Raw genomic sequence first — 57,671 nt, 5'->3', positions numbered from 1 at the left:
CTGTAAGAATGCTTTTTGAGGATGAATTGGTAAAGCCAAAGAAAGTGAAGAGTGAAGAGTGAAGTAAATAAATGAACGGGTGGAACAGATGCAAATAAATAAGAGTCTATTCTCTAAATTCTTTTCTCTCTGTTCTCCAAATAATAAAAATAAAATCCAACTAAATAAACAAGTATAATTATGGAAGTACAGCAGTTTTATTACGATAACAAAATCGTGAAAAATTTCCTTTATGCAACCATGTTTTGGGGTATTGTGGGTATGTCCGTAGGCTTATTGTTAGCCTTTATGTTCATGTTCCCTAATTTAACCGACGGCATATCATGGTTAAGCTTTGGTCGTCTAAGGCCTTTACATACCAATGCCGTTATCTTTGCATTTGTAGGTAATGCTATTTATGCGGGTGTCTACTACTCTACCCAACGTTTGTTGAAAGCTCGCATGTATAGCGATTTTTTAAGCAAATTCAACTTTTGGGGCTGGCAATTGATTATTGTAGCCGCTGCCATTACCTTACCCTTAGGGTATACCAGTTCTAAAGAATACGCTGAGTTAGAATGGCCAATAGATATAGCCATTGCCGTTGTTTGGGTCGCTTTTGGTGTTAACCTCATAGGTACCATGATCAAAAGAAGACAACGTCACCTTTATGTGGCTATTTGGTTCTACTTGGCAACATTTGTTACCGTTGCGGTACTCCATATTTTCAATAGCTTAGAACTACCGGTTACGGCATTAAAAAGTTATTCTGTCTACGCCGGTGTGCAAGATGCATTGGTACAATGGTGGTATGGGCATAATGCGGTTGCTTTCTTTTTGACTACTCCATTTTTGGGGCTTATGTATTATTTTGTACCTAAAGCGGCAAACAGACCTGTCTACTCCTATAGACTGTCTATTGTTCACTTCTGGTCGCTAATTTTCATCTATATATGGGCTGGTCCGCACCACCTATTATATTCTGCTTTGCCAGACTGGGCTCAGAACTTAGGGGTTGCCTTTTCCATCATGTTATTGGCTCCATCCTGGGGTGGTATGATCAACGGACTATTAACCTTACGTGGAGCATGGGACAAGGTACGCACTGATCCTGTTCTAAAATTTATGGTGGTCGCTATCACTGGTTATGGTATGGCAACTTTTGAAGGTCCCATGCTTTCACTTAAAAACGTAAATGCCATTGCCCACTTCAGTGATTGGATTATTGCCCACGTGCATGTAGGTGCGTTGGCATGGAACGGTTTCTTAACCTTTGGTATGATCTATTGGTTAGTACCAAAAATGACCAAGAAGAAATTATTCTCTACCCCATTGGCCAACTTCCACTTCTGGATCGGTACACTTGGTATTATACTGTATGCCTTACCAATGTACGTTGCCGGATTTACACAGGCCCTAATGTGGAAAGATTTTAATCCTGATGGTACTTTGGTCTACGGTAACTTTTTAGAAACCGTAAACGAGATCATGCCTATGTATTGGATGCGTGCCATTGGTGGTAGCCTTTATATTGTTGGTGCAATTGTAATGATATACAACGTAGTACGCACTATTAAAGCTGGTAGCGTTATTAAAGATGAACTAGCTGAAGCTGCTGCACTAACACGTGTATCTAAAAGAAGAACCGCTGGCGAAACTTTCCATACTTGGTTAGAGCGTAAGCCAATTCAATTGACCATTCTGGCTACTATTGCCATATTAATTGGAGGTATTATTCAAATTGTCCCTACTATTTTGGTAAAGTCCAACATACCTACCATTACAAGTGTAAAACCATATACACCTTTAGAATTAGAAGGTCGTGACCTATACATTCGTGAAGGCTGTGTTAGCTGTCACTCTCAAATGGTACGCCCATTTAGAAGTGAAGTGGAACGCTATGGTGAGTATGCCAAAGCTGGGGAGTTTGTTTATGACCACCCGTTCCTTTGGGGTAGCAAACGTACAGGGCCGGATCTATTAAGGGTTGGTGGCAAATACTCGGACAACTGGCACTTAAACCATATGTACGATCCACAAAGCACCTCATCTGGTTCTATAATGCCCGCATATGCTTGGCTGGTTAGAAATGAGCATGATAGAAGCGATATACAAGCAAAAATGGAAGCTATGGTCAGTTTAGGTGTTCCTTATACAGATGAAGACATTGCAAGTGCAGAAGCTTCAATGGATGCGCAAGCAACACAAATTGAAAAGAACCTGTACAGCGATCCTGATTTTGCAAAGACTTATGAAGCCGATAAAAAATATGCTGCAGAAAATGGCGAGGATTTTATAGAAATGAGAGATCGTGAAATTGTTTCCCTTATTGCTTACCTACAACGTTTGGGTACGGATATAAAAGTGAAGGAAACTGGAGAACTATTATCTGATAACAAAAACTAAAAGTCATGTTCAAATTTGTAAAAGGTTACATGGAAACTATTGATGGTGTAGCTACCTACCCCATGATATCATTACTAATCTTCTTTGTGTTCTTCACATTGTTATTCTGGTGGGTCATAACCGCATCAAAATCATACATAAAAGAAGTTAGCGAATTGCCTTTAGAAGAAGATAACCAACTAAATAACGAAATATGAAAAATACTACAGCTTGGTGGTTGAGAATAACCGTGGCCTTCTTCTTGGTCATCGTACTTATGGAAATTTATATTGATAGTGGCGACAAGCCGGCTTTTATAGCCTACCCTACTTTAATGTTCGGTTTTATGACACTTATCTTATTGCTATTAATTGCAATTGCCTTCATTGTTCAAGCTATTGAAAATGTGCTTTATAATACTTTAGATGATGAAGCCAAAGTAAGATACTTGGCAGAGAAGGAAAAAAAGTGGGAATGGACCTGGGGTAAAAAAATGTATGCCAAAATGTTGGGCAGCAAGCCAATAGAGTCAGAAGAGGAAATTATTCTTGACCATAACTATGATGGTATACGTGAACTAGATAACAATTTACCCCCTTGGTGGGTATATCTTTTCTATGCCTCTATTGTTTTTGGGGTAGTTTACTTGGCTCGCTTTCATGTCTTTAACGATTATGACCAAGACCTTGAATACGAGCAAGAAGTGGCTGCCGCCCAATTAGAAATTGAAGCGTACAAAAAAACCGCTAAAGATCTTGTTGATGCCAGTACTGTTGAACTATTGACCGATGCGGCAGACCTAAATGCAGGTAAAGGCATCTTTGAAAGTAACTGTGTTGCGTGTCATATGGCTGATGGTGGCGGTGGTATTGGTCCAAATTTAACCGACAACCATTGGATTCTTGGCGGTGGCATTAAGAATGTGTTCAATACCATATCTGAAGGTGGTCGTGATGGTAAGGGTATGATCGCTTGGAAACAAAACCTGAAACCTGCTGAAATTGCGCAAGTAGCTAGTTATGTATTAAGTTTTCAAGGTACCACACCAGCAAACCCCAAGGCACCCGAAGGTGATATTTGGGAAGACCCTAACGCCCCCGTTGAAAATAGTACAGAAGAAGTTGTTGCTCCAGAAGTTGCAATCGACTCGGCTGCGGTTACTATGAACTAAATTTTAGTGCAAGGCAATGCCTTGTACATGCTGTTAAAAAGATAAAATGTCACAAGATCAAGATCATTTCAGGGATTCTATCGGAACCATAAAGGAAGATGGAAAACGGGCTTGGGTATTTCCAAAAAAACCCAGTGGCAAACTGTATAAGTATAGAAAATATGTAAGCTACGTTTTACTTACCTTTTTGATCGCGTCTCCTTTTATCAAAATAAACGGCAACCAATTTTTAATGTTCAATGTGCTGGAAAGACGATTCAACATCTTTGGATTTCCGTTTTATCCGCAAGACTTTCACCTTTTTGTCATCTCCATGATTATTGGTGTAGTTTTCATAGCTCTATTTACCGTGGCTTTTGGACGCATTTTCTGCGGATGGATGTGCCCACAGACCATATTCATGGAAATGGTGTTCCGTAGAATTGAATATTGGATAGATGGTGATCGTGGTGCTCAAATGCGGTTGGATAGGCAAGAATGGAATGCTGAAAAAATCAGAAAACGTGCCTTAAAATGGTTCATCTTTTTTATCATATCGTTCATTATAGCCAATGTATTTCTTGCTTACCTAATAGGTAGTGATCGCTTGATACAATACATTACCGACGGACCTGCACAGCACATTAGTACCATGGTATCATTATTGATTTTCACCGCGGTATTCTATTTTGTATTCGCATGGTTTAGAGAACAGGTTTGTATCATTGCCTGTCCATACGGTCGTATGCAAGGAGTTTTATTAGATAATAAATCTATTGTCGTTGCCTATGACCATAAACGTGGTGAAGCTGAAAACGGTAGAAAAAAATGGCGTAAAAATGAAGATAGAACAGCTTTGGGCCATGGGGATTGTATTGACTGTTTTCAATGTGTAAACGTTTGCCCAACTGGTATAGATATTAGAAACGGAACACAACTAGAGTGTGTTAACTGTACTGCTTGTATAGATGAATGCGATACGATCATGGAAAAGGTAAACCTGCCCAAGGGATTAATACGTTATGCCAGTGAAGATGAGATTACCAAAAAGGAAAAGTTCAAATTTACGCCTCGCTTAAAAGGATATACCGCTGTTCTAGTGATTTTAACAGGTGTTCTTATTGGTATGATGTTTTTAAGAAATGACCTTGAAGCAAATATTCTAAGGTTACCCGGACAGCTATATGAACATAAGGAAGGAAACATCATTAGCAATGTTTACACCTATAAATTGTTGAACAAAACTACAAAGGCGGTTGAAAATGTTCATTTTGAACTCATCTCTCCCAAAGGAGAAATTAAACTGGTTAGACATGAGAATTTTGATGTTGAACCAGAAGCCCTTGCTGAAGGTACTTTGTTCATAGAAATTAATGCATCTGCGCTAAGCGGCGATAAGAATAACCTTAAAATTGGAGTGTATAGTAACGATAAATTAATTGAGACCACTACGGCTCGTTTTTTAGCACCACGTAGTTATAAGTAAAATACCTCAGGGCTAGTTCATGAGGCATTCAAAGAATACAAACTTTTAAATTAGAGGCAAGCTTCGGGGTATTATTCCCTTTGGCGGTGCCAATAAAAATATAGCATCATGAAAATTAATTGGGGTACCGGTATTGTAATAGCTATTATAGCTTTCATTAGTTTTATTATGTTTTTTGTGGTTAAAATGACCACAAGTCATGATGCCAACCATGATCTGGTGACAGAAGAATATTATAAAGCAGAGCTTGGCTATCAAAAAGAAATAGATGCGGAGACCAACGCACGTGCAGCGTCGTCACAAATAAGACTCAAAAAATCTCCAGAGGGTTTACTCGTTATTTTTCCCGATGGATTTAATGATACCAATATCAATGGTATCGTATCCCTTTATAGACCTTCCAACAAGAATTTGGATTTTAATTTGCCCATTAGTTTATCCAATTCACAATTGCTCATACCGGACAATCAATTGTTGGAAGGTCGTTGGGATATAAAAATTTTCTGGGAATATGCCGGTAAAGAATTTTTACATAAAGAAAGTATAACCTTATAAACCATGTTATTATCTGCCCTTATACTAGGTCTTATGGGAAGTTTGCACTGCGTAGGTATGTGCGGACCCATTGCCTTTATGCTTCCCGTAGATAGAACAAATAATTATAAAAAATTCGGACAAATATTTATCTATCATTTTGGTCGTCTATTGGCTTACGGTATCATAGGTCTTGTATTTGGACTATTAGGTAAAGGGCTTTCCATCTTTGGTATACAACAGAAACTTTCTATTGCTATTGGTATTATAATGATCCTGATTGTTTTGATTCCGTATCAGACTTTCAACAAGTACAACTTGTCCAAACCTATTTACAAAGTCATATCAAAAGTTAAAAATCAATTGGGCAAAGAGCTTAAAAAGAAATCGCCCGATACATTTTTAACCATTGGTTTTCTAAATGGTTTTTTACCATGTGGTCTAGTATATATGGCTCTTTTTGGTTCTATTGCCATGGGTGATGCTTTGCAGGGCAGTTTATATATGATGCTTTTTGGCGTTGGTACTTTACCGCTAATGACGGCTGCCATTTATTTTAGCAACTTATTAAAAGGAGGCATTAGACAAAAAGTGCAAAAAGCCATTCCCGTATTTGTAATTATTATTGGTGCGCTTTTTATTCTTAGAGGTCTTGGCTTGGGTATTCCTTATGTATCCCCTGCTCCAGTTACCCAATTGGTATCTAGTGCTATAGAATGTCATAACTAATGACAATAACCAAATAAATTAAATCATATGAAACCGCTACCGAACGAAATAGTGCTTCGCCCAAGGTTTCAAATGCACGTGACCAAACCTAAAGAATTTATAATATCTAAATTTGAACATGCTGCCAAACCTCCTTTTCTTGTCAAGAGATTGGGCGAACATATTTTTATCAAACTCAATGAAAAAGAAAATCATTTTTGGTCGCCACAACTACACTTAGAATTTGAGGATAAGGATGATGGCAGTTGTAAATTATATGGCATTTTTGGACCTAACCCAACCCTATGGACCTTCTTTATGTTTGTTCACTTTGTCATTGCAACCCTGTTTATCATTGTAGCAATATGGGCATATTCCAGTGCATCTTTATATAAAGAATATCATATTCAAATCATCATAATGATAGTACTTATTGCGCTGTGGTTTGTTCTCTATTTTGCAGGTAGACGCGGTAAAAAGAAAGGACAACCTCAAATGCAGCAATTATTTGATTATATGCAGAATGTTCTTACAGCTTAAATTTTAATGGTTGAAAACTCATTATTATATTTAAAACAGCAAAAAAACAACCAACTACTACAAGAATGAATTATAAATTACTCTTATCGGTAGCATTTATCGTCATATCCGCTACCATCAATTTGGCACAAGAAAAACCTGAAGAACCAAAGGGTGTTGACAATATTGCCTATAAATGGGGAAAAATGGCTTTGGATGCCACTGCATCGGACACAGAGAAATTTAAACCCAGACCTACGATAACATCTCGCTACTTGGGTTTGATCTTTACTTCTATTTTCGATGCCTGGTCTAGATATGATAAAAATGCCATTCCCGTTTACTTGACTAATATTGATAGAAGGCCTTTGACCGAACAGACCCTTAAAAACAAAGAAATAGCTATAAGCTACGCTGCTTTTGGTACTATGAAAGAATACTACTATTCCGATACCAAAATGTTCAGGGAATTCATGGTTCAATTAGGTTTAGACCCTGACAATACCGCTACAGATCCAACAACGCCTGAAGGAATTGGTAATTTATCTGCCAAAGCTATAATAGATGCAAGAAAAAATGATGGCAGCAACCAATATGGTGAAGTGGAAGGCTCTAACGGAGAAGCTTATTTTGACTATACCCATTATAGCCCAGTAAATACCGCAGATGAAAGTACCGATATCAACCGTTGGCAACCAAAATATTTCTCCGATGGTAACGGTGGTCAATATGCCCCAGGATGCCTTACACCATACTGGCAAAAGGTTAAACCTATTACTATGTCATCTGCCGATCAATTTAGACCGGGACCACCACCAATGGTTGGTTCAGAGCAATTAAAAGAAGAAGTAAAAGAAGTGGTCGATTTACAAGCCAACCTTTCTGATGAGGACAAAGCTCTGGTGGAATTTATGCGAGACGGTCCCCAATCTGTGCAACAGGCAGGACACTGGCTTAAATTTGCACAAGACGTTTCTCGTCGCGACAATCATACATTAGACCAAGATGTAAAAATGTATTTCTTAACGGAAATTACTGCGATGGATGCTTTTATTGCTTCTTGGGATTCAAAAATGTTCTATGATTACGCAAGACCTTATGCCCTAGTACATGAGTACTATAAGGATAAAAAAATAAAAGCCTGGGGCGGACCAGGTAAAGGAATAATTGAAATGAACGGACAGGAATGGAGGCCTTATTCACCAGATATTTTTCTTTGTCCACCATTTCCCAGTTATACTTCCGGTCATAGTACTATTAGCGGTGGTTGCGCAGAAGTGTTACGTTTATTTACCGGTAACGATTACTTTGGAGAGTCTGTGGAACTAATTCCCGGTAGCTTAACCGAAATAGATACGGCGTATTATGGAAAGCCCGTGACCATTACCTTTCCTACATTTACCGAGGCTGCAAATATGGCGGGCATATCTAGGGTTATGGGCGGTTATCATATACAAGCGGATAATGTTGCAGGCTTAAAATTAGGGAGAGATGTTGCACAGCAAGCTTGGAAATTTTACAATGAGCACTTAGGTAACTAAACCATCATCTAAAGTATATAAATAAACAACCCCAAGGATAAATTTCCTTTGGGTTGATTTTGTTTATAGGCTTTGGTTAGCTGCTATATTTTAAAGGTAATCACGGGTATTCTTGCATGGTTGACAACATCTTCGCCTATACTGCCATTAAACAGATGTGAAATTCCTTTTCTACCATGGGTAGGCATTGCAATGGCATCTGCTAAAATGGTATTACCATAATTTAAGATTCCTTGCTCTACACTATAATCATTGTAGATTTCAACCTGAACGGCGGCATTCGCTTTCGTAAGAAACTTATTTATTTTTTGATATGCATCCCTATTGCTCATAAACGCATCATTAGGTGTATTTATGAACACTACTTCCATTTTAGCATTGATCATGTCTGCAAACTCTCTGGCTTTTTGAAAAGCCGGTAAGTTATCGTCATTGAAATCACAGGCAAATACAAATCTATCAATGCTTAGGCCATTTACTTCTCCTTTTATGACCAATACCGGTACAGTAGCATTTCTAACTACCTTTTCGGCATTTGAACCAATGAATATTTCTTCAAATCCGCTAGAACCATTAGAGCCCATTACTATTAAATCTGCATTGTGTTCTTCTGCGATAGCGTCTAACTCACTGTAAACTTTATAATGTTTAATGACCGGTGTCACTTTTATACCGTCTAAATATGGTTTTTGTAGAAACTCTTCCAAGTTTTTCTCTGCCAGTTTTACTAAAAAGACGGTCTGTTCTATATACATACCATCCGGTGAGGTTAATATGGCTTGGTTAAGTTCTAACATATGCACCACAAAAAGTTCCACATCATGCTTTTTAGCCAGATCCGCAGCAGCTTTTAAGGCGTTTTCCGAAGGTTCTGAAAAATCTGTAAGTACTATAATTTTTTTCATGATTTTGTATTTAGTAATTAAACTGACGACGATATACTTAAACGGTCATTGAAAACAACCGAGTATTTGGCTTTTTCTTTTGTAAAGGCAAATCAAATGCCATACACACATTTCGCACAAATGGTCTACCCTTTTCTGTAATGGTTAAACTATTTTCCTTAACGGTTACTATTCCATCTTCTTCCAATTCTTTAAGTCGATCTAGAATGTCATCCATTTGCGGTAGATATAGTTTAAAGGCTGTCCAAGTTGTTTTAAACTGGCACATTAAATTTAAGATATGCCTTCTAATTATTTGATCTTCATCCGTTAAAATATGTCCTCTATATAACGGTATAATATCATTTTCCACCAGATTTTGATATTCCTCTACATTTTTCACGTTCTGTGCAAAACCAAACCAGCTATCACTTATACTAGAAGCTCCTAAGCCTACCATTAAATGGGTATTAAAACTGGTATAGCCCATAAAATTTCTATGTAGACTTCCCTTCTCCATCGCTTGATATAAACTATCGGTCTCGAGGGCAAAATGGTCCATTCCAATTTCGTGATAGCCAAATTTTAACAAGAGTTCTTTGCCAAGTTCATATTGTTTTCGCTTTTCATCACCAGCCGGTAAATCTTCTTCATTATAGCCTCTTTGCCCATTACCTGCCAACCAGGGCACATGTGCATAACTATAAAAAGCAATACGGTCCGGTTTAAGCTCCTTGGTCTTTTCAATAGTATTTATCACATGTTCAAGTTTTTGATGCGGTAACCCAAAAATGATATCATGACTTATTGATGTATATCCTATTTCACTAGCCCAATCAGTAACATTTTTTACATTATCAAAAGGTTGAATTCTATGTATTGCTTTTTGAACGGTTTCATTGTAATCTTGAACACCAAAACTTACTCTTCTGAACCCTACTTCATATAATGCTTGTAAATGTTCTTTAGTGGTGTTGTTAGGGTGCCCCTCAAAACTAAATTCGGCATCAGGGGCTTTATCGGCGTGTCTTAAAATACCCTCAATTAAAAACACTAAATGTTCTGGACTAAAAAAAGTAGGTGTACCACCACCCAAATGCAATTCTTTTATAACTGGTTTTTCATCGAACATTGCCCTGTACAAACTCCATTCTTTTAAGATCGATTTTATATAAGGTAATTCTACATCATGCCTTTTGGTAATTCGCTTATGACATCCGCAGAATGTGCACATGTTTTCGCAAAACGGTAAATGAATATAAAGACTGATACCGGTCAAAGAATTACTGGCATGAAAACTTTTTTTCACCGTTTCTTCCCATTTCTTACCTGAAAAGGTATTTACATCCCAAAAAGGTACGGTAGGGTAACTTGTATATCTGGGTCCTGGTACATTATACTTTTGAACAAGCGAGCACATATTTATCTTATTTAATAACAAACATACACGTCATAAAAACCAAAAAATATGATTTATATCAGTTCAATAGAAAAGTAATACCCCTAACTTTTCATGAACATTAAAACAGTTTAAAACATGCTATGTAACCAATGTTACCGTATAGCATATTCAGTTATCATAGTTTTGATATATAATTTAAAAGGCTCTAAATTGTACAGTATCCTCTTTTTAAAATGCCCTAGATGTCATAAAGGGGAATTCTTTGAAGCTAATCCCTATAAATTAAGTAATTTCAACAAGGTAAAAGACCATTGCCCTAAGTGTAAGTTAAAATACAGCATAGAACCCAGTTTCTATACCGGATCTATGTATGTTTCGTATGCCGTTGGTATTGCCGTTGCCGTTGCAACATATGTTTTGTCCTTGATTTTTAATTTACAACATTCATTGGTAAGCCTATTCATAAGTATTGTGGTTGTCCTAATACTGACAATGCCATGGATCGCGGCGGTTTCAAAATCCATATGGGCAAACATGTTTTTTACTTATGATAAGAAAATAGCTAAGAATATCAATTAAAACGAACATGATCCAAGACTTGACCGCAGCATATGGTAAAACATTCGAAAATGAGCTTATTAATGAAATAGTTCAAGTAGGTACGTTCAAAGAAGTGCCGGAAGGTTTCAAACTCATGGAGATCGGCGACTTTGTAAGGGGTATGCCTTTACTAATTTCTGGTGTTATTAAGATTTTAAGAGAAGATGAAGATGGCGATGAACTACTGCTATACTATCTGGAAAAAGGTGATACCTGTTCCATGACCATGGCTTGCTGTATGGGAGATAACAAAAGTGAAATTAGGGCCATAGCCGAAACAGATACCAAACTGATCATGGTGCCTATTCAAAAAATGGAAGAATGGACTACCAAATATAAGTCTTGGCGCAATTTTGTATTCAATAGTTACCATGAGAGATTAAATGAACTTTTAAATACCTTGGATAATATTGCGTTCCAAAAAATGGACGAACGTTTAATTGGTTATTTAAAGGAAAAAGCCAGAGTAACAAAAGATGATATTATTCATAGTACCCATCAAGAAATTGCATATGACCTACATAGTTCAAGGGTCGTAATTTCTAGACTTTTAAAAAAGTTGGAAGAAATGGGAAAAATAAAACTACACCGTAACTATTTAAAAATTTTAGATTTATAATACCTCTGTAACCTTTGTTACTGCACAGGTTTCTACACCGCTCTACTTTTGTGATACTAAATAAATTACATGGAAGTATTGCATATTCTAGGGTATATCAGCGCCCTAATTATTGGTATATCTTTAGGTCTTATTGGCGGGGGAGGCTCCATTCTTGCCGTGCCCGTTTTAGCCTATCTTTTTTCAATTAATGAAAAAGCTGCAACTGCGTATTCTCTCTTTATAGTTGGTGCAAGCGCACTGGTAGGTGGTTATAAACAACATTTAAAAGGTTACGTAGATTGGCGTACCGCTATCGTTTTTGGTTTTCCGGCCATTATAGGTGTAACCATGGTAAGACATTATGTTGTACCGGCATTACCGAACATTTTATTCGAAATAGATAGTTTTCAATTTACACGTAGAATGGCCATGTTTGGGCTATTTGCTATTTTAATGATACCAGCAGCTTACTCAATGCTAAAAAAAGAAAAATGTATTGAGAATACCGGAACGGTTACCTATAACTACCCTCTAATTTTGTTGGAAGGTCTATTGGTGGGAAGTATTACGGGACTTATTGGCGCAGGGGGCGGATTTTTAATTATACCGGCATTGGTCATTTTAGCAAACGTTGAAATGAAGGTTGCCGTTGGCACTTCTTTGATCATCATCGCTATAAAATCTTTATTGGGTTTCTTATTAGGTGATGCAATGACTATGCTTATCGATTGGCAATTTTTAGCGCTTTTCACCTTTCTTTCATTGATAGGCATTTTCATAGGTAGTTACCTCAGCAATTTCATTGACGGTAACAAACTAAAGAAAGGTTTTGGCTATTTCATATTAGTAATGGCCGCTTTTATATTCTACATGGAATTCTTTAGGTAAAATTTTTCTTATGTGACCAATGTCACTGTACACCTGCATTACATAAGATAATTTTGTGGTATTAATCAAAATATATAGTACAATGAAAGTAGAACAAATATATACAGGCTGTCTTGCACAAGGCGCCTATTACATTGAAAGTAATGGTGAAGTGGCTATAATTGACCCGTTACGGGAGGTACAACCTTACATTAAAAAAGCAAATTCCGATAATGCCAAGATCAAATATATTTTTGAGACGCATTTTCATGCAGATTTTGTGAGTGGTCATGTAACGTTAGCTAAAGAAACCGGCGCAAAAATTATATATGGTCCACAGGCGAATCCGTCGTTTGATGCCTATATAGCCAAGGACAATGAATTGTTCACATTGGGTAATGTTACCATTATTGCACTACACACACCTGGGCATACAATGGAAAGTACAACATATCTACTAAAAGATGAACAAGGTAAAGACTATGCCATTTTTAGTGGTGACACCTTGTTTTTGGGTGATGTAGGCAGACCAGATTTAGCACAGAAAATGGGAGAAATCACAGAGCGTGATCTTGCAGGTTTTTTGTATGACAGTTTAAGAGAAAAAATAATGCCACTGGCAGATGACGTAATTGTATATCCTGCCCATGGAGCCGGTTCTGCATGCGGAAAAAACATGATGAAAGAAACGGTAGACACGCTAGGCAACCAGAAAAAGATGAACTATGCTTTGCGCGCGGATATGACCAAAGAAGAGTTTATTGATGAGGTAATCGACGGATTGTTACCTCCACCGCAATATTTTCCATTGAACGTTAAAATGAACAAAGAAGGTTATGAGGACGTTAAAAAAGTTTTGGAACGTGGTACAAGAGCTTTATCACCAGCTGCTTTTGAGGCGGCAGCAAATGAAACCGGTGCCATTGTTTTAGATGTACGCCATCAAGATGATTTTGCCAAAGGACATGTTCCTCGATCCATATTCATTGGATTGAACGGAAGTTTTGCACCTTGGGTGGGCGCCCTGATTGCCGATGTAGAACAACCCATTTTATTAGTTGCTCCTATAGGTATGGAAAAAGAAGCGGTCACCAGATTATCTAGAGTTGGCTTTGATGGTACCTTAGGATACCTAGATGGAGGTTTTGATGCTTGGAAAAATGCATCAATGGAGTATGACACCGTAAGTCAGGTTAATGCAGACGGACTTAAAAAAGCAATTGAGACCGAGAAACCTCCAGTTTTTGATGTAAGAAAAGAATCCGAATTTTTATCTGAACACATCATAGATGCTGTTAATACGCCGCTAGATTACATTAATGACCATTTAGCTAAGTTTCCAGACAATAAATTGTTCTACCTACATTGTGCAGGTGGCTATAGAAGCATGATAGCATCGTCTATCTTAAAAAGTAGAGGTATACATAACTTCATTGATGTAAAAGGTGGATTTGCGGCAATAAAAGAAGCTGGTGTTCCCGTAACGGAATTTGTTTGCCCAACTTCATTATAATTTGAGTAAAAAGTTAGTCGGTCTTAGTAGGCCGACTTTTCTTTTTGGGTGCAAAACCGTGTACCAGTTGCCCAAAAAAGCTCTTGGGCAAATCGTCATCTCCCGGATAACCTAGTCTTACATTCCCACTATCTTCGGGTATGTAATTGGTTTTAAATATATAATCCCAAAGACTTAAACTAATTCCAAAATTTACACCGTATGTACCTTTTGGTAAATCATAAGCATGGTGGTATAAATGCATTACCGGATTATTTAAAACATATTTTAAAGGTCCCCAAGTAATCTTAATATTGGAGTGATTAAAATGACCTATGGCTATAGCGGCAAAATGAACAATATACGCTTGTTCCGGTTCAAAACCGCCAAGAATCATAACCCCAAATGTCTTTAAAGGTTTATAGAATATATTCTCCATCCAATGATAGCGCAAATGAGCCGCAAAGCCCATTTCCTTTACACTATGGTGCACTTGGTGAAAATTCCATAAAAATGCATATTTATGAAGCAAAACATGGGTAAACCACTGTACAAAATCCAATACGATAAAAAACAGTAATAATTGCCCCCACATAGGCCAATTAGAGATATCTATAAGTGCTAAACTATTGGCTTTAATACCTATATCTTCAAAGAAAACCCCCAGTATCTTGTAAATTCCACTTATGGCAATGGCAAACAAAAAGAAGTTGAAAAACATATAAAAGCCATCTAACCAAAAGTCCTTTCTAAAAACACCTTGAGTTTTTCTCCATGGAAAAACAATTTCCAATATCCATACGATAAGGGAAATCAAAATCAATCCCCAAAAATAGTTTAGATACCATGGAACGTTGAAAATGATAGATTTCCATGTCCAACTTAACGTTCCGGTAATCGCATTTAAAAAGGCCTCTACATATGCTTCCATTGTCCTCTAACTTTTTGCAAAAATACCTTATTCATATTAATGGTGCTGTAACCAAAGTTACAATACAATTCCTTGTTTTTGGTCAATTTTGAACATGACGAATATCATACCAAAGGTGCTCAATTAATACTACTTTGGCTATTAGCTATTTAGAATGACCATTGCCTTTGGTATAGGTCTAAAAACTTACGACAACATTACATATAACAATACATCAAAAACCATTAAAACTAATATTATGAAAAAAAATATGGGAAGCACAGACCGTTTCATCAGACTTTTTATCGCAGTAGCGTTGTTGACTACATTCTATACTGATACTGTTACCGGTATTATAGGCTATTTAATGGCAGCAGTGGCCGGTGTTTTAATCTTAACTACTTTTATAAGCTTTTGCCCGCTATATTCATTGTTAGGCATAAATACTTGTAAAATGAGAAAGTAGGGCTAATTTTATTTACCATTAACTACCATACCGTTGGATAGTTTAAAAATTGTAATTCAAAATTAAATCTAAATGAAACATATCAACCTTATTGAAATATAGGTTAGGGTTGTTCGGAATATTCCCATTTGCAATTTTAGAAGTGATCAATAGTTCTGGTCGTAAATGTTTTAACTTTTTAATCGTAAAGAAAACATCTAAATTAATATGGGTGTAATCTGGTAATGCATATTTGTTCAAAGTAGCATCGGTTACGCTGCCCTTCCAATGTTTTCCTACGCTTAAAATAGTTTTTAGATTTAATTCTTCATCAATTATATTAGAGGAATTGATGTAATTGAACACTAACGCATGATTATCTGCAGAGCCTTCACTACGTTCTCTTTTCTGAAAACTGAACAAGTCTTCCCTACCCCACTCTCTAGGTGATAAAAATTGACCGTTCGGCAATATTCTATCGTAACCTAATGATAGTAAACCTACTTTACTTTTATACCCAATTTTTAACCCTAATATGTCCGATGAATTTTGATTGTAATACCTGAGAGAATCTATAGTATTACCACCATCACCTACCTTATTTTGATGCAGCCACTCCCCTTCTAAACTAATAGTTTTAGATACTTTTAATTTAGGTTTTATATAGACAGCATTAAAGACGTTATCCACATATTGGTTCCAAACATTTACACTAAATTCTTTTGACAGCTTAAAATCCGCATTTGCCATTAATACATAGTCAGATTCAGTATTACCACCATACCCCGATGTATTACCATAAATGTTTCTACCTACGGGATAGGTACCAATACTTTCCCCAATATCAAAAAACTCTCCGGTTGACCGCGGTGCTATTTCATTTAAAACGCCCAATTGAAACTTTGCCTTTTCCGCATTAAACCGATACCAAAAACCTTGTACCAAAGTAGGTATCATTCTACCATCTTCGGGGTTGATCAAGGGTGTATTGATCTTCAATCTACCTAATGTAAAGGTGTGCTTATTTAATTTATATTTCGCATACAGTTCTCCCAATAAAAAAACTGCATCGTTCTCTAAATCCAACCTATCAAACAATCCTTCTTCGTATCTACTAATTCTTCCGGTTGTTACATCTGGTATGGTTAAATCTTGTAACCCTAAATTCGTAGAATTATACAATGCCGCGCCTATTTCTAAATTTTCCAATAAATTATACTGATACTTTAGTTTACCTCCGGTTGCCAAAGCATTAAAGTCTTTTAACTCCCCCTTATTTGATGTCATCATATAATACGTACGCCATTGCCCTGAAAGGGTTCCTTTTTTCTTTACCGCTACAGAATCCTGTGCAATAGAAAATATAGGCAAACAAATAATGAACAGATATACTAATCGCATGGGGTTACTTTGTTTTAGTAATTCCGTATTTCTCCTTATAGAAATCCATTATAGGTGGAAACGGTCCATATTTATGCTGCTCGGGCGTAAAATCATCTACCCAAGGACCGTAGGGTGTAGACACCGGTTTTAGCTTTTTATCGGGATAATCATTTTCGGTATTTAGTTTATGTGATCTGCTAAAGCTATTTATATAACCCGCAACATGGTATGCTTCTTCATCGGTAAGTTTAGGGTTATCCCAAGTGGCTTGTAAATAGGGCATGTTACTCTTTATAAATTCCGCCGACGTAATTACCCTGTGCATACCCGCTCCATCATTAAAACTATCTTCTCCCCACAATGGTGGGTACGTATAACTGTTGTTATCCTCTAGACTCAAAACCCCAGCTCCGTTTTCTCCATGGCAAATAACACACTCTTTGGTATACACTTGCTTACCTTTTACTAAATCTACCTTTTCATCCGGAATTTTAATCTTTGGATACCCTTTAAATTCCGCCTTTCTATCTTCAGGTAAGCCTTCGCTCAACCAATTCATATAGGCAACAATGGCCACAAGTTTATCTGAATCCGGCGGAAGCATTCTACCGTTCATACTGCGTTCCATACAACCGTTAATGCGGTCTTCTATAGTCCCAATTTTATTGCCCCTACCACCAAATTGGGGAAAACGTTCTAAAATTCCCACCCAAGAACCTGAACCTGCCTGGGCTCCTTTTTGTAAGTGGCAATTGGAACATGCCAAATTGTTACCGCTATACCTATCTTCGGTTTTTGCTGCCCCAGGCCCCATATACCTTGAAGTCTCCGATATTAGGTAATATCCCTTTTTGACTTCAAAAGGCATGTTTTCTATTTCAGAAATGGGATTTTTAGGTTGCCAAACAACTTCTTCTTCCTTTCCACCTTCATTTGAAAATCCAGCGGAAGTATTGGGTTCATAGGTAAAAAGCCAAATAAAAATTAGACCTATTAATACAAACACAATTGTAAACAACCTAAAAAGTTGTTTCGCCAAAATTCGTAAATCACTCATATAAATGTAATCTAACGCTAATTTAAATAACGAATCTATAATTATTGCACCATTATGACAGTAACCCTAGTTACACTTGCGTTAAATACATTAACTTACTTTCATTACTATTCAAAAATGTAGAAATTAGTACTTCTAGATTCAAACCAATTTTACAATCATTATAAATACCGAAACACATGAAAAAAGCGCTTCTTTTATTAATAACAATTATGGCCATACAACTTACTACCGCTCAGGAATGGACGACCCCGATTATAAACGGTTACGGAAAAATTAAAGAATTCAAAGACGTAGCAGTTCAACCCGATGCTTCTAAAAAATATAATATCGTTTTTGACCTTAAGGATGACCGTGAAATGCATGGTACCAATATTGGCTATTTTAAAATTGCCCGTTTAATAAACATGTTAGGCTCGGGTGGTGTTTCCGCTGACAATATAAATATTGTTGCTGCCATACATGGTGGTGCAACATTCACGGCTTTGAACGACGAAAAATACAAAGCTAAATATGAGAAAGAAAACCCTAATGCAGAGGTTATACAGCTTTTAAAGGACTACGGAGTACAATTCTATGTTTGCGCTCAAGCAACAGCTTCTAGAGGTATTGGAGCCGAAGATCTTAACCCAAATACACAACTTGGTCTTTCTGCAATGATGGTGCTGGCCAATTATCAATTAGATGGTTATATCTTAATGCCATAACCAGCGAACCATATGGATTTTTAACACTTTTCTTTTGATTTAGGTAACCTTTGTAACGTAAGAAAAACACACCATTTCGTATCTTTATATCCATATTTAAAACAGGTGGATTATGGAAAATATAGATGCTGCAAGACTACAAATGGCGTTTACCCTTATTTTCCATATTGTGTTCGCCTGCATTGGTATGGTTATGCCATTTTTTATGGTGGTATCCCACAAAAAATGGTTGAATACACGCAATCCCATTTACCTTACGCTCACAAAATCATGGCAAAAAGGTGTTGCCATTTTCTTTGTAACAGGTGCCGTATCCGGTACTGCACTTTCCTTTGAACTAGGTCTCTTGTGGCCTGAATTCATGAAACATGCAGGTCCTATTATTGGCATGCCATTTTCATTAGAGGGTGCAGCATTTTTTGTGGAGGCCGTTGCTTTAGGATTTTACCTTTACGGATGGAAAAAAATTCCTGAAACTTTTCACTGGTTCACCGGTATCATCGTAGGTATATCTGGAGTAATGTCCGGTATTTTAGTAGTTTCCGCCAATGGTTGGATGAACGCACCTTCCGATTTTGATTACATTAATGGCGAATTCTTAAATATAGATCCGGTAAAAGCACTATTTAATCCTGCATGGTTTACCCAAGCTTTGCATATGACCTTAGCCGCTTTTACGGCTACAGGCTTTGCCGTAGCAGGTATTCATGCTTACCAAGTTTATAAAAAACGTAATGTTGAGCTTCATAAGAAAGCATTTAAAATAGCCATAACATTTGCCGCCATAGCTGCTATTCTACAGCCCTTGAGCGGAGATCTTTCTGCCAAGGATATTGCAGAAAGGCAACCCGTTAAGTTGGCTGCCATGGAAGCGCATTACGAAACCAAAAAAGGAGCTCCGCTCTATATTGGCGGAATTGTGGATAACGAAACTCAAGAGGTCAAGTACAAGCTGGAAATTCCCAATGCCTTATCCTTTCTTGCTTTTGGTGATTTTAATGCCGAAGTAAAAGGATTAAATGATTTTCCTAAAGATGAGCAACCTAATGTTGCCATGGTCCATTACGCTTTTCAGACCATGGTGGGACTAGGCACACTTTTAATGATAGCGGGAATGCTATTTTTTGTAGCCAAGTACAAAAAGAAATCTTGGTTCAATATGCCAAAATTCTGGTTGTTGTTTGCTCTTTTAGCTCCATTGGGCTTTGTTGCCCTTGAAGCTGGTTGGATCGTTACCGAAGTTGGTAGGCAACCTTGGATCATACACAACATTATGAAAACCAAGGATGCCGTTACCCCAATGCCAGGTATTGTATTTAGTTTGTACACTTATATAGCTATATATACCATATTGACCATTGCGGTAACATGGTTAATGGCAAGGCAAATTAAATTCTTGAACAGTGTTAAAACCAATGAAGCATGATCTACGTTGTACTAGCCTTTCTTGCCATTTCTTTATTGCTATACGTTTTACTGGCTGGAGCAGATTTTGGCGCGGGAATCATTGAGTTGTTCTCCTCTAAAGAAAACCAAGCTATCAATAAAAAGACCGTCTACCAAGTAATGGGTCCGGTTTGGGAGGCCAACCATATTTGGATTATTATTTTAATCGTGATTCTATGGATCGCCTTCCCCCATTACTACAACATTTTAGTGCTCGCACTACATATTCCATTAACCCTGGTATTACTGGGTATAACCCTTAGAGGTGTTGCCTTTGTATTTCGATATTATGATGCCTATAAAGACAGTTCACAAATTTTATATGATTGGATGTTTAAAACCTCTAGTCTAGTTACCCCAATATTCTTAGGCCTTACCATGGGCGGCGTGGTCAGTGGAGACATTATTAATCCATCACAGATGGAAAACCATAGTTTTTTGGAAGTTTATATACACTCTTGGTTCAATATTTTTTCCATTTTAACGGGGTTCTTTTATGCAGCCCTTTGTGCTTTCTTGGCATCGATATTTTTAATTGGCGAGGTAGATGACACCAGTAAATCCATTTACATGAGAAAAGCCTCTATAGCAACTATAGTAGTAGTTTCTTTGGGTTTTATAACATTGGCATATGGGTATTTGTCAGGTATCGCTTTTGTTGTAGATTTCATTAGTAACATCTGGTCAATCTCTGCCATTTTAATTTCCGGCATTTTATTGTTTCCGCTATGGAATAGTATTAAATCCGGTAGAAGAATCATTTCTAGGGCATTGGCAGGCATTCAAATATTCTTTATTCTATTTGCGGCTACTATTACGCATTTTCCAAACATACTTTTCACCACTACCGGTAGCATCAGCATTTATGAACAACCTGTTCCTGATAGTGTTATGAACGTTTTGGGCATTTCTTTACTTGTAGGCGGTGTCTTAATTATTCCAGGGCTTTTCCATTTACTCAAATCTTTTAAATTGATCAAACTCTTAGAGCGCTAACTTGTGTAACATTGGTTACCAAGCAAGTGTTCTAAATTCCATTTCTTTGCGTTTCAAAATATGACTATGAATTTGATTTACGATCCCTGGCCATGGTATGTGGCCGGACCTTTAATTGCCTTAACCATGTTTGTACTACTGTACATAGGCAAACAATTTGGCATGTCTTCTAATCTTAGAACCATGTGTTCTATTGGTGGTGCCGCAAAATATTCAGATTTCTTTAAGTTCGATTGGAAAGCACAACGATGGAATCTAATTGTTGTTCTTGGTGCTGTTATTGGCGGATTTATCGCTTCTCAATTTATGTCCAACAATACAGTAAAAATAAATCCTGAAGTTGCACAACAACTTTCAACGGATTACGGAATTGAAAGCGCGGGTGAAGCTTATTTACCTACGGAGCTTTTTGCTTCTGAAAACCTAACTGATTCATTTGTACTTGCCGTGCTAATTTTAGGCGGATTCATGGTTGGGTTTGGTGCTCGTTATGCGGGTGGTTGTACCAGTGGTCACGCTATATCCGGACTAAGTAATTTACAGTTGCCTTCTTTAATTGCCGTGATTGGTTTCTTTATTGGCGGCTTGGTTATGATTCACCTTTTATTCCCACTAATTTTTAGCTAACATGAAGTATTTAAGTTATTTGACCATAGGTATATTTTTCGGCATCATCATGTATAAATCTGAAGCTGCTTCGTGGTTTCGTATTTATGAAATGTTCCAATTTGGCTCTTTCCATATGTATGGCATTATTGGCTCTGCCCTTGTTCTAGGGGTAATTGGCGTTCAGATTATTAAAAGAAATAACATCAAAGCCATTGGAGGAAAAGAAATGAACTTGCACCCCAAAAGGAAGGGTGTGACCAATTATTTGATTGGCGGAATCATATTCGGTTTAGGATGGGCTTTAGCAGGTGCTTGTCCAGGTCCTATGTACGTGCTTGCAGGCGCTGGTTACTTTTCTATCTTAATCGTAATTGCAAGTGCTATTCTAGGCACATTCGTTTACGGTTTGCTAAAGGACAAACTACCACATTAAAACTGATTTAACTTTGGGATGATAATTTTGGAGACAACCATAACCATCCAATTCCCAATAGAAACAATATATAAAGTAATAGTAGCGATATAGGACGGTTCACCATAACTGTCCTATTTTCCTTTATTTCTTTACCAAACTTTTTAGTATTAGCAGCTCTTGTATTCGAGGCACTTAAAGATTTCCAATCATCGGCATCATAAACGTAATAGGAAAATTGAGTGGTACTGTCACCTTCTACTTCCAAAGTATTCCACCCTGCTTTCTTCGGATATGTAGTACCCGAATATTTAAAAGATACATTTCCGTCTTGTAGCAATGGAATACGTTTTTCTTCAGTATTTATTACCTGAAAATCTTCCAAACCGGTACGTAATACAAAAGAGAAAGGTTCACCCACTTTTGGCAATTCCGTTTGCGATTGCCATGCTACCGCCTGTTCTTTTCGTTGAACAATCTTATCTAAAATCTGAGTCCAAATGCTCTTATAGACTTGATCCTTTCCCTGCAACAATAATTGATAACTATTTAACAATGTTGTGGTTGCAACTCTACCCAAACCCAATTGCTTGTAATACGATAATTTTCCAAGTTCATTTGAATCTATAGCATTCACGGCGAATGTTTCATTAAATGTAAAAGGGTATTTTTCTATGTTGACGGTACTATTGGGCAATTGCAGCTCATTTACGCCATCGCTTTTAAAACTAAAATAAGGCATTGCTTTACCAAGTTTAAACAGTAGTTCCGTTGGTTGAATAAAAAAGCCTAATCCATTTTCACGTATGCTATGTTCAAAGCGATTTTTTACCGTTTTTCCGAAATTGAAATAGGTTTCGGTATCTGTAATAACCACATTGAACTTACTTAAGTTCTCCTCCGTAAATTGATAAATTGGCGATGCTTTCGTATTAAAATACTCGAACTTATACTTGCCTTTTGTCAACTGAGTACGAATCGTAACTTCATACCCCTGATCCGCTAAAAAATTCTTGAGGTATTTTGTTTCAAATGTTGGAAAGGTGTTTACTATCAATACGCGAATAGGTTCTTTTACACGAATTGTAATTGGTAGCGGATTCGATGCTAACACCTTACCCACACTATCTTTCTGGGATAATTGAAAAATAAAATCACCACTAACTTTTGGGACTGTTTTTAAGGAGAAATTTTGCGAACTCTTGTCTTTTAAAAGTATAGAATCCAAACAATTACCTCGCGAATCTTGCAATACCAAGATGGAACCTGACTTCGATTTAGCATAAGTTCCGCTCAGCCTAAACTCATCCCCTAAAACAAGGTGATCATTAAATTTTACTTTGGTAATACCTGGTGTAATTTCGTTAGCTAAATAACTTGTTGGAATACTATCGAACTTATAAAAATCGTAGGGTGCTACCCCATCGCCAATAACAACCAGACTTGTGAGCGAATCTAAAGCCCTACGAACCGATTGCTTGTGGTTATATTCCAATACCTGAATCCCCTCATAAATAGCCCCTAAACTATCTTGTTGTTCCGCTCGGTAGCCTTCGGTTAAAAGTAGTCCTTGCTTGTGCTGTACTTCTACTTCTTTGCTAGGTTCTAAAATAATTAAAATTAAGGCGAACAATGTTATAAATGCAACTATAGCATTTAAAGTAAACCTGCCCTTGTTTCGAGTTTGCCATTCCTTAAAAATAAATGCAGCAAATAACAATACACCACTTGAAATAATAGGTAGTAGCAATTCTTTCTGTACAAACGAAATTCCATCAATCATACACTTCCAATTGTTTTAGAAATAGTGAATTAATTTCGTCTGTGTACACTTTTTCAGATCCGGGCACCTGCGGCGTACTTGGCAAAGCCAATAACAATTCTTTTTGAACGAATCTGTAATTTTCAAGGTTTCTTCCTGTGTTGTTCTCTATACTTTTTAAGCCTTGCAAGACCTGCAAATATTTACCCGGGTTTTCTATTGCCAATTGTGCCAGCTCATTGCCTGCAGCGGTAAAGAGTATAGTATCATCCTCTTTAAACTCCTGTTCGCCTTGTACCAACTGTTCCAAACGGCTAACTGCGTTTTTAATAGCTTCAAAAGGCAGATCCGCACTAGTAGTTTCGTTTTTACTATAATTTTTAATGTCCTTTATTTTTCCGGTAAGCCTAGTTTCCTCTTTGATCGGTGGTGAGTCAAATCCTATGCGATGTACATAAATACGAGCACTATTTTTAATTTCTTGAATATATTTTAAAGCCTCGTATTGAAATGGCAACGACTTTTCTGGCTCATACAATCGCAAATGCAATTCGGCATCCCACATAATACTTAATGCCTTTCTCAATTTGGTTTTTAACGATTCTTCAAACAAGGTAGATTCTTCTGGATCATCGTGATTATGAAGGTAATCATGTAAAGGGTCTTCTGTTTCTTCGCTTGTTTCTTCATGTTCGTGCCCATGTTGTTCTACCAGGTTATGCTCGTTATCACCATCGTGGTCATGCATAAATTCTTTTAGTATATTTTCTTGATCTTCAGCATGATCATGGTCTTCACCTTCTTCATGACTTTCGATCACGGCAGGTGCTTCTTCCATCTCAGATTCGTCGCCCATAAACTGTCCGTATTTAAGGCGCAACGCTTTTTGGTCAAACCCCAATTCATTACTTCTCGATTTAAATTCTTGAATTGAAATGCTGGGTTTATCTTTTATTAATTTCTCGGTGTCAATAATCAATTGTCGCTGACTTCTAAAATAATCGGGCATTTGGTCTACACCTAAAGTTCCTTCTACACCAAATTGCTCTCCCACGGTATCTTTGATTACTGCAAAATACGTTTCGCTACGTGCCACATTACGCTTCGGCTGTTTTTCATCAAAGGCTTCTATATAAAAATAAAGCTCATCGCCGACTTCCATTTTCAAAGCATTCAGATCTAGTATTTTAGTGGCTCGTAAAGATTTGGTCCCTTTTGAAATGGCTTCCTTAAAATTCAATTTTTCTTCCCTAAACTTTACAGACTCTCCCGTGCCCTTACTTACCGTTGCAATAATGTAGCTTTCATCAATTCCAAAATCATCTGTAATGGTACTTTGCAGTTCTACCAATTTTTTATCGGAAAAATCAAAATAGGTGTACTGTTCCAATCCTAAAATCTCTATTTCGGGCGGATTATCCGCTACTGCCTCCAACGAAAACAAATCGGATGTAAACTCTGTTCCTTCTTCATTTTGGAATTTGAAACTATAAAAACCTGATGCTGTTAAAGGCAATTGTACTTGATAACCTGTTTCTGATTTTTGCATGGGTATTAACTCGCCCATCACATCTAATACCGGTGCTACAACTGCGGCATCAAATTGTAACTTCCAGTGAATTTTAGCTCCGGCAACAGCCTTTATATTTGGGTCTGCTGTAGTCTTACTTCCCAATCTTGTGTACGATGGGTAATTAACCCGTATTTCCTGCTTTTCAATTGCCGGTATACTGCTTTTAGCTTGTAAACTATCCGTTCCCACGAATTGAATTTGCTCGGTATTTTTCGGATTGTTCAGCTCGTCTACAACCCCTCGAAATATAGCCGATTTGTGCAATACAAAGCCGAGCAATATACAACCTAGCATGACTAAAAAAGCTTGTTTTAGGGCGTTTGGCGGACTTATATCTCCCAATCTTTTGGTGAGCTCTTCCGATACCTTATAGCGTTGCAACCTCGCTAAATTGGATAAGTTGTCTTCTGGTTGTAATAACAATCCCGTACTAAAAGATGCTTCTAAAACGTGGGCATCTATATATGAACTGGTAGCGTTCAAATTATGCTTCCAAGGCTTTTTAATGAAAACAAAAAATAGCACGCTTATAATAAATAATGCCAAGCCAAACCATACGTTTTCAGTAACAAAATAGCATAGTACGGCAATTCCCAAGGCATACAGAACTGTCTCGGCGTATGACAACAACTGCCATCGCTTTTGAAATTTGACTAAATGCAACTTGCCCTGCTCCATCACTGTTTGCGTTTATATGCTACAAAGCGTTCTACCAATAACAATACTAAAAGTATTAACCATAAGTACGGATTCACATTCTGACTTGCCAATTGTTTTTGTTTCTTTTTACTAGGTGTATAAGTGGTTTCCAATTCAGCCGCAGTTACCGAACGATCATCTACCTCAGCTACTAATTTTTCAACTTCACCATTGATTTCCAGCAATTTCAACAATTGCTCCGTCAACCGTTCCGTAACCGCGTTCTCTGAGTTTATGCGTTTGGTCAAATAGAACGTATGCTCGGCTACACCGGCAATTATCATTGATTGCGATAGCGCATCCTCTTTAAAAGCTAGTAACTTTTTAGCCGTTTTAGGGGCAGGTTTTGCACTCAGCCAGATGACTGCATCTGCTTCTTTGTTCGATTCTACTTCCGTATCTAAGTTAGATTCTACCTGAATCTCCCTATCCAAATAGATGGAAAGCGCCTTTAACGCTGCCTCTATATACGATTTGTCCTTCTGTAAACTATCGGAATAAAAAAGTGCTATTTTAATGGGGTTCTGAACATACACAGGAATTTTCTTAGACGGATTCGTTCCTGAAATTACTAAGCTATCGCCATTATCGTTAAGTGTAAATTCATCTCCTAACTTGATATTTTTTTTGCTGACTTTAGTGGCAACGGGCGTACTCTTGCCTGTAAACAATTGTAAACCGTTCTTCTTTTTATAGGCTAGTATTGGTGCCTCCTTCGCTAATGCGGAATCAATGACTACCCAATGCATCTTATGCTTGGTTTCCGGTCTGGCTCCTTTTAATCCTTTTGCAAAACCCTTGGTAAAGACAACAATACTATCGGTCTGCAGGGCATCCATTTCAGTTGCCAAAGCCCAATAATCAGGTAGGAAATGCTGCGTAGTTATGTCTTGTTCATTTTCAATTAACGGTAAGCCTTTACTTAACAGTCTATTTTCTTGATCATCGCTTATTTCATTGAAGCGAGACATAAAACCAGTATGCTGCATCAGCTCTGGTTCAATGATGTAAGTCAGGGATGTAGTACTCACTTTTGAATGCCATTGTGGTTTTGTCATCAACAATACCAACAGCGAAATGATGCCTATGCGTAATACCAATAACCACCATTCATTCAATTGAATACTGCTAGATTGTTTTGATTTCGATTCTGATAACCACTGTACACTACCAATTTTTATGGTCTTTGCTTCCTTTTTACTCCATAAATGGATAGCTAGGGGAACTAGAAGTCCCAATAAAGCCCATAGATATGAAGGATGTGCAAATGACATACTAACCGATTCTTTTTCGTTGTTTTAAAAATAACTGAAGTGCTTCGCCCAAAGGTGCATCCATTCTGAACACATGATGGTCTATTCCGTTAGACAGCAATTCTTCTTTAATATTTTTCAATCTGTTTTCAAGAGCATTCAAGTATTCAGTTTTTGCCTGCTGCGTATCTACCTTTATTCTTGCCCCTGTTTCCCAATCTTCAAAAGTGATATTAGCACCGTAATTGAAATCCATTTCGGCAGCACCCATAATTTGCAAAACCACCACTTCGTTCTTGGTGGATTTTAATCCCTTTATAAATTTTGAAATCTCTTCACCAGTTTCATACATATCCGTCAAGAAGAAAATCAGCTCCTTCCCTCCTCTGTTCGGTATGCGTTTGTTTGAAATATGGGCTGCCGGCCACTTGCCAGTGTTTGAGAGTTTAATCAATTCTAACAGCAACCTGTTGTAATGCTTTTTATCCGCTTTAGGATATATGCTAACGGCATCTTTTTCATTTAAGGCGAATAAGCCCACCGCATCACCTTGTTTGTGTGCCATATATGCCAAAGTTGCTACCAGCACCCTTACAAAATCTACTTTTGAAAGTTCCACTTCTTTATGCAACATAGATGCACTGGCGTCTACGATGAACTTAATGGTCACCTGACTTTCAATTTCCGACTGTTTAATGTAATACCTACCGGAACGTGCCAACATTTTCCAATCCAACAGTCGTAAATCGTCACCGGGTTCGTAACCTCTGTACTGACTAAATTCCATTCCAGGACCCACGCTGGCACTTCTATTTAAACCCGCCGTAAAGCCCTCTACCACAATGCGCGATATTAAGGAAAGTCCCTCAACTGTATTGATGACCTCTGGTTTTAATAAATCTTGATAGTCCTGTTTTGCCATAAACTCGATAATCGAGAGTTATTATTTACCTCTTAGTTGAATGGCACTCAGTAAATGGGTTGCCACATTATCAGACGTAATGCCTTCTGCTTCTGCCCTAAAATTCACCAATACCCTATGACGAAGTACGGGCAATGCCACTGCTTTAATATCATCTAATGTTACCGCTAACCTACCTTCTAACAAGGCATTAGCCTTTGCCGTTAAAATCATAGCTTGACCTGCACGCGGACCTGCGCCCCAATCTACCCAGTCTTTCACATACGCATCGGTCGTGGTTTCTGGGCGGGTTGCCCTGATGATATCACTCACAAAACTGATGAGCGCATCACTGATGGATACCTCTCTTACCAACTGTTGCAAACGCACGATATCATCGCCCGAAATAACTCGGTTCAATTTCTTTTTAAAGGTACCCGTTGTCGCTTTTAAAATAGCTTCTTCATCTTGCTGTGTTGGATATCCTATTTTGATGTACAACAAGAACCTGTCTTGCTGTGCTTCTGGTAAAACAAATGTACCAGACTGCTCAATGGGGTTTTGTGTAGCCAAAATAAAGAATGGCTTATCTAACGGATAGGTTTTATCGCCGTAAGTTACCTCAAACTCCTGCATAGCTTCCAACAAGGCTGCCTGTGTTTTTGGTGGCGTACGGTTAATTTCATCCGCCAGGATAATATTAGAGAAAATAGGACCCTTATTGAACTTAAAGAACTTTTTGCCCGTAGTATGGTCTTCTTCTAAAATCTCTGTCCCAATAATATCCGAAGGCATTAGATCAGGCGTAAACTGTATTCTTTTAAACTTTAAATCGATGGCATTTGCCAAAGTCCTGATCATTAGTGTTTTTGCCAAACCGGGAACCCCTTCTAACAATGCATGACCACCGGCTAAAAACGTAATCAGTAATTGCGATACGGTTTCTTCCTGCCCAATAATCACTTTCCCGATTTCTTGCTTTAAGGCACTTAATTTACCGGAAAGCATTTCTACCTCATCTGCAATGCGTTGTAATTCTTTATCCATTCAAAAATATGTTTATGAGGTTAGGGCATACATGACAATGTTGACCCCAAACCGTGTATTGTCTATTTTGTACCAACGTTTGTTTCTAAAATCATAATCCCACTCGCAACCGTAATCCTTATTACTGTACAGTACTCCTATTCTACCATTGATGACTATTGCCTTTAAATAATCGTGCACCAAATCATCGCCCCAGCCGTTCAGCTCTTGTGATGTGGTGGGCGGACCGTCTTCAAAATCAAAGAATATGGTATAGATTTCATGGTCGTTGGGTATTTTTTTTAATTCGGACGGACCAAAAATTTCTTCCATTTGCCGCTCGAAGGATTTTGCGAACAAGCCGTCAATATCGTGATTGCAATCATCGGCAAAAACAAAGCCTCCGTTGCGAACATACTTCTCAAAATTCTCTTTTTCCTTCTTAGTAAACTCTACCAACTTATGACCTGAGATATAACAAAACGGACTCTTAAAAATATCATCGCTTGCCAAGGTGATTATCTTCTCTTGCGTATCTACTTTCAAAGTGGTGTACTCTACCAATGAATTCAGCAGGTTGGATGGCATGCGCTGATCCACATCCCAATCTCCGGATTCATACTGTAATCTCGTAAAGAAAAATTCGTTGCTCAAGGGCAAGTAATTAGTGTTTTTATTCCGATAGAAAAAAGAAAACTGGCTGATGTGAAGTGTCACAATCAACCAGTTTATAGTGCTTTATGATGCCTTACACCGCATCTGAAAGACTGGTAAACGTAAAGTCGCGCACCTTCATATAAGGTATTAAATTACCGTTGATACGTACTTGTTTTCCAAGCGTTTCTAGATTGTTCAGCATGATGATCGGACTCTCATTAAACCTGAAGTTTTTTACAGGGTATTTAATTTCACCGTTTTCTATGTAGAACGTTCCGTCTCTGGTAAGTCCCGTATATAACAAGGTCTGTGGATCTACACTACGGATGTACCATAAACGTGTTACCAAAATTCCTTTTTTTGTACTCTTGATTAATTCTTCCAAGCTTGCATCGCCACCAGCCATAATTGCGTTCGACGGAAAAGGAACTGGCTCCACACCTTTTTCCTTTGCCCAAAAACGGTCATACGCCAAGTTCTTCACCACTCCGTTTTCAATCCAACTCGTCTTTTTTATAGGTTGCCCCTCTCCGTTCCAAGTAGCTGTAGGTACTTCTGGGTGCAATGGGTCTGAATAAATATTAACGCGCTCATCCACTATTTTCTCCCCTATCTTATTTTTACCTTCAGGAGCGGACATAAAACTTCTGCCTTCATCTGCAGAACGCGCGTTTAAAGAGCGGAACATGTTGCGTAACAAATCTGCCGAGGCAGCTGGCTCTAATATCACCGTATATTTCCCTGGCTCAATTGCTTTTGCCTCTCTTGAAAGTACTGCTTTATCAATTGCAGTGTTTGCAGCTTCTTCAGCATCGAACTTATCTACATCGTTAAAATCTCTTTTAACCCAACCAGAACCGGTACCATCATTGGTACGCATGGTTACTGTGAAATCGACATCGGTAGATTGATTGTAAGCGAACAGCCCCTTTGAATTGATCATAGCGCTAAAACCTGCCGAATCATTTAAAAATCCTGCTGCGGTAACATCTTTTGCAGCTGCAGGTACAATACTGCTACTGGCTACTTCTGCTCTATACTCCGGCGTTATGTTTGCTGTTGACTCGCTATATGTTATCGATTCATCATACTCTTGCGGACCTAAAGGTTCCATAAACTCCGGATTCTCAGGAGAAAGTTGTGCCAACTCCTCTGCCCTTCTCACTACTTTTTCCAATGATGCATCATCGAACTCATCAATAGTTGCCGTACCTGATTTTTTACCGAAGCTAGACTGTACCGCCAAGCTTTGGTTAGAACTGTACCCCGATGTAGATACCGTATTTCTTGCATATCTTATATTACCACTATTATACCCGCTTAAATTAATTTCGCAGGTATCGGCTTTGGAAAAGCTCAATGCCTTCTCCAATATTTTTCTTGCTTCTTCTTTCGTATAAATTGCCATTGTTGTTCTTTTTAGAGTGAAACAATTAAATGTTTCTACCTGTGTTAATTACGTTTACATCATTGAACCTGGCAGTAGAACTACCATGAGATACAGCGCTCACCTGAGAAGGCTGCCCTTTACCATCGAAGAATGTACCGAACAAACGGTAATCATCCTTATCGCAAATCTTAACACATGAATTCCAAAATTCTTGGGTGTTGCTTTGGTAGGCTACATCTTCTAACATACCTACAATTTCACCATTTTTAATCTCGTAAAAAACAGTACCTCCAAACTGGAAATTATAACGTTGCTGATCTATAGAGTAAGAACCTCTACCAGCAATATAAATACCTTTTTCTACATCCTTTATCATTTCGGCAATAGAGTACTTTTCTTTACCGGGCTCTAATGATACGTTTGGCATACGCTGAAACTGAACATCGTCCCAACTTTGTGCATAGCAACAACCGTGAGATTCCTCTTCCCCGATCATATGTGCTTGGTCACGTATGGCTTGGAAATTTGTTAATACGCCGTTTCGTACCAAATCCCACTTTTTAGCTTTCACACCTTCATCATCATAACCTACAGCGCCTAAAGAACCTACTTGGGTCTTATCCGCAACAAGATTTACAATGTCGCTACCATATTTAAAGTTGCCCGATTTTAATTTATCCAATGAAGCAAAACTTGTACCTGCATAGTTGGCTTCATAACCCAATACACGATCCAATTCCAATGGGTGACCCACAGACTCATGAATAGTTAAACCTAGGTGATTAGGCTCTAAGACCAAATCATACTTACCGGCATCAACAGATTTAGCCGTTAATTTTTCTCTTGCCTGTTTTGCTGCGATAGTGGCATCTTCTACCATGTCATAGCTGTTTCTATATAAACGCAATCCAGCAGGACCATCAATTTTCTCAGATTCCAATCCGTCTAAATATTCATAGCCCATACCTACGGGAGCACTCATATTCTCTCTAGTCTTAAAAGTACCGGCAGCCTTGTCTACAGCAGTTACTCGCAGTGTTGGCCACAAGCGGTGAATATCCTGATCAATATAAGAGCCGTCTGTTGAAGCAAAGTACTTTTGCTCGTTGACCATAAATAAGGCGGAGTTCACAAAGTTTGCTCCGTTATCCAAAGCAGCAGCGTTGGCGCTTAATAAAAGGTCTACCTTTTCCGAAACCGGAACTTCCTTGAAATCTTTTTTGATTGGTGTTTTCCAAGACACCTCTCCGTATGCGTTAACAGGAGCCAATTTCACAGGTTCTTTTTGAATTTTAGAGTTAGCTTTTGCAATGGCAACTGCCTGCTCCGTCGCTTTTTTAATACCATCTTCGGTAACACTATTGGTAGAGGCAAAACCCCATGTACCGTTAGCGATTACACGTATACCTATACCAAAGGATTCTGTATTGACCACGTTTTGAACTTTGTCTTCCCTAGTGAATACATACTGATTTAAATACCTGCCAATACGGGCATCTGCATAGGTAGCGCCTAATGATTTGGCAGTATTTAAGGCAACATCTGCCATTCGTTTTTTCACCAAGGCATCCATACCTGGTTCCAGTAACGCCTCTGTAGGGATGTCGTTACCTAGCAATAATGATGGCATCATCAATGCTCCGGCACCCAACCCGGCGTACTGTACAAAATCTCTTCTTTTCATGTGTTAGTTTTATAGTGTTTCAATGTTGTTAGCGTTGTTCTTTGAGAAAACAACTATTTCTAACTTATCATATGAAAATTGAACTACCTTATTGAGTTCTTCTCGCGATTGAGCTAGAAATATCTTTAACTGAATTATTCGTGCTCCCTAAAAATAGTTAGGCTTTAGATACAATTATGTTAACCTTAACATAAAATATAACTTTTACTGCCGCTTTTGAGAATTCTATAAAAATGGGGTGGTGATTTTTTGTTTTTTTTGGAAGAGTAAATAAGTAGATGAGTTAAATCAAAAACTTTTAAAGTATTTAATTTCATAATGCTTCTTAATATTTGAAATAATTAAATATTAATTATTTCAGGTATGAAGCAATTCTGAACTTATTCTGTTCAAAAAAATGATGATTATTCTGATCGTATTCAATTTCTTTTAATTTTGTTTTCTTTTTTCTTTCAAATTCTCGGATACTGATTTTCCGTTTTTCAATTGTCAGTGATGTTTTATTAACACGATTGACTGTATCGATAACATAATCAACAAAACATTCTCCTGCATTTAATTGAGCCATAGCACCTTGTTGACCAGCTTTTAATTCAATAATTAAAGCAAATAACTGATTGTTTAATTCTGAAAAAATAATATAATCACATCTTTTTTTCACTCCCTTGCTATTACTGAAAAATGGAAAGAAACCGCCATTAAACGATTTATTCAATTGAATATCAAAATTGTAAATAAATGACTGACAATTTTCAGTTATACAATCAATTGACATTTGTGCACTAGCTTCTGTAAGAGTATTGTATTTACTCTTGAAATCTGAATTTAAAACATTATCAATTAAAGCAAGGTTACTCATTCTTTAGTACTCTCTAAAGTCTTTTGGTTTTGAAGAGCATAAAATAATTCTTCTGAAATATCATTTAACTCATCAATTGTATCATCTATTGTTTCAACATCAAATCCTGATTTAGATATTGGAATAGGAGATATAGTAACATTTCTTGAAGTGGGATTTTTAAAATTAAAAAGATAAGCACCCACTGTTTTAAAATCTAAGAAATATTCTTTGGAATATGTAAAAGAATTAAACTTTAATGGCTCCGTTCTTTTCAATGATGAAGCCATTATTAAATTATTTAATTCTCTAATTATATAATCACTGTGAGTACTAATAATTAACCTAAAACCTTGATTTATTAGCCGTGCGAAGATTCGAGCTAAATATACTTGATTATTTGGATGTAAATTTAGTTCCGGCTCATCAATAATTATTAATTCATTCTTTGTCGCTATATGTTTTAAATAAAAAATTAGACTTGACAAAGTCTTAACTATCGATGCAGTTAAATGAATTGGAATTTTTTTTCTTTTTGCTTTATTGGAAGAAAATTGAACATCTCCATCTTTAGTTACTATTACTTTACCATTTAATAATTCATTCTCTATTTCCTCTGCAAAAGAATAGAATTCTGATTTCGTCTTAGAATAATTATTTAAGTCTTCGGCAACTTCTAAACCATCCCTAATTGGCATAGGATATCTGGTAGATTTTTTAAGATACCAATGAAAAGGGTCCCTATTATTTTTCTTTGAACCTAATTCCTGTGCTCTTTCTAGAAACTCCTGTTTTTGAATTGATAATTCTTTACTAAAAGTATAAATAGAATTTCTTTCAACTGGTAAAATATAACTTGATGTAAAAGGGTAGAATGCTATAAGCGAAAAAAGTTTTGAGGTTAAAAATAATTCAAGAATTTCAATACTACTTTTAGAAATTACTGTATCTTTTAATTTCAAATTAATTTCTCTGCTGTCAACTTTTTTTAATATTTCAATGGTAACATCGTTTATCTTAAGCTCATTGCTAAAATTCATTCTAAGAATATTGGCATCAAATTCTTTTTTCGTTTCAGCTATTGAAATCGAAAAGTCTTTAAATAAATTATTAGCTATATCTTCTGAAACTCCATAAATACTACCAAGAGATTTATTCAAGCTTTTAATTTCATCTCTTCTATAATTCCAGATTGAATCGGTTATTAATTCAAAATTAGCTTTTTGGTTCTTAATTAAGTCTTGAACAAAAATACTTTCTTCACTTTTAAAATATTTCATTCCAGATTTTGTCAAAGCATATGCCATATAAGCCGCATAAGTTTTTCCTGAATTATTAGGACCACAAAAAACGGTAAGTCTTTTACTTAAATCAAAATGAGCACTCTTAATTGCTCCTAGATTTTTTATATCTACTTCCATAATTCAAATATAGTGGTATTGATTTTAAATAATTACAACCATTACAATATAGAGACTAAATTTTATAATTTTCTAATTAATCTTCCCCTTACCGATGCATCTTATCCAAAATCTCAATAATCTCAGTTTTCTTACGGACAGATACAGGTACGTTCTCTCCATTCTTCAACATTAAATAACCGCCATCTGTTTTGATATAGGCGCTGATGCATTGTAGATTGACCAAGTGACTTTGGTGTACACGAACAAAATCGTGACTACTTAATAAATCGGCAAAGTATTTTAGGGTCTTTGTTACAAATATCTTTCGTTTATCTTGAAGGTGGAAAATGGTGTTATTACTGTCGGATTCACATCTGATAATATCGTCTAGACTGACAATGATAATTTGATCTAGTGTATGTAACGATATCTTATTCGGCTTTTTCTCCGGAGCCTCAATAGTTTCCTTTAAAATCTGCAAACGCTCGTTATTAGGCTGTAACTGCTCTTTTGCTCTAGATATCGCTAAACTTAAATCTTCGTTGGAATAGGGTTTTAACACATAGTCGATTGCAGCAAATTTAAAGGCACGTATAGCAAACTCATCACTTGCGGTTACAAATATGATTTTCGATTTTAAATCTGGAAAAATCTCTAAAATATCAAAGCCTGTACCGTCACCTAACATGATATCTAAAAACAGTATGTCGGGCTGATTTTTACGCAGTACTTTTGCGGCTTCCACTACACTCTGCGCCGTGGCGATAATTTCAATTTCTGGGTGCTGCGTCTCAATATCCCTTTTTAAAAGGGTTAAGGCGTCAATCATATCTTCTACTATAATCGCTGTATGCATAGGAATTTAATAATCTGTTAGTAACGGTATTTTAAAGGCAATCTTGGTACCTTCAACGCTACCATCCTCATTTTTAATTTCAGTGATATGCAAGGTATTTTTACCCGCAATGGATTCCAATCTTTCTTTGGTAACGGTCAATGCCATTGATTGATGGTCCGTTTTTACCTTTTCGTTCTGCGATTTAAAAATACCCAATCCGTTATCAATAATACTACAATGTAAATGAGTTTTTGAAGTCGTGAAGCCTATTTCCAATTTCCCTTCCTTTTCTCCTTTTAATATTCCGTGACGTATAGCATTCTCCACAAATGGCTGAATAAGCATGGGCGGTATCAATATTTCTTCGGCATCGGGAGTGGTTTTAACTTTTATCGAGTATTCAAAAGGCTTTTGCGCCATTAACTGTTCTACCTCTATGTAGTGTTTTAATGCTTTTATTTCTTGGTCTAGACCGATATGCTCTTTTCTTGAATTTTGTAGTGTTTCCCGTAACAGTATGGCAAAACTATTTATGGTAGCATCCATCTTATCTGGTTTGGTGCCTGCCATTGCCTTTACACCATTTAAAACATTAAAAATGAAATGCGGATTCATTTGTAACTGCAGCGCTTTTTGCTCTAAGGTCAACAAATAGTTTTGTGTTTTCAAGCGTTCTTGTTCCGCTCTATTTTTTGCCTTTATCTTACGTATATACCACCAACCAAAGCCTAGCAATAGCAACACCGCCAATGCCAAAACCGACCATTGAAACCAGTCTTTTTGATATAGCGGACTATCAATGAAAAAACGGAATACTATAGGCTCACTTTCTTGCCATCTATAATTTCTTGATTGTACCGAAAAGGTATGTGCGCCATACGCCAAACCTGCAAAATTTTGCTTATTCTCCTTTACCCAAGGGCTCCACTCATTATCATCTAACCGAGTTCTATACGCTACTTCGTTTGGGTGGTCAACATCTACTGTTCTAAAGGAAAAACCTAACTGTGTTTGATCGGGAGTTAACTGTAATACCTTGGTCGTATTCGTCCAATCTTTTAAAATCAAGGAATCAATGCTTTTATACCGCTCTTCTACTCCCGTAAAATATACTTTTGGTGCAGCCGCCGTTTTTTTACTTTCACTAGGGATATGCTTGGTTAACCCATAAATAGCACCAAACCACAAATTGCCATCCTCATCTTTATCGACCGCATTTAAGCAGGTTTCTATACCTAAGAATCCGTCGTTTCTACCAAAATGATAGATATCTACAATTTCGTTCGTTGCACTAAGTTCTATTTTATCTACACCGCGTTCAGAACCTGCCCACAGGTTGCCTTGGTCATCAAAAATAAGCTGATATATATTATTAGACGATAAGCGTTTACTACCCTTTAGCTGCTGAAAATTTACCGGATTCGTACTGTTAGCATACCAAATTCCCTTACCTGAAGTTCCCAAGAATATAGTATCATCACGAAACAAAATAGAACCGATTGCAGTTTGTTCTTCCAAGCCTGTTTCTACAGTTGTCACTTTATTATTTTCTATATACCCCAAATGACCCTTTTGGGTTGCGTACCAAAGTTTACCATCGGCAGCTTTTACCATGCTTTTAATGAGCATATCTGTAATACCATCTCTACTAGAAAAGGTTTTGCCAATGACCAGACTGTCTTTATCGGAATAATAGTTGAATTTCACTATACCATGGGCATAGGTTGCCGCCCATATGTAATCATCGTCTGCAATTACTGTTCTAACCCAATCGGAAGGAAATCCTTTGCTTTCATCAATGACATGATTTGCCGTGCGCTCTACCGAAACCGTATCAATCTGTATAAGGTAATTTTCGCTCGATGAAAACACCAAGCTGTCGACCATCTTGGTCTCTCTAAAAAGCAAGCCTCTATTATCCGACCCTGCCCAAATATTTCCCTTGGCATCACTAGTAATGGTCTTGATTTTTACATCGAAAAAGGTACTCTCGTTTGGTAATGGGTGAATGCCCTCGGAATCAATTTTTGCCAAGCCTTTTTCCGAAGTGGAAAACCATAATCCGTCCGGAGCGTTATGTACCGCATAAATGCGATTACCCTTTAAGCCTGTTCCTTGATCATAATGTTTAAAATTGTTCTGAAAATACTTGTAGAATCCGCCACCTGATGTAGCAATCCAAATATTGCCGTTTTCATCATTTATGACCTTTCTTATGTGCGGTGTTGCCAAACCACTGGCAGTATTCAATCTTTTTATTTCTGAAAATGTTGTGGTCTCTACAATGGTAACTCCCTCATTATCTGTAGTTATCCACAACTCATCTTCATTTTGAATTGACATGGAATTTATACGTGAGGGCTCCGGCATTAAAAAACGATTATCGGTTGTAGCCTTATCGATTATAAAGACACCATCATCAAAAGTTGCTGCAATAATATGATTGTCATGAGCTATAACCGACTTGAAATTATTCTTCTCAACTTTTATAATTTCGGTAGTATTATCACCTAATTCTTTTAATTTCCACAAAGCTTTGTTGGTCGCTAGCCAGTAATAATTTCCATCAAAAAAAACCGAATTGATTTCACTATTGTCAATTTCTGAATTGAAATTAACCTTGCTCACCAGCTTATTTTTGCTGTAGGTATAGAGTCCATTTTTGGTCGCTAAAAATAACTGACCATCAACTGGAAAAAATTTAAGTATTTGCGGAGCCTCTAGATTAACAAAGTTGTTTTTTACTTTTATGGAAAGTCCCTTTTTTGTTCCAATAAACAAGGAGTCGTTAACGGTGTAAAGTGCATCTATATAATTAGAAAGCAAGCCATCACTTTCATTCCATACTTCAAAAATTTCTCCGTCAAAATTTGCCAGTCCGCCACCTTGAGTCCCTAGCCACAAGTAGCCCATATCATCTTGTACAATATCATATACCTGTGATTGCGGTAAACCATCTGCAATGGTATATGACCGTAGCTGACTGTTTTGCGCAAATAATGGTATTGTTCCAAAACAACAGCAAACAATCAAAAAGTATTTAATTATCAGATTCAAAAAAAACGGATTTCTTTTACGTAATAAACTAACGCCAATGCTACTATAATATTTGATAAAGCGAACGGTCTTCTACCGACACATTTTGGTACTCATTAGCACCATTAGACTGCAAAATAGGTGCCAATACGCACAGCACCGTGGTTTTTCCTTTTATAATTAGCGTATTGCCATTTACCGAACTTCTCCAACGGAATTTTTCTATCGGAACTTGCAAGGCAAACAATACCTCCGCCATTTCTGGGGATTCTGAAACCCAATCCATGATAGCTTCCTTATCTGCCAATTTAGGCATATCGTTGCTGTTGTCAAAAGTAAATTCCCATTCAACCGGAATATTAAATTTAAAACTATAAGCCTCACCAAATGAAGACTCCTGTCTAGTGGTTAAAGCAGTTAACCAATCTATATGTACATCTGGGTAGTTTTCTCTAAATTCTTGGGATAGAAATGCTGGTCCTTTAGACTCTGCCGTTGGGTAATACCCATAGTAAGGTTTTGCCAGGTAATGTTCTGCATATTTACCGCCAAACACATTAAAATAGGGCGATGCACTTACTTGACCTACCTTAAAAACATGCTTCAATTCTGTTAATAATGCTTTGTTTTCTCCCAATCCACATGAATGAAAAATAATCTTGGTATTGCCTGTATATTCTTTGCAAATGGTTTCTATGTTATATTCCTTAACTGCATGTTCTAAACTCTTTAAAGTAATACGTTCGCCATTTTCCTTAATTCTCATAGACATTCCTAACCAGGCATTGCTATGGCTTACTACGTGAATTTCTTTAAAGATAACTTGGTTTTCCCCTGCTTTGTTGATGTAAGCGATTATCTCATTGATGGTATGCAAACCCTCTACAATAGGCATTCCCTGTTTTTGAAAATACTGTTTTGCATTGCTGTAATAGGTATTGTCACTCTCATCAAAACCAGCTATAAATACGATAGATTCCTGAATGCTTATGTTTGATAAAGCAAGTGCCGTTTCCAACTGCTGCGAAAACGGCTTCTTGCCACCAAGCATTAGCACACTCACCAATACGATAATAAAACACTTGTTCATCATTGCTTTATTTTAAAAGTCTATACTTACTACGGCATTGTCTTCTATTTCACGGTTTTCTTGCTTTTTTATCAGCTTAGATCCGTTCCATATATACGGCGTGGTAATAAATTCTACATTATTTTGAGCCAAAGCATCATCCAAGGATTTTATGTTCTTTGTAATCGTTGTTTTCAACAAAATGGTACTCTTAACTCCTTGCATATCCGAAGGAAAAACAAAAGATTCCGTCTTTAAATAATTGCTATCTGCATAGTCAATTAAACTTGCTACTTTCTTAAATCTGCCATTGTTCCAAAACACATAGCTCTTCCCTACTTGGTAACCGGTATCCGCATCGGCTAAATCTACTGTAATCACATCTTCTACATTGAACAAACCAAGACTACCATGGTTTTCAATATGAGCCGGTATAGCAGACAAACTATCTAACACCATTTTATCTAATTGCTGACCGTTTTTAAAGGCACGTAATTGGTACTTTACCTCGGTTATACCTGCTTCGTTTGTTGTACTGCTTTCATAACCATACACAAACTTCACCTGGTTATCCGCAATACTTCCAAAAGACTTCTGAGCAATCATTCCGCCCCAAACCCATCCGGTCTGGTCACCTGTGGTTACTCTGTACCAATGGCTTTTGATACCGTCTATTTCCTTGGCGTACAGACTCTTTTCCCACAACACCATTTTAGTACCAATATTAAGCAAGGTTACTTTTTTACTACGCACCGATGGCTTTTCTCGTAGAAATACCTTGTGTGCCAATAAATACTCATAGGTTAATTCTTCGGCTGGAATTTCTTTGTCCATAACTTCAAACTCTACTTGTTCTACACTTTGTGCAAATAAATTTGCAACTACAAATAAGCAAATGAACAGGACACTTTTCTTTACATTTTTCATGTTTTTAAATTTTAAGGGTTATTACTAATTAATTGCTGTTATAGCATCTTCTGTATCAAAGTCATCATCGTTCCAAGCAATGCTTCTTAGCACTTTTATGTCTTTGATCGTATATTTTTCCGTGTATTGTAATGCGGCTCTTAGAATAGTTCCTTCCTTGCCAAAAGACTGGTTAGGAAATATGTAATGTATGTCTGAAATAGGTTCGTAGGCATACTCATTTTTTATACTTGGCAGGGCAATGACCCCATCTTCACCAACCAAATAATAGAACTCTTTTGTACTTGAGCAACATGCATTATACTCAAGGGTTATTTTCAAAATTTCTGTGATTCCTTCTAATGCCGGTTCTTGTAAAACCGAGATTCTTATTTCATCTAACAAACCAAAATCTGTAATATTCAAGGTGGCAATAGTCTTCTCTGGATTTTTGGTTTCAATGACATCTACCGCCCAGGTGTCTTCTTCCTCTTGCCCAACGGTTCTTTGGTTAGTAACATCATAGGTATTGGTTAGTTTAAACTCTTGTGCATTAGTGGCACAAACACAAATTACGAACGCAAAAAAGATGAATTTTCTCATGATAATTATTTTAGTTGTTTTCTTTCTACACTACTAAATTACTACGGAGACAAGGCTTTTATAAGGGTGTTCTAGTATTCGTAGCTATTCATCTATAATTCGTTGAATAGCCCGTATTTATTCAAGTTTTAACATGTTTATTCTTCAATTAATCGCAAAAGAAAAACCTGCAAAATGACACACATCTTACAGGTTTTCTTCTCCTTTTGGAGAACCAACTAACCAAAACTAACTACCTATTTTTTCAATGTTAATGTGATTTCTTTATTAACGGATTTTAAACTTATTTTTTCAAAATCCAACAACATACTTTCATCAACTGTCCAGCTGCCATTCTCAAATTTTTCTACACGTATAACCTTGCCTTCAGCATTGAATTTTATACGCAGACTTTCATACTTTTTCAAGTATTCCGAAACTAATTTAGCATACATCACTTTAAATTCCATCGTTAACTGTCTTTTTACATTCTTTGCTATCTCGTCTTCAAAAATGATGTTGAACGAACGTTTGAATTTGCTGGTTTCTTTGACCTCTGCTTCTGCTCCTACGGCAGAATTGTTTACGTTATCTGGCATTGGCAACGGCTGTTTTACTTTCGTCAACGTACCATCTTTATTGACTATGGCTTCATCAACCGCTACAAAGGAGGTGTAATTCGTCAGCAAATTATATTTGAGTCCTAGTGCCACCACCTCAGCTTTCACATCTTCACTAAATAGCCTCTTGTAATCATCCAATTCCCCTATTCGCTTTCTAGCCCACAAATAACCCAAGGCTTTGTTCTGCTTGCTTAATTGTCCGTCAGTTACGTTAAACACTTGTCTAAAACGTTTTTTACCTTGATATCCAGTGACGATAATTTTCCCTTCTGCCTTACCCTTATATTTGCCGTGAACCACAACCGGTCTTGCTGCAAATACATCTGGTATGCTCTTTTGGGCAAGGTTATACATATTAAACCCTTTGGATTCAATCTTTACTCGTGTCAATAATGGAGTTGCTATATAATTTGCAAAGTCTTTAGCCACTTCTGCAGCTTCTTCAGACGTTGTGGCAATGAACGATTCGCTGTTAGAAACCTTTGCCATACCTTCAACTAAATACCTATTGACACTAGAACCGATACCAAAAGTGAAGACACTGGCTTGGTCTAGATTGTTACGTATAAGTTCAAAGGCTTCTTTTTCAACGCTTACATAGCCATCGGTAATGACCACCATAGATCTTGCTACGCTCATATCTTTTCTAGGCAGTTTATATGCTGTTTGCAGCGCACTTAACAATTGTGTGCCTCCACCGCCTTGACCTTCCGATAAAAACCGGATTGCCGCCTCTATATTCTGCTCGTTGATTTCTACAGGCACTGCGCTAAACATAGTAGAACTTGATGCAAACAGTTGTACATTGAACGTATCCGTTATTCGTAAACCACATAAAAGGTTGCGCATTAAGGTTCGCGATACTTCTAAAGGATACCCGTTCATAGAACCCGATACATCAACGATAAACAAATATTCACGTGACGGAATATCGTCTAACACCACATTCTTATTAGGTTCCATTTGAAAAGAAAAAAAGTTTTCTTCTTCGCCTTCGTATAACAATAATCCGGTTTGTATTTGATTGCCCCTTAAATTGTATTTCAAGATAAAATCTCTGTTCGATGGATTTTTATTTTCTTCTGATAATACAATCTCGGCTGTTTTCGCATCAGGATAATCCACTGTAATTTCGTGTGATGCACTATTAACATATTGAATGATCATACCTGCGTTTAGCCTGACCGAAATATCGAAATCAAAACTATCTGCAATACCTTTTACCGTGTATGGCATTGCAAAACCACTTTCTGTTTCAGTACTTTCCCCAGTAAATCGTGGACCCACTACGGCAGGTGCTACAAACTGATATTCGCCATTTACAGGCTCCAACATTTCGGTGTAGTAAATGTCAATGGTTATTTCATCGCCAGGCATAATATTGCCCACATTCATTTGAAATACATTGGGTCTATGTTGCTCTAACTTTGCAGCACGCTTACCTTCTTCAATGGCGGTATCGTATACTTTTTTAGCTTCTTGCTTTTCAAAAATTTTGGCAACTACAAGTCGGTCATCAACAATCATATGCATTTTATGAACCGCTGCCTGTGTAGATAGCGGAAACACATACTTGGCTTCTATAGGTTCGGCTCCTTTGTTTTGATACACTTGTGTAACCCGAACATGGGCAATGGTACCGGCTATGTTTGCTTCTGTTATGGAAGATTTTAAAGGTATAATGGTGTTCTTGGTAGAGACCAATAAATACGGACTGTCAGTATCTTGGGAAAAACCTGCAAAGCAGATTGTGCACAGTAAAAAGGTATAAAGTAGTTTCATGATCGTTGTATTAGATTATTATTTGAAGTCAAATCTAACAGTGAACAATCGCTAAAAAGGGTGGCTTTTAGTATTCGTTGGGTATTATCTAGAATTCGTTAGTGATACTTATATTATCTATTTACAGGGCTAAATAGATATGTAAAACTTAATTTAATGAGAAATTCTTAAACGTAATTTCGTCTCCAGATTCAGGACTTACTACCAAGTTTAGTCCTTGATCTGTATATTCTCCAATAATTAAAAAACGTCCTTTTGCATTTAAAGATTGAATATAGTTTTCAAATTTAGCATCGTATAAAGAGGTATAGATTATACTTCTATCGATACCAAGATTTTTTATTCCGTCTGAGTTTATCTTGTACTCTGCAGAAAGTCCGTTGAATTTTTTAGATTTTCTAAAGAAGTTATAATTCTTGTATTTCTTGGAAGCTTTAAGTTCTCCAGAATTCTTGTCAAGCACATAAAAATCGCAATAATTTTTTCCTTTGGTGGAGTATACAGAAACTCCAATAAACGGTTGATATACATCAAATGTGAGGAATCGATTATAACTGTTTATATAATGAAAGCTTGTTTCAGAAAAAATATGATTTTTACGCCAAACTAGTTCCCCTTCTTTATCATATTTTTGAATTAAGATACCTGAATCACCTTTTTTAGGTTTGATTCCGGCATATACATAATAAGATTTTTCAACAGCATCATATCTTATATCACCTTGACTTTTGTCATTTGCAAAAGTATGAGTGTCAACATCAGTTTTACCTAAAGAATTTCCAAAACCAGAATTATCTGATGTGGTCGTTTGATCAAAGCCTCCGTTCTCTAAGTTTACAATAGCGAATTTTTCACTTTCAGGATTATCAACAGAAAAATTCAATTCTACTTCTTTTAATTTTCTTCCCGTGATACTATACGTTGCAACAATATATGATCGTTCCGTTCTACTAGTTTCTTTTATAAAAGACATGACAACTGAATCTTCATTATAATAAAGAACTTGGGTATTATTGTCTTTTAATTCACATTCTTTGGGTGCTACAATAGGATATACCTTAATAGTACCAGATTTTAAATCTTTAGCAAACATGAAATAGGACAATGATAAAATATCCTTATTCTCTATTATATTATTCCATGAAAACTTTAATTCTTTTCCTTCAATTTTTTTACCAATACCTATAAATTTTGTGTCAGTTAAAAATTGATGATAAAGGTCAATACTCTCAAATTCTCCATCATCAAATGTAATTGGCTCACTGCTTCCTATTGCCAAATCAAATCTATCTTTATATATAAAAGACTTACCATTATCGGAAGGATATTCAAATTCATATCTTTTTATATCATCTTCATTTGTAATCGTGCTTAGCAATTCCAAATTGGCACCCCATACTCTATACCTAGATTTATAATCCATTTTTTTTGCAAGTTCTAATGTATAAAAGTGACCTTTCTCTGTAAAACCGAAATCTTCAATAGTAAAGTTGTCTTCTATACTAACTTGTTTTTCATTTTGAGCTTGAACTGGATAAAAACAAAAAAATATTATTATGAATGAAAAAATAAATGATTTGAACATCGGTCGGTTTTTAATGTATATAGTTTAGGTTAACACTCAACGCAATTCTCTTTACAAAATTGTTTATACTGATGTATCACTAGGATGCTAATCTTTTGAAAATAAGTTTTTTCAACTACCTAGCTGACCAATATCATGTGCCACTAAATCAATGATGTATACTTTTAACAAATCAACAAACAGCAATTGGTCATGAGAAGAAATATGAATCAAGAAGAATGTAAGGCGTTATTAGGGCAAAACTATATTGGCAGGCTTTCATACCTATCAGGAGGTCACCCATTCATTGTGCCTATTACATTTTACTACGATCCTGACACGCATTCCATTACCAGCTATTCTAGTGAGGGACACAAAATTCAAGAAATGCGAAAGAATACCGCGGTTTGCTTGGGAGTTGATGAAATAGCTTCCATAGCCAATTGGAAGTCCGTTTTAGTTCAGGGTACCTTTGAGGAGCTCTCTAGAATTGATGCCAAACATATGCTACATGAATTTTCGGATGGTGTTAAAAAAGTAATTGCAACCCTTTACGGTGAACACCCAAAATATATAAGTGAGTTTTCTGCAAAAATTGATGCCGAAGAAGCGCCGATCGTATTTCGTATTAATATTAATGAACTGACCGGAAAGTTAAGAAGTAGGTGTTAAATTTAACACGAACGCCAATATAGGTTATACCTCTATTTTAGGTCCGTAAGCCAAATCACCGGCGTCACCAATACCAGGTATGATATAACCACGAGCATTCAATTCCGGATCTACTGCCGCAATCCATAAATGCGTTTGTGCCGGGAAAACGCTTTGTACAAATTCAATACCCTGTTGCGAGCCAATAACAGAAACAATATGAATCTGTTTGGGTGTGCCATGGTCCTTTAGACCTTTTAACACATTTTCCAAAGTTCTACCGGTAGCTAACATAGGGTCTGTTAACACCAATACCTTACCTTCCAGAGACGGTGCCGCAAAATAGTCTACCACGACTTCAAAATCATCTTCATTATTTTCATGTTTACGGTAAGCAGATATAAACGCATTTTCAGCCGCATCAAAATAATTTAAAAGCCCTTGGTGCAATGGTAAACCTGCTCTTAAAATAGAACATATAACAACTTGATCTTGACTTAAATACATAGATTTATTACCAAGCGGAGTTTCTATATCTTTAGAACTGTAAAGCAACTCTTTACTGAACTCATAACCTAGCACCTCCCCTATACGCTCTATATTTCTACGAAATCGCATGGGATCTTTTTGAATCTGTACATCGCGTATTTCCGAAATAAACTGATTGAGAACAGAATTTTGGTCTCCTAAATTATGAATGGTCATTATTGCTATATTTTAATTCTAAGGTACTGCTTTCAAAAATAAAACTTGACAGTTTAAATGTGGTTATTTATACTATCAAGTTTTACAAAAATTAAGATTAACTAAAATTTAGGCATATATCATACCTCCATCAATAAGATGTGTGCAACCTGTTATATATTTACTCTCATCCGATGCTAAAAACAGAGCCAGTTCAGCTACTTCTATTGAGGTGGCATAACGACCAAAAGGTACTGTAGCCGTAAAACCATCTTTAACAGCATTTGGGCTATCAGGAGACATATCACTTTCTATTCTTCGCATCATTTCATTATCTACAGGACCTGGATGAATAGTATTTACCCTTATAGTTTTAGATGCATTTTCCGCAGCCGCAACGCGCATTATACCTACTACGGCATGCTTTACAGCTACATATGCGCCCAAACCCGCAAATCCTTTTAAACCTGCAACAGATGATGTAATGATAACACTACCACCCTTTTCCATTTTAGGAATTATGTATTGACACCCTAGCCAAACACCTTTTAGGTTTACCGCAACTACCTTATCAAACACATCTTCCGGATATTCTACAATAGGCCTTGAAATGCCTTCTATGCCAGCATTTGCAAAGAAAACATCAATTTTACCAAAGGTCTCCAAAGCATGGTTCAAATACTGAATAGTATCTTCTTTCTTAGAAACATCCGCTTTAAAGTAAGACACATTTTTATTATGGAGTTTAGTACGTGCTTCAATTATGGCTTCTTCATTATTATCTACCAAAACTACTTTCGCACCTTGTGCCAAGAATAATTTTGCCGATGCCATACCAATACCACCCGTACCTCCTGTTATTACCGCTACTTTATCTTTTAATCTGCTCATCTTTACATATTTTATGGTTATTGAATTACCATTCTTCTATAAAGGTAATTTGTTGAACAATAATATAATATGACGAATATCAGTCATCAACAAGTGCTAGTTTTTTTCTTTTAAATTACTTATATATCATATTTGGCTCATGATATTTATCATAGGATTTTTTTATGCACTCCTTTACTTTTAAATCATCAATAAAAGGTAAGCCATGAAAAATATTCTCATACCCACTGACTTCTCTAACAATGCCGAACACGCCATCTCGTATGCATTGAATGTGTTTAAATGCGAACGCGCAAATTTTTACTTTTTACATGCGTATGCCGATGAAGTTTACGGACCTTATCATAAGGTAGATGCAGAAACATTTGAGAAACAGAAGAAGATTATTGCTGATGATTCTGAAAATAAACTGAACAAACTTGTTACCGAAACCCAAACTAAAACGCATAACCCTTTACATAAATATGAAGCAGTACCCGCTTTTGAATCTTTGGTAGATGCCTTGAACAACTTTGCCGATCTAAAAAATATTGATCTTATCATAATGGGTACCAAAGGTAAAACCGCCAGCTCTAAAATAACCTTTGGCAGCAATACCGTACAAGTTTTTAAATATGTAAAATGCCCTGTTTTGGCAGTCCCTGACCAATATGACTATACTCAACCTAAAAAAATACTTTTCCCCAGTAATTACATGATACCGTACAAACGAAGAGAATTGAAGCTACTGGATATTTTAGCGGGAGAGTTTAAGGCAGAAGTTCATAGTTTATATATTTCTGATTTTGTTGATTTAAGCCATAGGCAGTTGGACAATAAAAAATTCTTGGAAGAATCATTACCTCACGCCAGGTTATCATTTGTGACCAAAGGTGTAGAAAATAGAGCCAAAGCCATCTCAACTTATATTACCGATCATAAAATGGACCTTTTGGTCATGGTAAATTCAAGACACTCCTTTCTGGAAGATATGCTGTATAAATCTACTATTGATGAAATTGGTCTTTCACCAACCATTCCGTTTTTGGTCATGCAAAACCTTTCTCGATAACTAATCTTCTATAGCCATGAAAAATATATTGATAACTACGGATTTCTCTGATAATGCATGGAACGCCATTTTTACCGCATTGAAAATATATGCAGAAGTCGAATGCCACTTCTATTCACTTCATGCTTATGAGCCTACCCCTTTAAATCTTATGGGTGCTAAAAGTCAGCAACGACTTGGAGCAATATATGATTCTCTTTCAAAATACTCGGCTCAAGAATTAGAAGAAGTACTATCCTATTTAAAAACAAACCATAAAAACCCAAAGCATCAATTTACGACCTTGTCAAAACCGGGAAACTTAGAAACCGCGGTTGAGAACGTTATCCATAAGAATGATATAGATTTCTTAATAATGGGTACACAAGGTGCTACCGGTGCCAAAGAGGTTTTCTTGGGAAGCAACACCGTAAAAGTCTTAAAGCATATCAAGAACATTCCTATTCTAACAGTACCTACCGGACATAATTTTCAAAACTTGACCCAAGTAATCTTTGCTACGGATTATAGTTCAGCTTATAAGAAAAGTGTATTAGAGCCTATTCTAGAACTTTCTAAAATATGGAAAGCTTCTATTGAAATTGTACATGTTGCTTTGGAGTTTAATTTAAACGACAATCAAGAATTACATAAAGATGTGCTTAGAGAAAGACTCAACGGTCAAAAATATAAATTCAGTAACATACCGTTCATCATAAACATATCTACTAGTATTGATGAATATGTAGGTAACAATACTGCGGCAATTCTTAGCTTAATTAGACATCAACATACATTTTGGGAGAAAGTTATAGGAGAACCGGTTGTCAACAAAATTGCGTTTCATTCTAAAATTCCGGTTTTGTTTTTGCCCCAATAATAATTAGTCAAAATTAAACGGTCACCATGAAAAACATATTAATCCCTACCGATTTCTCCGATAATGCCTGGAACGCTCTTTTATACGGAATTACATTCTTCAAAAAAACGCAATGTACCTTTCATCTTGTGCACATCAACGCTACAAATACCAATTCTAGTGGAGAAGCTGCATTATATGTTTCACCAGATATTTTAGAAGAAACCATACTTGCAGAGCCTAAAGAAAAATTACAGCACCTATTAAAGAGAATTGAAAAACTTCCATTAAATGCAAAACATAATTTTAAAGTTCAGGCGATATATGGTTTTCTCATTAATGAACTAAAGACTTTGGTGATCAATAAAAAAATCGATTTAATAATTATGGGCACAAAAGGTGCCACAGGACTTAAATCAGTATCCATAGGTAGTAACACCGGTAATGTTATTACCAAAGTTCCCTGTAATGTAATGGCTGTACCTGAAAATGCATGTTATGAAAATATTCAGGAAATTGGTTTTCCTTCAGATTTAAATATCGCTTACAATATCAAAGTCTTGGAAACGATAAAAGATATAATTCTTTTAAAAAGATCTGCCTTACGCTTACTTTATATTTCTGGCGCAAATGAAGCGTTGAGCCAAAATCAAACTAAAGTCAAAAATTTCATATTAGATTATTTTAAGGATAATGTTTGTACCTATCATAATATCACAGGAAAAAGCATAGACGAATCAGTACAATGTTTTACCGAGAGCAGAAATCTTGATATGGTAATCATGGTGGCAAAAAATCTTAATTTTCTAGAACGAATTCTATTTAGGCCAACAGTTGAAAAAATTAGCTACCATACCAAAGTACCATTTCTGGTTATACATGAGTAACAAAGAAGGTTTTATAGCAAAAGTACTTTAACGATGTTCATTTATTGCTAATCTAATATCCTCAATGGGCATAACACCTGTATGCCTCCACATGGGTAAACCGTTCTTGAACAACACCAAGGTAGGTACACCCTTAATTTTATATTTTTTTACAATTGCCTTTTCTAGCTCTACGTCTATTTCAAGACTATTGATCGCTGTTGCCCCTTCTTCTACTATTTTCTCCACTGTTGGCCTCATAAGTTTACAGGGTACACACCAAGATGCAAAAAAGTACACCAATGTGGGATTTTCCGAGGCTATGGTCTTTTTAAAAAGCTTTCTCATTACACACCACTTTTATACTATATAATAACCAATTAAATACTTTTCAATACTGACGAATATCATACTATAATCTACCTAATGAAGGTAACTTTATTCTATTAAATTATAGTATTATGACACGTATTTTACTACCTACAGATTTTTCTGAAAACGCATTGACCGCTATACGGTATGCCCTAACACTATACAAAGATCTTAAATGCACATTTTTTCTATTGAACAGTTACATGCCGCCGGTATATCATACTGAATATTTAATGGGGAGTCCGGCACAAATTGGTCTTGGAGATATTGTGCAACAAAACTCGCAGGATAATCTTGAAGCACTAAAAAATACACTAGAAAAGGAATTTAATAACCCCCTTCACACTTTTATCACCCATTCTGCTCTAAATGTACTTTCTAGCGAAATCACTAGAACCGTAGAGGCAGAAAAAATAGATATCATTGTCATGGGTACGCAAGGTGCTTCTGGAGCTAAGGAAATATTATTGGGCACCAATACCGTACATGTCATTAAAAATGCAAAATGCCCAGTTTTGGTCATCCCTTCTAGCTTTGAATATGAAGCTCCAGAACAGATACTGTTTCCCAATGATTTTGAGGTATGGCTAGACAAGAAAAGTTTGGAACAACTACTGAAAATTACCCATTCTCATATCTCTCAGGTAAATGTAATGCATGTTTACACAGGCGATGAATTAAATCCGATACAAGAAAAAAATAAAGAACAACTTGCCAAGGTGTTATCCGAAAGTGGCTTTTTTCATGAAGTACCCAGTAATGAAGTTATTGCTGCCATCAATGAATTTCAGATCAAACAAAAAATAAATTTATTGGTAATGATACAGAACAAACACACCTTTTTTGAGCGTTTGTTCATTGAGCCTGTCATTAAGAAAATAGGCTTTCATGTAACCGTTCCATTCTTGGTAATTCCACAATAAAAGCTATGAAAATTAAAAATATACTTGTTGCAACGGATTTCTCCAATGAAGCGTATAATGCCCTTTTTTATGCAACACAGATTTTCGCCGAAAACCAATGTACTTTCTACCTGATCAATGCATATGATGACATTGTGGTCAGTGCCAAAAATGCATTATTTACAGGTCAGAAAGTTTTAAAAAAGCTTGAAGCCACCTCAAATGAAAACCTGACCAAAACCGTTCATAAAATTATTTTGGACACAGCTAACGACAAGCATTTATTCAAAACCATTTCCAGCAAAGGAAGCCTGTCTACTTTAATTTCAAAAACATTGGTGGATTACAAAATTGACCTCATTGTTTTAGGCAATAAAGGAAAAACAGGAGCCAAGGAACTGTTTATGGGCAGTAATACCATACAGATCGCGAATACCATTACACAGTGCCCAATCTTGGCAATACCCAAAGAAATTTCATTTAAACCTATAAAAGAAATTGCCTTTGTGACCGATTATAAAAAAGGGTGTACCAAAAGCACGCTATCTATGTTATTGAACATTGCAGCCATTACAGACGCCTCGGTAGCGGTTCTTCATATCAATGAAGAAGAAATAATGTCTCCCAAACAAATTTCCAATCAGAAATTACTGGATAAATGTTTGTTCCACATACCACATAGTTATGATGAAATCTGGAACTACGCAGACAAAGCCAATGTTATTCAAGATTTTATAGTTGAAAGAGAAATAAATATGCTGGCAATGTCTTATCACCGTAGAAGGTTTTTTGAACGTTTTTTACATGAACCGGTCATTATGGATTTAAGTATCTATGCTACAGTTCCGTTTTTAATACTACCTGTACAGGACTGATATATATCATAGTAAATCAAATGGTTAGCGCATATATTTATTGAACCATCTAAATCATTCCATAATGAACAAGCGTATTTTAATACCTACGGATTTTTCAAAAAATGCACTTAATGCCATAAGGTACACTATAGACCTTTATGCAAAACTTAATTGTGACTTTTACTTTCTAAACGTGTTCAGTTTTGAAAAATATACGACCAATAGTCTAAATATACCTGAAGAAGGAAGTGCAGAATACCTATTAGCAAAACAGGAATCAGAAAAGAAACTTGATAAACTGATCAACACTCTTAGCTTACATGAAGAGAACTTTAAACACAATTATTTTACAGAATCTACAGCGAACTTTCTGTCAGAAGCCATTAAGCAAAATATAAAAGAGAAAGATATTGATTTGGTCGCAATGGGGACCAAAGGGGCTACAGGCTCTAAAGGTGTCTTATTTGGCAGTAATACCGTTATGGCCATGGAGAAAATTAGAGAATGCCCTGTACTAGCTATACCTGAGCATGTTTCTTTCATGTCGCCTAAAGAGATTGTTTTTCCAACAGATTTTAAAGATGTCTATAAACGATCAGAGTTTAAATACCTTATAGAGTTGGCTAATATGCACAATGCCGAAATTGCCGTATTGCATTTAGAAAACAATAAAGAACTTACAGAAACCCAATTAAGCAATAAACAATTATTATCATCTATTTTAAGTGAGACTAAACATCAATTTCATACCTTAAAAGAGAAGAATTTGGGCAAGGGTATACAGCTTTTTGTTGAAAGTAGAGAAAGTGATATGGTGTCTTTCATTAACCGAAAACATTTCTTTTTTGGTAGTGTCTTTTCTAAACCATTGATTAAAGAAATTGGTTACGACAGCGATGTACCCATTTTAGCATTACACTAATACGTTTCTTTGGTATTTACATTTACCAAAAAATGAAAATCATATAAGCATTTTAGACATTTTTAGTTGGTTAATGTCTAAAACCAAACCGTCAAAGAATTCTTTTCATTGGCGGTTTTTTATTCAAAAATATTTGTTGTAAGATTTAGAAATGCCAACGATGGAACTGCCATATTCCAAAACTAGAAGAAAGTATTGACCTATTTCTATAAAACAGTCTAATAAGTTTCTGTACTACAAAAGTGAACTGACAATGGTCATTTTTACAACCTTGAATATAAAGTATCTTCGACAGAAATAAAACATACTGTGTCATGAAAAAGTTTATGGTTCTGTTCTCTTTAATGTTGATGGGCTGCTCATCTATCAGTTTAGTTGAAAATTGGAAAAATCCGGATATAGTACTTTTCAATGCCAATAAAGTACTTATAGTTGGCATGGCACAAGATAAAAATAACAGGGAAAGCTTTGAAACCAAACTACAGTATGAGTTTTCTGAAAGAGGGGTTGAGGCATGGCGAAGTATTGATATTTTCGACTTATCACTTACAGATTCTCGTAAAACCGAAACCGAATTGGACAATGTAGAACAAAGCTTACTAGATAAGGATTTTGATGCTATTCTATTGACCAAAATCACAGGCTCTGAAAATCGTGAAAGCTTTGTAAAATCTATTTCTAGATGGGATGACCACCAATCTAGGTTCAATGACGATTACTTAGAACATCAAGGTATTTATTACGATGACAACTACTATGAAAAATTTACTGTTTACCATGCAGAGACTACCTTATATTGTATCTGCGAAGGAAAGGAAAGAGCCATGATTTGGCGTGGCATTATTGAAATAACAGAACCCGATAATATTGAAAAGGCAATAAAAGACTATGTGAAAATGGTTATCATAGCTATGGAAGACCAGGATTTGGTCTTTACTTCCCAAATAGAATAAATACTATTATATTAGAACAACGGACTAAGTACCCTGCCTATCCCTTCCTGTAATTTCTTGGTCCACTTTCTTTTTATGTATTCTTCGTAAATCAATTCATTACTGATACTACAATCTTGTAAAAAATCTTCTTTTAAAAGTTCGGCCATATGTTTGTGGTACATAATAGCATTGACCTCATAATTCTGTTCAAAACTACGGTCATCTAAATTTGCCGTTCCAACAGATGAAACCGCATCATCACTTACCATTATTTTACTATGTAGAAATCCATCTGGAAATAGATAGATTTTTATACCAGCTTTCAAAAAAAGTTCAAAATAAGAATGTACAGACCAACTTACTACTTTATTGTCTGCATTCTCAGATACCAGTAGCCTAACATCTACCCCACTTAAAGCCGCAGTCTGTAAAGCTCTTATCAATGCCTGACCTGGTATGATATAGGGGTTGGTGATATAAATATAGTTCTTTGCCATGTTAATAATGGTAAAATAGGTTTGCTCCAATGCCGGAAAATCATCATCCGGTCCGCCTGCAACTATTTGTACCAATTCATTAGTTATAGGCTCAATAGAATCGTTCTGCTTTATTGCTATAGGCTCTAACAATTGTGTACTGACCAAATACCAATCTGTCATAAATACTTGGTCTAATTGCGTTGCAGCAGCACCAATAAGTTTTAAATGCATATCATGCCACTTACCCAAACCAACTTGCCCTTTAAGGTATTTATCAGATATATTTATTCCTCCTGTAAATGCAATTTCACCATCGATTACTATAATTTTTCTGTGGTTTCTAAAGTTTAGGGAATAAAAATATCTACCGAACTTAAAAGGTAGAAAAGAATAAACTTCTACCCCTATTTTAATTAATTCCTTTAGATATTTCTTACTCAATGAGAAACTACCAATGCCATCATATATTAACCTTATTACAACACCTTCAGCTATTTTTTTCTCGAACAATTCTAATAACCTAGATGCTAAATCACCTTCTTCAAATATGTAATATTGAATATGAATTCGTTTGGTGGCGCATTCCAAAGCATGAAAAATAGTCTCAAAGGTTGTTTTACCGTCTTTTAAAATAGTTAGGTCATTGCCCGAAGTAGGCGGAAAATGTGAATTCCTATAATTTAGCGCCATCAATTTTTTATACCTACCATTGAATTCATTCACATGCTGATGACTAGGTTTAGGTTGTTTGTTAAAAAGGTCTTTTTCCAGTTCAATTAGTTTATACCTTCTTCTGTTTCTGCCCAACAAGAGGTAAAGGAAAATTCCACCAATGGGCATAGCAAATATTGCAAGCAGCCACGCCAAACTTTTGGTTGGTTTTGCCCCGTAAAGTAAAATTGACAGCACAATAGTAAATGCCACAACTACGTAAATACCTATAAATATTGAAGTCCACATCGTTTATGCCATTTTACTAACCATCAAAGTCCAGACTGCTATTAATGCGCAAAATAAGATTCAATTTTCAAAGAAAATATGATAAATATTAGTCTAACAATTTCTCGCTTTTCTTTATTGTCCATTGCTATATAATTGAATATGATCAATATAACTCGTATGAACCCTCAAAAGTTATTGTGGATTATACACAAGGAGATAATATAATACGATACCTCATTCTGATAAAACTCCTAAAATTTCACATATGTAGCTATATGGATATTGGAATGTACAGCAGGATAGCCAAATAACAAAGTCTCTTTTTAAATTATACAAATAATTCTATTATATTCTTTATTTATAATTTCAGAATACAAATGCAGTTATTGACGACAATTAGATGTATCCTGATAGCTTAACATATTATCTATTTTTGTAGCCCAATAACCTTAACGCATTGATAACTACAATTAGCGTAGAGCCCTCATGAATAGCCACGGCAATGCCAATACTAGCCCAACTCATTATAGTTGCAGGGATTAACAGTGCTACCACCCCCAAACTAACCCATAAATTTTGCTTAATAACCGACTTTGCTTTTCTACTCAAACCTATTGCAAATGGAAGTGTTTCTAACTTATCTGCCATTAGGGCTATATCTGCCGTTTCTAAAGCCACATCACTACCTGCTGCACCCATGGCAATACCAACAGTACTATTTGCCATTGCTGGAGCATCATTAACGCCGTCACCAATCATTGCGAGTTTATTTTCCTGTTGTGCAAGTTTTTTGATGGCCTCTACTTTTTCTTCTGGAAGTAGACTTCCAAGCGCTTCTGTTAACCCAATTTCCCTAGCTACGGCATCTGCCACTTTCTGATTATCACCGGTTAGCATTATCATTTTTTTAATACCAATTTCCTTTAACTGAGCAAGGGTTTCCTTGGCTTTTTCTCGAGGCGTGTCCATTAGCCCAAGCATACCTATAAATTCATCATCTCTTTTTATTAGCATAGTGGTCTTTCCTTCCCCTTCAAGTCTTCTTACCTTTTCCGAAACTTCGCTTGGAACACCATTATGAATATCTTCAAAAAGTTCTAAATTGCCTATGTAAATAGTATCTCCTTGATAGTTAGCTTTTATACCTTTTCCTTGAACGGCTTCCAAATCATCTGCATCCGGAATCTTAACGTCTTTACCAAGCTTTTTCGATCCATCCCTTACTACAGCCTTCGCCAAAGGATGATCACTCAATTCCTCTACGGCAACAGCTATTTCTAACAATTCTTTATCTCCAATATTTCCAAAACTTTCAATATCGGTAAGTTTTGGTTTTCCTTCGGTAAGTGTTCCCGTTTTGTCAAAAGCGAGAGCGGTAAGTACCCCTAAGTCTTCCAAGGGGCGACCGCCTTTTATCAAAACCCCGCCTCGTGCTGCTCTTGCCACACCACTCAATACAGCAGATGGCGTAGATATAGCCAAGGCACAAGGACTGGCTGCCACAAGTACCGCCAGGGAACGGTACAGGCTTTCATTCCAAGTTTCATCAATGACCAGGAAAGCAAAATTCAATAGTATGACC

General features: G+C 36.5%; 54 protein-coding genes (1 of these 54 running past the window's edge). 27 read left to right on the top strand and 27 right to left on the bottom strand.

All coding sequences use genetic code 11. The features are described from left to right. The 9 genes from ccoS to B2Z27_RS10895 form a co-directional block, all read left to right on the top strand. Window positions 1-62, top strand: the 3' end of a protein-coding gene (gene ccoS / locus B2Z27_RS10935) for a cbb3-type cytochrome oxidase assembly protein CcoS (protein ID WP_074674821.1). Its footprint begins 112 nt before the window's first position; only the last 62 of its 174 coding nucleotides appear in the window; the start codon falls outside the window, past its left edge; its stop codon occupies window positions 60-62. 118 nt (window positions 63-180) lie between these two features. Continuing rightward, window positions 181-2,385 (top strand): cytochrome-c oxidase, cbb3-type subunit I, encoded by a 2,205-nt coding sequence (ccoN, locus tag B2Z27_RS10930; RefSeq protein ID WP_286813683.1) that lies wholly within the window; start codon window positions 181-183, stop codon window positions 2,383-2,385. Window positions 2,386-2,390: 5 nt separating this feature from the next. After that, on the top strand, window positions 2,391-2,582 hold the full coding sequence (locus B2Z27_RS10925; RefSeq protein WP_058105576.1) for a cytochrome c oxidase subunit IV: 192 nt from the start codon (window positions 2,391-2,393) through the stop codon (window positions 2,580-2,582). Beyond that, window positions 2,579-3,535 (top strand): cbb3-type cytochrome c oxidase N-terminal domain-containing protein, encoded by a 957-nt coding sequence (locus B2Z27_RS10920; RefSeq protein WP_286813682.1) that lies wholly within the window; start codon window positions 2,579-2,581, stop codon window positions 3,533-3,535. The genes B2Z27_RS10925 and B2Z27_RS10920 overlap by 4 nt, the downstream gene beginning before the upstream one ends. A gap of 46 nt (window positions 3,536-3,581) precedes the next feature. Beyond that, on the top strand, window positions 3,582-5,000 hold the full coding sequence (gene ccoG / locus B2Z27_RS10915; protein WP_286813681.1) for a cytochrome c oxidase accessory protein CcoG: 1,419 nt from the start codon (window positions 3,582-3,584) through the stop codon (window positions 4,998-5,000). Window positions 5,001-5,108: 108 nt separating this feature from the next. After that, complete coding sequence (locus B2Z27_RS10910; protein WP_058105574.1) at window positions 5,109-5,555, top strand: FixH family protein; 447 nt, start codon at window positions 5,109-5,111, stop codon at window positions 5,553-5,555. Between the two features lie 3 nt (window positions 5,556-5,558). After that, on the top strand, window positions 5,559-6,263 hold the full coding sequence (locus tag B2Z27_RS10905; RefSeq protein WP_058105573.1) for a sulfite exporter TauE/SafE family protein: 705 nt from the start codon (window positions 5,559-5,561) through the stop codon (window positions 6,261-6,263). 27 nt (window positions 6,264-6,290) lie between these two features. Beyond that, window positions 6,291-6,782, top strand: a complete 492-nt coding sequence (locus tag B2Z27_RS10900; protein ID WP_286813680.1) for a GTP-binding protein — start codon at window positions 6,291-6,293, stop codon at window positions 6,780-6,782. A 65-nt stretch (window positions 6,783-6,847) separates the two neighbouring features. Next, a complete protein-coding gene (locus B2Z27_RS10895) occupies window positions 6,848-8,302 on the top strand; it encodes a vanadium-dependent haloperoxidase (protein ID WP_286813679.1) in 1,455 nt (484 codons plus the stop codon). A gap of 83 nt (window positions 8,303-8,385) precedes the next feature. Here B2Z27_RS10895 and B2Z27_RS10890 read toward each other — a convergent pair whose 3' ends face one another. Both B2Z27_RS10890 and hemN read right to left on the bottom strand, forming a co-directional pair. Beyond that, window positions 8,386-9,207: a universal stress protein gene (locus B2Z27_RS10890; protein ID WP_058105570.1), complete on the bottom strand. Its 822-nt coding sequence runs from the start codon at window positions 9,205-9,207 to the stop codon at window positions 8,386-8,388. 37 nt (window positions 9,208-9,244) lie between these two features. Further along, window positions 9,245-10,606 carry an oxygen-independent coproporphyrinogen III oxidase gene (gene hemN, locus B2Z27_RS10885; protein WP_286813678.1) on the bottom strand — a complete coding sequence of 454 codons (1,362 nt, stop codon included), beginning with the start codon at window positions 10,604-10,606 and terminating at the stop codon, window positions 9,245-9,247. 192 nt (window positions 10,607-10,798) lie between these two features. Between hemN and B2Z27_RS10880 the strand changes: the two genes are divergently transcribed. The 4 genes from B2Z27_RS10880 (at window position 10,799) to B2Z27_RS10865 (ending at window position 14,169) form a co-directional block, all read left to right on the top strand. After that, window positions 10,799-11,167 carry a DUF983 domain-containing protein gene (locus tag B2Z27_RS10880; protein ID WP_286813677.1) on the top strand — a complete coding sequence of 123 codons (369 nt, stop codon included), beginning with the start codon at window positions 10,799-10,801 and terminating at the stop codon, window positions 11,165-11,167. A 7-nt stretch (window positions 11,168-11,174) separates the two neighbouring features. Continuing rightward, on the top strand, window positions 11,175-11,807 hold the full coding sequence (locus B2Z27_RS10875) for a Crp/Fnr family transcriptional regulator (protein ID WP_071339754.1): 633 nt from the start codon (window positions 11,175-11,177) through the stop codon (window positions 11,805-11,807). A gap of 69 nt (window positions 11,808-11,876) precedes the next feature. Then, window positions 11,877-12,677: a sulfite exporter TauE/SafE family protein gene (locus B2Z27_RS10870; RefSeq protein WP_286813676.1), complete on the top strand. Its 801-nt coding sequence runs from the start codon at window positions 11,877-11,879 to the stop codon at window positions 12,675-12,677. Window positions 12,678-12,759: 82 nt separating this feature from the next. Beyond that, window positions 12,760-14,169: an MBL fold metallo-hydrolase gene (locus B2Z27_RS10865; RefSeq protein ID WP_286813675.1), complete on the top strand. Its 1,410-nt coding sequence runs from the start codon at window positions 12,760-12,762 to the stop codon at window positions 14,167-14,169. A gap of 13 nt (window positions 14,170-14,182) precedes the next feature. Here B2Z27_RS10865 and B2Z27_RS10860 read toward each other — a convergent pair whose 3' ends face one another. Next, on the bottom strand, window positions 14,183-15,079 hold the full coding sequence (locus B2Z27_RS10860; protein ID WP_286813674.1) for a sterol desaturase family protein: 897 nt from the start codon (window positions 15,077-15,079) through the stop codon (window positions 14,183-14,185). 238 nt (window positions 15,080-15,317) lie between these two features. Between B2Z27_RS10860 and B2Z27_RS10855 the strand changes: the two genes are divergently transcribed. Further along, window positions 15,318-15,524, top strand: a complete 207-nt coding sequence (locus B2Z27_RS10855) for a YgaP family membrane protein (RefSeq protein ID WP_286813673.1) — start codon at window positions 15,318-15,320, stop codon at window positions 15,522-15,524. Between the two features lie 42 nt (window positions 15,525-15,566). On the opposite strand, the gene B2Z27_RS10850 is transcribed toward B2Z27_RS10855, so the two are convergent. Together B2Z27_RS10850 and B2Z27_RS10845 are read right to left on the bottom strand one after the other, a co-directional pair. Beyond that, window positions 15,567-16,904, bottom strand: a complete 1,338-nt coding sequence (locus B2Z27_RS10850) for an OprD family outer membrane porin (RefSeq protein WP_286813672.1) — start codon at window positions 16,902-16,904, stop codon at window positions 15,567-15,569. A 4-nt stretch (window positions 16,905-16,908) separates the two neighbouring features. Beyond that, window positions 16,909-17,943, bottom strand: coding sequence for a c-type cytochrome (locus tag B2Z27_RS10845; protein WP_286813671.1), 1,035 nt, complete (start codon window positions 17,941-17,943; stop codon window positions 16,909-16,911). A 179-nt stretch (window positions 17,944-18,122) separates the two neighbouring features. Between B2Z27_RS10845 and B2Z27_RS10840 the strand changes: the two genes are divergently transcribed. The 5 genes from B2Z27_RS10840 (at window position 18,123) to B2Z27_RS10820 (ending at window position 22,134) form a co-directional block, all read left to right on the top strand. Further along, window positions 18,123-18,650 carry a DsrE family protein gene (locus B2Z27_RS10840; protein ID WP_058105561.1) on the top strand — a complete coding sequence of 176 codons (528 nt, stop codon included), beginning with the start codon at window positions 18,123-18,125 and terminating at the stop codon, window positions 18,648-18,650. Between the two features lie 112 nt (window positions 18,651-18,762). Next, entirely contained in the window at window positions 18,763-20,076 is a 1,314-nt protein-coding gene (locus B2Z27_RS10835; RefSeq protein ID WP_286813670.1) for a cytochrome ubiquinol oxidase subunit I, read from the top strand. Then, window positions 20,073-21,092 carry a cytochrome d ubiquinol oxidase subunit II gene (locus B2Z27_RS10830; RefSeq protein WP_210707940.1) on the top strand — a complete coding sequence of 340 codons (1,020 nt, stop codon included), beginning with the start codon at window positions 20,073-20,075 and terminating at the stop codon, window positions 21,090-21,092. The genes B2Z27_RS10835 and B2Z27_RS10830 overlap by 4 nt, the downstream gene beginning before the upstream one ends. A 66-nt stretch (window positions 21,093-21,158) precedes the next feature. Then, complete coding sequence (locus B2Z27_RS10825; protein WP_210707939.1) at window positions 21,159-21,719, top strand: YeeE/YedE family protein; 561 nt, start codon at window positions 21,159-21,161, stop codon at window positions 21,717-21,719. Between the two features lies 1 nt (window position 21,720). Continuing rightward, window positions 21,721-22,134, top strand: coding sequence for a DUF6691 family protein (locus B2Z27_RS10820; protein ID WP_091603114.1), 414 nt, complete (start codon window positions 21,721-21,723; stop codon window positions 22,132-22,134). A gap of 7 nt (window positions 22,135-22,141) precedes the next feature. Here B2Z27_RS10820 and B2Z27_RS10815 read toward each other — a convergent pair whose 3' ends face one another. The 17 genes from B2Z27_RS10815 to B2Z27_RS10735 all read right to left on the bottom strand — a co-directional run bounded on the left by B2Z27_RS10815 (window position 22,142) and on the right by B2Z27_RS10735 (window position 45,720). After that, window positions 22,142-23,896, bottom strand: coding sequence for a hypothetical protein (locus tag B2Z27_RS10815; protein WP_286813669.1), 1,755 nt, complete (start codon window positions 23,894-23,896; stop codon window positions 22,142-22,144). Further along, entirely contained in the window at window positions 23,889-26,126 is a 2,238-nt protein-coding gene (locus tag B2Z27_RS10810) for a tryptophan-rich sensory protein (protein WP_286813668.1), read from the bottom strand. Before B2Z27_RS10810 ends, B2Z27_RS10815 begins: the two co-directional genes overlap by 8 nt. Beyond that, window positions 26,126-27,421, bottom strand: a complete 1,296-nt coding sequence (locus B2Z27_RS10805) for a BatA domain-containing protein (RefSeq protein ID WP_286813667.1) — start codon at window positions 27,419-27,421, stop codon at window positions 26,126-26,128. Before B2Z27_RS10805 ends, B2Z27_RS10810 begins: the two co-directional genes overlap by 1 nt. 1 nt (window position 27,422) lies before the next feature. Next, a complete protein-coding gene (locus tag B2Z27_RS10800; RefSeq protein WP_286813666.1) occupies window positions 27,423-28,322 on the bottom strand; it encodes a DUF58 domain-containing protein in 900 nt (299 codons plus the stop codon). 21 nt (window positions 28,323-28,343) lie between these two features. Further along, entirely contained in the window at window positions 28,344-29,348 is a 1,005-nt protein-coding gene (locus tag B2Z27_RS10795) for an AAA family ATPase (protein WP_058105552.1), read from the bottom strand. A 12-nt stretch (window positions 29,349-29,360) separates the two neighbouring features. Continuing rightward, complete coding sequence (locus B2Z27_RS10790; protein ID WP_089260575.1) at window positions 29,361-29,981, bottom strand: DUF4159 domain-containing protein; 621 nt, start codon at window positions 29,979-29,981, stop codon at window positions 29,361-29,363. 94 nt (window positions 29,982-30,075) lie between these two features. Next, window positions 30,076-31,392, bottom strand: a complete 1,317-nt coding sequence (locus B2Z27_RS10785) for a TldD/PmbA family protein (protein WP_286813665.1) — start codon at window positions 31,390-31,392, stop codon at window positions 30,076-30,078. A 25-nt stretch (window positions 31,393-31,417) separates the two neighbouring features. Beyond that, complete coding sequence (locus B2Z27_RS10780; RefSeq protein ID WP_058105549.1) at window positions 31,418-33,058, bottom strand: TldD/PmbA family protein; 1,641 nt, start codon at window positions 33,056-33,058, stop codon at window positions 31,418-31,420. A 352-nt stretch (window positions 33,059-33,410) separates the two neighbouring features. Continuing rightward, a complete protein-coding gene (locus B2Z27_RS10775; protein WP_286813664.1) occupies window positions 33,411-33,917 on the bottom strand; it encodes a hypothetical protein in 507 nt (168 codons plus the stop codon). After that, window positions 33,914-35,317 carry an AAA family ATPase gene (locus B2Z27_RS10770; RefSeq protein ID WP_286813663.1) on the bottom strand — a complete coding sequence of 468 codons (1,404 nt, stop codon included), beginning with the start codon at window positions 35,315-35,317 and terminating at the stop codon, window positions 33,914-33,916. The genes B2Z27_RS10775 and B2Z27_RS10770 overlap by 4 nt, the downstream gene beginning before the upstream one ends. Before the next feature lie 88 nt (window positions 35,318-35,405). Then, window positions 35,406-36,155 (bottom strand): LytR/AlgR family response regulator transcription factor, encoded by a 750-nt coding sequence (locus B2Z27_RS10765; RefSeq protein ID WP_286813662.1) that lies wholly within the window; start codon window positions 36,153-36,155, stop codon window positions 35,406-35,408. Window positions 36,156-36,161: 6 nt separating this feature from the next. Further along, the gene (locus B2Z27_RS10760) at window positions 36,162-39,194 is read right to left on the bottom strand and encodes a sensor histidine kinase (protein WP_286813661.1); all 3,033 of its coding nucleotides are present in this window, start codon (window positions 39,192-39,194) and stop codon (window positions 36,162-36,164) included. Between the two features lie 43 nt (window positions 39,195-39,237). Then, complete coding sequence (locus B2Z27_RS10755) at window positions 39,238-40,266, bottom strand: hypothetical protein (RefSeq protein WP_286813660.1); 1,029 nt, start codon at window positions 40,264-40,266, stop codon at window positions 39,238-39,240. A gap of 9 nt (window positions 40,267-40,275) precedes the next feature. After that, entirely contained in the window at window positions 40,276-41,169 is an 894-nt protein-coding gene (locus tag B2Z27_RS10750) for an SH3 domain-containing protein (protein WP_286813659.1), read from the bottom strand. A gap of 24 nt (window positions 41,170-41,193) precedes the next feature. Then, the gene (locus B2Z27_RS10745) at window positions 41,194-41,751 is read right to left on the bottom strand and encodes a hypothetical protein (RefSeq protein WP_286813658.1); all 558 of its coding nucleotides are present in this window, start codon (window positions 41,749-41,751) and stop codon (window positions 41,194-41,196) included. A 236-nt stretch (window positions 41,752-41,987) separates the two neighbouring features. After that, window positions 41,988-44,135: a VIT and vWA domain-containing protein gene (locus tag B2Z27_RS10740; RefSeq protein ID WP_286813657.1), complete on the bottom strand. Its 2,148-nt coding sequence runs from the start codon at window positions 44,133-44,135 to the stop codon at window positions 41,988-41,990. A gap of 148 nt (window positions 44,136-44,283) precedes the next feature. After that, window positions 44,284-45,720, bottom strand: coding sequence for a hypothetical protein (locus tag B2Z27_RS10735; protein WP_286813656.1), 1,437 nt, complete (start codon window positions 45,718-45,720; stop codon window positions 44,284-44,286). A 192-nt stretch (window positions 45,721-45,912) separates the two neighbouring features. On the opposite strand from B2Z27_RS10735, the gene B2Z27_RS10730 reads away from it, so the two are divergent. Continuing rightward, window positions 45,913-46,371 carry a pyridoxamine 5'-phosphate oxidase family protein gene (locus B2Z27_RS10730; protein ID WP_286813655.1) on the top strand — a complete coding sequence of 153 codons (459 nt, stop codon included), beginning with the start codon at window positions 45,913-45,915 and terminating at the stop codon, window positions 46,369-46,371. 24 nt (window positions 46,372-46,395) lie between these two features. Here the strand turns inward: B2Z27_RS10730 and upp are convergent, their stop codons facing one another. Both upp and B2Z27_RS10720 read right to left on the bottom strand, forming a co-directional pair. Continuing rightward, entirely contained in the window at window positions 46,396-47,055 is a 660-nt protein-coding gene (upp, locus tag B2Z27_RS10725; RefSeq protein WP_286813654.1) for a uracil phosphoribosyltransferase, read from the bottom strand. Window positions 47,056-47,163: 108 nt separating this feature from the next. Next, on the bottom strand, window positions 47,164-47,925 hold the full coding sequence (locus B2Z27_RS10720) for an SDR family NAD(P)-dependent oxidoreductase (protein WP_286813653.1): 762 nt from the start codon (window positions 47,923-47,925) through the stop codon (window positions 47,164-47,166). A gap of 205 nt (window positions 47,926-48,130) precedes the next feature. Here B2Z27_RS10720 and B2Z27_RS10715 point away from each other — a divergent pair, with 205 nt between their 5' ends. The 3 genes from B2Z27_RS10715 to B2Z27_RS10705 are packed head-to-tail and all read left to right on the top strand — an operon-like array spanning window position 48,131 to window position 50,701. Further along, window positions 48,131-48,976, top strand: coding sequence for a universal stress protein (locus B2Z27_RS10715; protein ID WP_286813652.1), 846 nt, complete (start codon window positions 48,131-48,133; stop codon window positions 48,974-48,976). A gap of 16 nt (window positions 48,977-48,992) precedes the next feature. Then, a complete protein-coding gene (locus B2Z27_RS10710; protein ID WP_286813651.1) occupies window positions 48,993-49,835 on the top strand; it encodes a universal stress protein in 843 nt (280 codons plus the stop codon). Between the two features lie 26 nt (window positions 49,836-49,861). Continuing rightward, window positions 49,862-50,701 carry a universal stress protein gene (locus B2Z27_RS10705; RefSeq protein ID WP_286813650.1) on the top strand — a complete coding sequence of 280 codons (840 nt, stop codon included), beginning with the start codon at window positions 49,862-49,864 and terminating at the stop codon, window positions 50,699-50,701. Window positions 50,702-50,728: 27 nt separating this feature from the next. Here B2Z27_RS10705 and B2Z27_RS10700 read toward each other — a convergent pair whose 3' ends face one another. Continuing rightward, window positions 50,729-51,028, bottom strand: a complete 300-nt coding sequence (locus tag B2Z27_RS10700) for a thioredoxin family protein (protein ID WP_091603035.1) — start codon at window positions 51,026-51,028, stop codon at window positions 50,729-50,731. Window positions 51,029-51,141: 113 nt separating this feature from the next. Here B2Z27_RS10700 and B2Z27_RS10695 point away from each other — a divergent pair, with 113 nt between their 5' ends. The 4 genes from B2Z27_RS10695 (at window position 51,142) to B2Z27_RS10680 (ending at window position 54,686) form a co-directional block, all read left to right on the top strand. Continuing rightward, complete coding sequence (locus B2Z27_RS10695; protein ID WP_286813649.1) at window positions 51,142-51,975, top strand: universal stress protein; 834 nt, start codon at window positions 51,142-51,144, stop codon at window positions 51,973-51,975. Window positions 51,976-51,980: 5 nt separating this feature from the next. Continuing rightward, complete coding sequence (locus B2Z27_RS10690) at window positions 51,981-52,829, top strand: universal stress protein (protein ID WP_286813648.1); 849 nt, start codon at window positions 51,981-51,983, stop codon at window positions 52,827-52,829. Window positions 52,830-52,893: 64 nt separating this feature from the next. After that, entirely contained in the window at window positions 52,894-53,733 is an 840-nt protein-coding gene (locus tag B2Z27_RS10685) for a universal stress protein (RefSeq protein ID WP_286813647.1), read from the top strand. 314 nt (window positions 53,734-54,047) lie between these two features. Further along, window positions 54,048-54,686 (top strand): hypothetical protein, encoded by a 639-nt coding sequence (locus B2Z27_RS10680; protein WP_286813646.1) that lies wholly within the window; start codon window positions 54,048-54,050, stop codon window positions 54,684-54,686. An 11-nt stretch (window positions 54,687-54,697) separates the two neighbouring features. On the opposite strand, the gene cls is transcribed toward B2Z27_RS10680, so the two are convergent. Both cls and B2Z27_RS10670 read right to left on the bottom strand, forming a co-directional pair. Further along, window positions 54,698-56,107 carry a cardiolipin synthase gene (cls, locus tag B2Z27_RS10675; protein ID WP_286813645.1) on the bottom strand — a complete coding sequence of 470 codons (1,410 nt, stop codon included), beginning with the start codon at window positions 56,105-56,107 and terminating at the stop codon, window positions 54,698-54,700. A gap of 405 nt (window positions 56,108-56,512) precedes the next feature. Then, window positions 56,513-57,671: heavy metal translocating P-type ATPase (locus B2Z27_RS10670; protein ID WP_286813644.1), on the bottom strand; the 1,159-nt coding region annotated here is incomplete at its 5' end.

The organism is Maribacter sp. UBA3344 (assembly GCF_002362375.1).
Lineage (GTDB): Bacteria > Bacteroidota > Bacteroidia > Flavobacteriales > Flavobacteriaceae > Maribacter > Maribacter dokdonensis.
This window is presented reverse-complemented; position numbering and strand designations above follow the sequence as displayed.

Excerpts from the sequence above, each read along its gene's own strand:
- B2Z27_RS10865 (WP_286813675.1), top strand. The coding sequence starts at position 12,760 with ATGAAAGTAGAACAAATATATACAGGCTGTCTTGCACAAGGCGCCTAT.
- B2Z27_RS10890 (WP_058105570.1), bottom strand. The coding sequence starts at position 9,207 with ATGAAAAAAATTATAGTACTTACAGATTTTTCAGAACCTTCGGAAAAC.
- B2Z27_RS10800 (WP_286813666.1), bottom strand. The coding sequence starts at position 28,322 with ATGGCAAAACAGGACTATCAAGATTTATTAAAACCAGAGGTCATCAAT.
- B2Z27_RS10730 (WP_286813655.1), top strand. The coding sequence starts at position 45,913 with ATGAGAAGAAATATGAATCAAGAAGAATGTAAGGCGTTATTAGGGCAA.
- ccoN (WP_286813683.1), top strand. The coding sequence starts at position 181 with ATGGAAGTACAGCAGTTTTATTACGATAACAAAATCGTGAAAAATTTC.
- B2Z27_RS10695 (WP_286813649.1), top strand. The coding sequence starts at position 51,142 with ATGACACGTATTTTACTACCTACAGATTTTTCTGAAAACGCATTGACC.
- B2Z27_RS10705 (WP_286813650.1), top strand. The coding sequence starts at position 49,862 with ATGAAAAACATATTAATCCCTACCGATTTCTCCGATAATGCCTGGAAC.
- B2Z27_RS10845 (WP_286813671.1), bottom strand. The coding sequence starts at position 17,943 with ATGAGTGATTTACGAATTTTGGCGAAACAACTTTTTAGGTTGTTTACA.
- B2Z27_RS10720 (WP_286813653.1), bottom strand. The coding sequence starts at position 47,925 with ATGAGCAGATTAAAAGATAAAGTAGCGGTAATAACAGGAGGTACGGGT.
- B2Z27_RS10905 (WP_058105573.1), top strand. The coding sequence starts at position 5,559 with ATGTTATTATCTGCCCTTATACTAGGTCTTATGGGAAGTTTGCACTGC.
- B2Z27_RS10820 (WP_091603114.1), top strand. The coding sequence starts at position 21,721 with ATGAAGTATTTAAGTTATTTGACCATAGGTATATTTTTCGGCATCATC.
- B2Z27_RS10775 (WP_286813664.1), bottom strand. The coding sequence starts at position 33,917 with ATGAGTAACCTTGCTTTAATTGATAATGTTTTAAATTCAGATTTCAAG.
- B2Z27_RS10825 (WP_210707939.1), top strand. The coding sequence starts at position 21,159 with ATGAATTTGATTTACGATCCCTGGCCATGGTATGTGGCCGGACCTTTA.
- B2Z27_RS10870 (WP_286813676.1), top strand. The coding sequence starts at position 11,877 with ATGGAAGTATTGCATATTCTAGGGTATATCAGCGCCCTAATTATTGGT.
- B2Z27_RS10710 (WP_286813651.1), top strand. The coding sequence starts at position 48,993 with ATGAAAAATATATTGATAACTACGGATTTCTCTGATAATGCATGGAAC.
- B2Z27_RS10685 (WP_286813647.1), top strand. The coding sequence starts at position 52,894 with ATGAACAAGCGTATTTTAATACCTACGGATTTTTCAAAAAATGCACTT.
- B2Z27_RS10780 (WP_058105549.1), bottom strand. The coding sequence starts at position 33,058 with ATGAAAAGAAGAGATTTTGTACAGTACGCCGGGTTGGGTGCCGGAGCA.
- B2Z27_RS10860 (WP_286813674.1), bottom strand. The coding sequence starts at position 15,079 with ATGGAAGCATATGTAGAGGCCTTTTTAAATGCGATTACCGGAACGTTA.
- cls (WP_286813645.1), bottom strand. The coding sequence starts at position 56,107 with ATGTGGACTTCAATATTTATAGGTATTTACGTAGTTGTGGCATTTACT.
- B2Z27_RS10810 (WP_286813668.1), bottom strand. The coding sequence starts at position 26,126 with ATGGAGCAGGGCAAGTTGCATTTAGTCAAATTTCAAAAGCGATGGCAG.
- B2Z27_RS10740 (WP_286813657.1), bottom strand. The coding sequence starts at position 44,135 with ATGAAACTACTTTATACCTTTTTACTGTGCACAATCTGCTTTGCAGGT.
- B2Z27_RS10920 (WP_286813682.1), top strand. The coding sequence starts at position 2,579 with ATGAAAAATACTACAGCTTGGTGGTTGAGAATAACCGTGGCCTTCTTC.
- B2Z27_RS10840 (WP_058105561.1), top strand. The coding sequence starts at position 18,123 with ATGAAAAAAGCGCTTCTTTTATTAATAACAATTATGGCCATACAACTT.
- B2Z27_RS10910 (WP_058105574.1), top strand. The coding sequence starts at position 5,109 with ATGAAAATTAATTGGGGTACCGGTATTGTAATAGCTATTATAGCTTTC.
- B2Z27_RS10925 (WP_058105576.1), top strand. The coding sequence starts at position 2,391 with ATGTTCAAATTTGTAAAAGGTTACATGGAAACTATTGATGGTGTAGCT.
- B2Z27_RS10895 (WP_286813679.1), top strand. The coding sequence starts at position 6,848 with ATGAATTATAAATTACTCTTATCGGTAGCATTTATCGTCATATCCGCT.
- B2Z27_RS10855 (WP_286813673.1), top strand. The coding sequence starts at position 15,318 with ATGAAAAAAAATATGGGAAGCACAGACCGTTTCATCAGACTTTTTATC.
- B2Z27_RS10850 (WP_286813672.1), bottom strand. The coding sequence starts at position 16,904 with ATGCGATTAGTATATCTGTTCATTATTTGTTTGCCTATATTTTCTATT.
- B2Z27_RS10690 (WP_286813648.1), top strand. The coding sequence starts at position 51,981 with ATGAAAATTAAAAATATACTTGTTGCAACGGATTTCTCCAATGAAGCG.
- B2Z27_RS10750 (WP_286813659.1), bottom strand. The coding sequence starts at position 41,169 with ATGAAAAATGTAAAGAAAAGTGTCCTGTTCATTTGCTTATTTGTAGTT.
- B2Z27_RS10765 (WP_286813662.1), bottom strand. The coding sequence starts at position 36,155 with ATGCATACAGCGATTATAGTAGAAGATATGATTGACGCCTTAACCCTT.
- hemN (WP_286813678.1), bottom strand. The coding sequence starts at position 10,606 with ATGTGCTCGCTTGTTCAAAAGTATAATGTACCAGGACCCAGATATACA.
- B2Z27_RS10805 (WP_286813667.1), bottom strand. The coding sequence starts at position 27,421 with ATGTCATTTGCACATCCTTCATATCTATGGGCTTTATTGGGACTTCTA.
- ccoG (WP_286813681.1), top strand. The coding sequence starts at position 3,582 with ATGTCACAAGATCAAGATCATTTCAGGGATTCTATCGGAACCATAAAG.
- B2Z27_RS10735 (WP_286813656.1), bottom strand. The coding sequence starts at position 45,720 with ATGTTCAAATCATTTATTTTTTCATTCATAATAATATTTTTTTGTTTT.
- B2Z27_RS10785 (WP_286813665.1), bottom strand. The coding sequence starts at position 31,392 with ATGGCAATTTATACGAAAGAAGAAGCAAGAAAAATATTGGAGAAGGCA.
- B2Z27_RS10795 (WP_058105552.1), bottom strand. The coding sequence starts at position 29,348 with ATGGATAAAGAATTACAACGCATTGCAGATGAGGTAGAAATGCTTTCC.
- B2Z27_RS10830 (WP_210707940.1), top strand. The coding sequence starts at position 20,073 with ATGATCTACGTTGTACTAGCCTTTCTTGCCATTTCTTTATTGCTATAC.
- B2Z27_RS10680 (WP_286813646.1), top strand. The coding sequence starts at position 54,048 with ATGAAAAAGTTTATGGTTCTGTTCTCTTTAATGTTGATGGGCTGCTCA.
- B2Z27_RS10745 (WP_286813658.1), bottom strand. The coding sequence starts at position 41,751 with ATGAGAAAATTCATCTTTTTTGCGTTCGTAATTTGTGTTTGTGCCACT.
- upp (WP_286813654.1), bottom strand. The coding sequence starts at position 47,055 with ATGACCATTCATAATTTAGGAGACCAAAATTCTGTTCTCAATCAGTTT.
- B2Z27_RS10770 (WP_286813663.1), bottom strand. The coding sequence starts at position 35,317 with ATGGAAGTAGATATAAAAAATCTAGGAGCAATTAAGAGTGCTCATTTT.
- B2Z27_RS10715 (WP_286813652.1), top strand. The coding sequence starts at position 48,131 with ATGAAAAATATTCTCATACCCACTGACTTCTCTAACAATGCCGAACAC.
- B2Z27_RS10700 (WP_091603035.1), bottom strand. The coding sequence starts at position 51,028 with ATGAGAAAGCTTTTTAAAAAGACCATAGCCTCGGAAAATCCCACATTG.
- B2Z27_RS10755 (WP_286813660.1), bottom strand. The coding sequence starts at position 40,266 with ATGATGAACAAGTGTTTTATTATCGTATTGGTGAGTGTGCTAATGCTT.
- B2Z27_RS10835 (WP_286813670.1), top strand. The coding sequence starts at position 18,763 with ATGGAAAATATAGATGCTGCAAGACTACAAATGGCGTTTACCCTTATT.
- B2Z27_RS10900 (WP_286813680.1), top strand. The coding sequence starts at position 6,291 with ATGAAACCGCTACCGAACGAAATAGTGCTTCGCCCAAGGTTTCAAATG.
- B2Z27_RS10875 (WP_071339754.1), top strand. The coding sequence starts at position 11,175 with ATGATCCAAGACTTGACCGCAGCATATGGTAAAACATTCGAAAATGAG.
- B2Z27_RS10815 (WP_286813669.1), bottom strand. The coding sequence starts at position 23,896 with ATGATTGATGGAATTTCGTTTGTACAGAAAGAATTGCTACTACCTATT.